Source organism: Amycolatopsis deserti, assembly GCF_014653945.1.
Taxonomy (GTDB): Bacteria; Actinomycetota; Actinomycetes; order Mycobacteriales; family Pseudonocardiaceae; genus Amycolatopsis_E; species Amycolatopsis_E deserti.
In genome coordinates this window covers 509,038-564,208 of the sequence record NZ_BNAU01000004.1, presented here as the reverse complement: position 1 = coordinate 564,208, position 55,171 = coordinate 509,038, and the positions used below count along the sequence as shown (strand labels likewise).

The window sequence follows — 55,171 nt, the reverse complement described above, 5'->3', positions numbered from 1 at the left end:
CGCGGGTGGTGGCGGCACGCATCGGGGCCCCGGTGCCGGAGGCCGACGTGTGCCTGGCCGAGGAGACCCTGCGGCAGGCGGGCGTCGACATCGGGGGCCGCCGGGCGGCGGGACCGCTGGCGGCTTCACGCCCGTCCGGCCCCGCGGTGTTCATCCGTGCGCTCGGCGCCTTCCAGGTGGTGGTGGACGGCACGCCGGTGCCGAAGACGGCCTGGCAGTCGCGCAAGGCTCGGGATCTGCTGAAGATCCTCGTCACCCGTCGCCGTCCGGTACCGCGCGAACAGCTGATGGAGCTGCTGTGGCCGTCAGCCGACCCGGTCAAGGCCGGCAACCGGTTGTCGGTCCTGCTGTCCCTGGTCCGGGACGTGCTGCGGCAGGGCCAGTCGGCCGGCGGCCCGCTGGCGAGCGACGGCAACGCGGTGTGGCTCGACCGGTCGCGGGTGCGGGTCGACCTGGAGGAGTTCCTCGCCGCCGCCGAGGCGGCGCTGCGGGCGCACCGCACCGGGCAGGCCGACGCGACGGCCCGGCTGACCGCGGCCGCGGCCGCGTGCACCGGGGAGGTCCTGGAGGACGAGCCGTACCAGGAGTGGGCTCCGCTGCTGGCGGAGGAGGTCCGCGCGACGCACTTCGCGGTGCTTCGCGCGCTCGCCTCCCGGTTGCGGCAGGCGGGGGACGTCGATGGAGCGGTGCGCTACACGCTGCGGCTGCTGGCGAAGGACGTCTACGACGAGGAGGCGTACCTGATGCTGATCGCCACGCTGCGCGACGCCGGACGTCTCGGCGAGGCCCGCCGGTACGACCGGATCTACCGCACGCGGATGAAGGAGATGGGCATCGCGCCGCACTCGTCGCCGCTGGCTCAGCTCCGGTCGCACCCGGCCTAGAACGCGGGCGTGCCCCACTCGCCGGTGTAGGCGAATTCGCCCAGCGGCAGGCGTTTCCGGGGCGCCCGTTCGCGCTCGATCAGCTTGTCCACCTCGAGCACCGCCGGATCCCCGGCGTGCCCGACGGCGATCGCGACGCGGGGGATCGCGTCGTCGGGCACCGCGAATCGCTCGCGGACGGCCTCGGCGTCGAACCCGGCCATCTGGTGCGCGACGAGCCCCTCCGCGACGGCCTGCAGCACCAGGTTCTGCGCGGCCATCCCGAGCCCGTACTCGGCATAGGGGATTTCGCCCTTTTCGTTGCGCGACACCATGATCCCGATCAGCAGGGCGCCCGCGCGGTGCGCCCAGGCCTGGTTCCGCTCGGTGAGCGTGCCGAGGATCTGCCGGAAGGTCGCGTCACCCCGCCGGCCGGCCAGGAAGCGAGCCGGCTGGGTGTTCCCGAAAGACGGCGCCCACCGCGCGGCTTCGAGCAACGCGCGCAGCTGGTCCCAGCTGACCTCGCGCGTCTCGTCGAGCGCCCGCGGACTCCACCGCTGCGCGATCACGTCGGTCAGGGGCACGCTGGATTCGGCTGGCTTGCGCATCAAATCGCATACTGCCAGTGCGGCCGGAGTCAGAGTTCACCCTGGCGGGCCAGCGCCGCGCGAGCCCTCGCGATGTCGGCGGCGGAGGGTTTGACCGACCACGCGGCCGTGGGTAGTCCAACGCCCCGGAACCGGCTGCCCTGGTGGGTGTGGGCACGCGTGACCCGTCCGAAATTGATGATCACGGACTCGTCGGCGAAATCGGCCGTGTAGACGTAACCGATCTTGCACCAGTACGCCACTATCGCGGCCGCGTCCCGCGCGGACGTCGTGACGAACCGGAGCACGGCCCGGCCGTTGTCCATCTCCGGTTCGACGATGCTGACGTAACTGTCAGCGTCGCCCGGCTCCGTCATGGTCCCCTCCTCGATGCGTCGTCGCGCATCAAATCGCATACTGCCAAACCGTCAGCGCGAACGCGCCGAACCAGGCGCTGGCGAGCGCGACGCCCGAGCACACCCACCACACCGTGTTCGTCCGGCGTTTGGCCAGCGCGATCGCCACCGGGACCAGCAGCGTGAACGCCGGCAACAACAACCGCGGCTTGGCGTGCATCAGGCTGCTCGACCCGAGGCACATCACCATCACCCCGGCCGCGTACACCGCCAGCACCGTCTCGCGCCGCGCGAGCAACGCCAAGCCGGCCAGCGCGCCCAGGATCACCGCCACCGTCAGCACGCTCATCGCCGAGTCGCTGCCCGTCAGCACCTCGGCCACGAACCGGATGGTCGACACCCCGCCGTCGAACCGGGTCCGCCACCCCTGCCACTCCAGGTCGGACCACGTGCTCAGCTGCGCCTCGAACCCGGACTCCGGCCGCACCCGCATACCGGTCCACCACAGGTAACCGAACAACCCCACCGGCGCCACCGCCAGCGCGGCGAGCGGACGGCCGCCGCCCTCCCGGCGCGCCAACGCGAACAACGCCGCCACGACCACCGCGACGACCAGCGCCAGCGCCGTCGACCGCACCAGCCCGGCCACCAGGCAGCACACCCCGGCGAACTCCCACCGCCGCTCCAGCACCGCAACCAGCGTCCACACGGCCAGCGCGCAGAACAGCGCCTCCGTGTAGGCCATGGTCAGCACGACGCTCATCGGCGTCGCCGCGAACAGGGCGACCAGGACGTACCCGGCCCGCCGCGAACCGCCGCGCACGAGACGGCCGAGCCGCGCCAGGCCGTAGGCGGCGACGAGCCCCGCGGCCAGCGACACGACCAGCGCCGCCGTGGTGAACCCGAACGCGGGCGCCAGCAGCCGGATCAGGAACGGGTACGCCGGGAAGAAGGCCCGCGGCGTGTGCGGATTCGGGTGGCCGAGCGCGTCCGGAACCGGCCCGAGTTCGTAGCCGGACGCGGCGATCTTCAGGTACCACTGCCCGTCCCAGGCGGCGATCCTAGACAGCAGGCTCGTGTCGTGCAGCGCGGCGAAGACCGTGAGCACCACAACACCGAGAGCCCGGACACCGAGGTAGACGGCGGCGGGCAGCAGGAGCGCCCGGCGTCTCCAGATCCGTTCTTCCAGGTCCAGCAGCAGGCCAGGGGCCGCTTGGTCCGGTTCTCGAACGGTTTGGCTGCTCGCCTGCACGGTTGGTCATTTTCCCACGAACTCCCGCCGAGGCAGTGGCCGGAGCCACATAACGGGGTGGCCAGGGCCGTAAGCCCCGGTAGGCTGCTCCGAAAGGTGCGAAATAGGAGGTCGGCAGACAAGTGGCGCTCGTGGTCCAGAAATACGGCGGTTCGTCGCTGGAGAGCGCTGATCGCATCAAGCGCGTGGCCGAACGGATCGTGGCCACCAAGAAGGCGGGCAACGACGTGGTCGTCGTCTGCTCCGCCATGGGTGACACCACCGACGAGTTGCTCGACCTGGCCCAGCAGGTCAACCCGGTGCCGCCCGAACGAGAGATGGACATGCTGCTCACCGCTGGGGAGCGCATTTCCAACGCGCTTGTCGCGATGGCGATTTCGGCACACGGTTTCGAAGCGTGGTCGTTCACCGGGTCCCAGGCGGGCGTGGTCACGACGGGCGTGCACGGCAACGCGCGCATCATCGACGTGACGCCCAGCCGGGTCACCGAGGCGCTCGACCAGGGTTACATCGCGCTGGTCGCCGGGTTCCAGGGCGTCGCGCAGGACACCAAGGACATCACCACGCTCGGCCGCGGCGGTTCGGACACCACCGCGGTGGCGCTGGCCGCGGCGCTCAACGCGGACGCGTGCGAGATCTACTCCGATGTGGACGGCGTGTACACCGCCGACCCGCGGATCGTGCCCAACGCACGCAAGCTCGACACCATCCCGTACGAGGAGATGCTCGAACTCGCCGCGAGCGGTTCGAAGATCCTGCACCTGCGCTCGGTCGAGTACGCCCGCCGCTACGGCGTGCCGATCCGGGTCCGTTCGTCCTACAGCGACAAGCCGGGCACCACCGTGGCCGGTTCGATTGAGGAGATCCCCGTGGAACAAGCGTTGATCACCGGTGTGGCGCACGACCGGTCGGAGGCCAAGGTCACCGTCACCGGGGTGCCGGACCACGCCGGCGCCGCGGGGCGGATCTTCCGGGTCATCGCCGACGCCGAGATCGACATCGACATGGTGCTGCAGAACGTCTCCAACACCGCCGGCCGCACCGACATCACCTTCACGCTGTCCAAGGCCAACGGCCCGAAGGCGGTCGCGGAGCTGGAGAAGCTGAAGGGTGAGCTGGAGTTCGACTCCGTGCTCTACGACGACCAGGTCGGCAAGGTGTCGCTGGTGGGCGCGGGCATGCGCTCGCACCCCGGCGTCACCGCGACCTTCTGTGAGGCGCTGGCCAAGGTCGGCGTCAACATCGAAATCATCAACACCTCGGAGATCCGGATCTCGGTCCTGATCCGCGACGCGCAGCTGGACGACGCGGTGCGCGCGATCCACGAGGCCTTCGAACTGGGCGGCGACGAGGAAGCCGTCGTTTACGCAGGGAGTGGTCGCTGAAATGGCTCCAACGTTGGCTCTCGTCGGTGCCACCGGCGCGGTCGGCACCGTCATGATCGACATCATCAACGGGCGCCCGAGCGTGCCGTGGGGTGAGATCCGGCTGATCGCCTCGCCGCGGTCGGCGGGCAAGAAGATCACCGTGCGGGGCGAGGAACTGACGGTCATCGCACTTTCCCCGGAGGCCTTCGACGGCGTGGACGTCGCGATGTTCGACGTGCCGGACGAGGTGTCCGCCGAGTGGGCGCCGATCGCGGCCGAGCGCGGCGCGATCGCGGTCGACAACTCCGGCGCGTTCCGGATGGACGACGAGGTGCCCCTGGTGGTGCCCGAGGTCAACTCCGACAAGGTGCGGGAGCGGCCGCGCGGCATCATCGCCAACCCGAACTGCACGACGCTGTCGATGATGGCGGCGCTGGGCGCGCTGCACCGCGAGTTCGGCCTGACCGAGCTGGTCGTCGCCTCCTACCAGGCGGCTTCCGGGGCCGGCCAGCCCGGCATCGACCGGCTGCAGGCGGAGCTGGCCGCGGTGTCCGGCAAGGGCCTCGGCTCGGCCGCCGGGGACGTGCGGGCCGAGCTGGAGTCGGCCGGCCTGCCGCTGTCGGACAGCCCGTTCGCCGGCACGCCGCTGGCGTTGAACGTCGTTCCCGCCGCCGGTTCCTACAAGGGCGACGGCTGGTTCTCCGAAGAGCTGAAGGTCCGCAACGAGTCGCGCAAGATCCTCGGCATCCCGGACCTGAAGGTGTCCGCGACCTGCGTGCGCGTCCCGGTGGTCACCACGCACTCGCTCGCGGTGCACGCCACCTTCGCGCGTGAGGTCACTGTCGAGGCGGCGCACAAGGTGTTCGAGGCCCAGCCGTCGATCGTGCTGGTCGACGACCCGGAGAACGGCAAGTTCCCGAGCCCCGCTGAGGTGGTCGGCGGCGACCCGACGTACGTCGGACGGGTGCGCCAGGCGCTGGACTTCCCGAACACGCTCGACTTCTTCGTGTGCGGCGACAACCTGCGCAAGGGCGCGGCCCTGAACACCTACGAGATCGCCGAGCAGCTGGCCCCCGAGTTCGGCTGACGGACACGCAGCGTTGCTCTGACCTCCCCGAAATCACCCGATGGGGAGCCGACTTCTCCCTGGCCTGACGTGAACGCGCTTCTAGGGTGGGCGCAGTTGATGGCAGGGAGAAGTCGGGGAGCTCGCGGTGGCAAGGCATGTCCTGGCCGCGTTGGTGTGCGCGGCGGCGGTGCTCGGGTTGAGCACGCCCCTGCTCGTGGCGGCCGCGGACGACACCGACGGCCCGCTCACCGTGCGGGTCGTGCGGGGTGAGACCGGGGTCGGCGGCATCCTCGTGGTGGCCACCGACCCGAGCGGCGCGAGCGTCAGCGGCGTCACCGGGCCGGACGGGTCGGTCCAGCTCGCCACCACGCCGCTGTCCGGCGGCAAGTACCGCGTGGACGCCGCCATCCCGGCGTCGATGCCCGACGTCAAGCCCGCGGTCGAGGACCAGAGCCGGGCCAGCCTGACCGAGTTCGTCGACGTCGGCGGCGGCAAGGCCGTCACGCTGACGATGGGCGTCGGCGGCCTGGACGGGCCGGTCCAGCTGGGCGACCGGACGTGGTTCGACACCGACGGCGACGGCATCCAGGACGGCGACGAGCCCCCGCTGCCCGGCGTGCGGGTCCAGCTCCTCGGCTGCGACGGCGGTGGCGCGCCGCTGGCCGAGAAGACCACCGACTCCGCCGGGCGGTACCTGTTCGGCCCGGCCGAGGGCCTGCAACCCAACAGCTGCTACACGCTCAAGTTCGACTTCAGCGGCGTGGACACCGGCCCGCTGCCCGGATCCCCGCCCGTCGAAGGTCTGAAGTGGACCGTGCCGCACGCGGGCGACCAGTCGCTGGATTCCGATGTGGACCCGGGCAGCGGCTCGGTGCGGGTCGCGATCGGGCCGCCCGGCTCGGTGGACCACACCGTCGATGCGGGCGTCGTCGGCGGGCTCAACCGGGTGGGCGACCTGGTGTGGGCCGACGTCAACCGCAACGGCCTGCAGGACCCGGGCGAGCCCGGGGTCGCCGACGTCGGCGTGCGGCTGCAGAAGGCCGACGGCACCCCGGTCGCCGGGACCAGCACCGGCCCGCACGGCCAGTACCAGTTCTCGTACCTGCCCGACGGCAGCTACCAGGTCTGCTTCGACACCGCGAAGCTGCCGCCGCAGTACGGCGACTACCAGCTCACCCGGCAGCGCGCCGGCAACCCGGGCCAGGACTCCGCGCCCGACCCGGCCACCGGCTGCACCGGGCCGACCGAGCTGAAGCCGGACCACACCCAGGACCTCACGCTGGACGCCGGCCTCGCGCCACCGGTCAACCGGATCGCGGCGCAGGTCTGGCAGGACGTCGACGGCGACGGGCGGCCGGGCGCCCTCGAACCGGGGATCGCCGGGGTGCCGGTCAAGCTGCGCAGCGAGGACGGCACCCAGTTCGCCATGACCACCACCGGCCCGGACGGGAAGTACTCCTTCGACGACCTGCCGTCCGGCTCGTTCGCGGTGTGCTTCGACCTGGCCAACCTGCCGCCCTCGGCCGCCGACTTCACCCCGGTGGAGAAGGGCGCGGTCTCCGGCGCCGATCCGGCCACCGGGTGCACGTCCGCGGTGACCCTGGGCCTCGGCAAGCGCGAGGACACCGCGCTCAACGCGGGGCTGGCCGCGCCGGTCAACCGCATCGGGGACCGGGTGTGGGCGGACACGAACCGCAACGGCATCGCCGACGCCACCGAGTCCGGCCCGAGCGGGGTGCCGGTGAAGCTGCTGCGCGCCGACGGCGGCGAGGAGGCCACGACGACCGGCGCGGACGGGCAGTTCCGGTTCACCGGGATCCCGGACGGCACCTACCAGGTGTGCCTGGACCGCGCCGCGTTCCCGGCGCCGGTGACCGGGTACCAGTTCACCAGGCCGCGCGCCGGTGAGTCCACAAAGGATTCCGATGTGGACCTGGCGAGCGGGTGCGCGCCGCCGGTCGCGGTCGGGGTCGGGCACCGCGACGGCCGGGTCGGTGTCGGACTGGTGCCCGCGCGCAACCGGATCGGGGACCTGCTCTGGCTGGACCGCAACGGAAACGGCGCGCAGGACGCGGGCGAGCCCGGCGCGGCGGGCGTCGCGGTGACGCTCAAAGACGCCGTGGGCAGGCCGGTGGCGGTGACGCGCACCGCCGCGGACGGTTCGTACCTGCTCGACGACTTGCCCGACGGCACCTACCGCGTGTGCTTCGACCTCACCGACCACCCCGATCTCCGGCTCACCGGCACCGACGCCGACCCGGGCTGCTCCGGCCCGGTCAACGTCGGCCCCAAGCCGCGGGAGGACCTGTCGGTGCGGTTCGGCCTGGTCAGCGCCAGTCCGGCGGTGGTGCCCGCGGCCCAGGAGTCGTCCAGTGGCGGCGGTTTCCCGGTCGGCTGGGTGCTGTTCGGTGTGGTGGCGGCGATCGGGCTGGTCGTCGGGGCGCGCTGGTGGAAGGCCGCGGGCGAGGAACCGTGACCCGGTAGTTTGGGCGATATGAGAATTCTGCGGGTGCTCGGAGTCGTCGGGATGGCGGTCGCGCTGGCCGGTTGTGCGGAGGCCGCGGAGACGGCGGACCGGGTGAGCGCGTGCTCGCAGGCGCTCGGGCTGGCGAACCTGAACCCGTACGCCTCGGCCGAGGAGGTGGCGGCCCAGGCGCACCAGAAGGCCGAGGAGCTGCGGAACCTCGGGAACCAGGTGGCGGACCAGACGCTGCAGCAGAACCTCTTCGCGATCGCCGACTCCTACGTCGCGCTGGAGCAGCGCAAGAGCCAGGGCATCAGCGACATCAACGACTGGGTCCAGACGAACACCGCGAACCTGGAGCGTCTGCGCCAGGCGTGCACGTAGAGCTGAGCGAGGCGAGCAGCGCCAGCTTCTCGGCGCTGCTCGTCCCCGGCGCGGCGTGGTAGACGACGAGCAGCAGTCCCTTCGCGCCGGTGACCCCGAGTTTTTCCAGCCCCAGCGTGAGTTCGCCCACCTGCGGGTGCCGCAGCCGGACCGGCACCGTGTCGCAGGAGCGCACGTCGTGCCGGGCCCACAGCTTCCGGAAGCGTTCGCTGCCCAGGGACAGCTCGCCGACGAGCCGCACGAAGCCCGGGTCGTCGGTGTCCGAACCGACCGAGGTCCGGAAGCTCGCCACCAGGCGCGCGGTGGCCTCGTCCCAGTCCTCGTACAGCGCCTTCTCGCCGGGGTCGAGGAACACGTCCCGCAGGCGGTTGTGGCCGTGGGCCAGGCACGGCGACAGCGCGCGGGCGAGGTCGTTGGCCGCCAGGACGTCGAAGTAGCGGCCCTCGACGAACGCGGGCACGCCGAGGACGTCGAGGAGCTGACGGGTGCCGGCCGGCACGGTCTCCCGCCGGGCGCGGCGCCGGCGGCGGGGCTTCGGGGTGGTGAGGCTCAGCAGGTAGTCCGCGGCCGGCTCGTCGAGCTGCAGGACCCTGGCGAGGGCTTCGAGGACCTGCGGGGAGGGGTTGCGGTCGCGGCCCTGCTCGAGGCGCAGGTAGTAGTCGGAGCTGATGCCGGCGAGCATCGCGACCTCTTCGCGCCGCAGCCCGGGCACCCGGCGCACACCGTGGGCGGCCAGTCCGACCGACTCCGGCTGGACGAGTTCCCGCCGCGCCCGCAGGTAGTCGCCCAGGGTGTTGGTTTCGCTCACACCATCCACGTTAACCGCGGGGATCACCCGGTGGGTGTCCCCGCGACTCCTAGGATCGCCGGGGATCTGCCTGTTCCCCGGCGCGCGGCGGATCGTGGAGCCGAAGGCAGTCGAGAAGGGATTTCCATGACAGCGAACACACTGGCCGGCGGCACGTTCACCCTCACGGACGGGCTCACCGTCGGGCGCATGGGTTACGGCGCGATGCAGCTGGCCGGCCCCGGCGTGTTCGGGCCGCCCGCCGACCGGGACGCCGCCGTCGCGGTGCTGCGCGAGGCCGTCGAGCTGGGTGTCAACCACATCGACACCGCGGACTTCTACGGCCCGCACGTGACGAACCAGATCATCCGCGAGGCGCTGCACCCCTACGACGGGCTCGTGGTGGTCACCAAGGTCGGCGCGGTGCGCGACGACCAGGGCGCCTGGTTGCACCAGCGCTCGCCCGAGCAGCTGCGTGCCCAGGTGCACGACAACCTGCGCAACCTCGGCGTGGACGCGCTCGACGTGGTCAACCTGCGCGTCGGCGGCGGGGACGACGGCCACTCCGCGGTGCCGGGGTCGATCGCCGAACCGTTCACCGCGCTGGTCGAGATGCAGCAGGAGGGACTGATCAAGCACCTCGGCATCAGCACGGTCAACGCCGAGCAGGTCGCCGAGGCGCAGTCGATCGCGCCGGTGGTGTGCGTGCAGAACGCCTACAACGTGGCCCACCGGGAGGACGACGAGCTGGTCGCGTCGCTGGCCGCGCAGGGCATCGCGTACGTGCCGTACTTCCCGCTCGGCGGGTTCTCGCCGCTGCAGTCGCAGGTGCTGGACTCGGTGGCCGCCCGCCTCGGCGCGACCCCGATGGCCGTCGCGCTGGCCTGGCTGCTGCAGCGCTCGCCGAACATCCTGCTGATCCCCGGCACCTCGTCGGTGGCCCACCTGCGGGAAAACGTGGCCGCCGCGTCGCTGGAGCTCCCGGCGGACGCGATCGCCGAACTGGACGCGATCGCCTAGCTCCGGAAAAGGAGTTGCACGGGCGTGCCAGAGTGGGAGCATGTCCCTCCAGCCGTATCGCCAGGTCCTCGCCCTGCCCGGGGTCCGCACGGCGATGCTGCTGTTCTTCTTCACGCGCCTGCCGATGACCGCGACCGGGATCACGCTGACCCTGCACGTCGTCAGCGATCTCGGTCGCGGCTACGGCGAGGCGGGCCTGGTCGGGACCGCGACGATGCTCGGCAGCGCGCTCGGCGCGCCGCTCGTCGGGCGGATGATCGACCGCTACGGCCTGCGCCCGGTCACCTCCGTCTGCGGCCTGACCTCCGCGGCGTTCTGGCTGGCCACCCCGCACCTGCCCTACGTCGCGCTGCTCGTGGCGGCGCTGCCTGCGGGCGCGCTCGTGCTGCCGGCCAGCTCGATCGCCCGCCAGGTGCTGACCGCGTTGGTGCCGCCGGAGTCCCGGCGCTCGGCCTACTCGCTCGACTCGATCCTGCTCGAGACGACGTTCATGGTCGGCCCGAGCGCGGGCATCGCGCTCTCGACGCAGCTGTCGTCGACCGTCGCGCTGAGCGGCATCGGCGCCTGCTTCGCCCTGGGCACCCTCGCGCTGTGCTGGTTCAACCCGCCGATCCGGCACGAGGCCGAGGTGGTCACCGCGGCGCGGCCGCCCATGCGGGAGTGGCTCACGCCGCGGCTGGTCGGCGCCCTGCTGGTGGCCTCGGGTGCGCTGTTCTGCCTGATCGGCACGGAACTGGCGACGCTCGCCGCGCTGCGCGCCACCGGTGAGGTGGGCTGGACCGGCGTGGTGATCGCCGTGATGTGCGTCGCGTCGGCGGTCGGCGGCATCATCCACGGCGCGGTGCGGAAATCGCTTTCCCAGGCGCGGCTCATGGTGCTGCTGACCGTGCTCGTGATCCCGGTCGGGCTGGCCGGCGGGCTGCCGTGGTGGCTGCTCGCCATCGCACTGGTACCGACGAACCTGGCCTGCGCGCCGACGCTCGCCTCGACCGCCGAGGAGGTCACCGCCCTGGCCCCGCCGCGGGTGCGCGGCGAGGCGATGGGCTTGCTCGACGCGGCCACCCGGCTCGGCATGGCGGCGGGCAGCCCGGTGGTGGGGTTCGTGATCGACCACACCGGGCCCGGCTGGGGCTTCGCCTCGGCAGGCCTGTTCGGGCTCGGGTTCGCGGCGGTGGCGTTCGGCCTGCGTCGCCGGGCGGCCCGGGTGCCGGCTGTGGCGCCGCTGTGAATGCCCGGTTTGACCGGTAAGTGTGGAACGCGGGCGGTGTGATCACACGTTGGCCCGGTATGAACAGCACAGCCGGCGCCACCCTGGAGATGACGATCGAACCGCGGGCGCTGCTGGTGATCGCCGGGCTGCCCGGTTCGGGCAAGAGCACCCTGCTGTGCAGCACGCAGGCCAGCCGCCCGGTCGAGGTGCTCGACTCCGACCAGATGCGCGACCGGCTGGCCGCCGCGCTGCCGCCGGGCACGCCGTACCGCCGGTACCGCCCGGCGGTGCACGTCCTGCACCGGCTGCGGGTGGTGCTCGCGGCGGTCCGCACCCAGGGGCCGGTGGTGGTGCACGATCCGGCGACCGGCGCGGCGACGCGGGCGTGGCTGATGCTGACCGGGTTGCTCACCGGGCGGCGACGGCACCTGCTGTGGGTGGACTGCACCCCGCGAGAGGCGCTGGACGGGCAACGCGCGCGTGGCCGGGTGCTGCGGCGGGCGTCCTTCTGCCGTCACCTGCGCCGCCTGCCGCGGGTGCGCGCGCTGCTGTTCGAGGGGCGGCCCCGCGGCTGGAACGAGACCACGGTCATCGACCGGGACACAGCCGGCCGCGGGTTGCACCTCGTGGTGCGCTGACACCGATGGGTGGTGATCATTCCCGGATCCGGTGACAGGGCGGTTGAGTGGCGGCGGTGTTGGTACTTCTCGCTCCGCGTCAGGTCACCCACACCAGGAGGTAGGGAATGAGAGGCAACTTCGCCCGGATCGTGGCCGCGGTGGTGGCCGGCAGCGTTCTGGCGTTGACCGGAGCAGCTGCTGTCGCCGTGGCTGACGGCTCGGGCACGTCCAGCACGCAGGCCGCCGGGGAGCAGTTGTTGCAGCTGCGCACCCAGCTGGTGGACTCGGCCTACTCGGCGGACGTCCCGGGCACCCAGCGCGCGCTGGGCCAGATGAGCCCGCTGCTGGGCGACCTCGCCGCGGGCGAGAAGTACACCGTGCAGTCGGACACGCGGGAAACAGCGGCCTCCGCGAAGACCGACGCCGACACCACGAGCCGGATCATCGCCGACCCGTCCCAGGCGAGCACCGTCAAGCAGGTGCCGTCCGCGTCGCCGCTGCAGAACCCGCCGCCGCCCCTGGACATCGTGGCGGACCTGCTGAAGACGCTGATCCAGAAGCTCACGGAGCTGCTGAACGCGCTGACGGGCGCCCCGCCGCCGGCGCTGACCGTGCCCGCTGCGTGAGCAGAGTGGCCGGGCTCCACATGGAGCCCGGCCACCAATTTTTTTTGCGGCGCGCCAGCGCCGTGCCCTGAACAATCCGGAGCTGGGTGGTCATCCCGTCGCCTGACACCGGAACGATCACCTTGAGCCAGGGCCGCAACCCAGGCCGCCAACCGGCAGCCGACCATGCCAACCTTGCGGCCCTGGCTCAAGGTGATATGCACAAACCGCAGGCGACGGGATGACCACCCGGCTCCCACCCACCCGAGGCGAGACGACAACGGTCCCCCGTCATCCCGGAGCCTGCCCGTCCGGCGAGGACATCTCTTGATCTTTAAACCGGCGCCGCCTTCGGCAGGCGAAGAGCCCGCCCTACGGGCGGATTGCGCCTACGGCGCCGAAAGGTCACCTTACGACCACCCCCGCCCCCGATTCCTGATTGTGTTTCAGTCGCCGAGCAGGCGTGTCAAGGCGGGAAAGAGTACCTTGACACGCCTGATCGGCGACCAAAGATCGGCTGTGGATCGGGGGCGGGGGAGGTCTGGTTGGGGTAGTCGGTTCCGTTGCGTCGCCGGGCTGCGGTTGTCTGTGGGTATGCGGCCCTGGTTGGGGCCGGCCCGCTTCCGTTGCCGCCCGCCGGTTGTCCACTGTTCTCACCTCCCTCGCCCCCAATGCATCGCTTCGAGTGAGTTTGGGGTACCGGCGGGTGACGCCACCACGCTGCGCAACCGCCGCTCACCAAAATCTTGATCAACTGGGCGATCGAGAACCGTTCGGGGTTCATCCCATGCGGGGCTTCGGCGAGAAACCGAATCCGGCACGTGAGGGTTGGAAACCGTCGCGTTCGGCTGCCGAGTGGTGGGAGATCAACACCCCGGGTACGCATGAGCCTGACAGGTCCACCGAGGCCAGGAGGTAGGGAGATGTTAGGCAAGTTCGCCAGGGTCATCGCGGTTGCGGTGGCCGGCAGCGTGCTGGCGGTGGGCGGCGCAGGCGTCGCCGCGGCCGGGGGGAAGGGCACGTCCAGCACGCAGGCCGCCGCGGAACAGGTTCTCCAGTTGCGCGACCAGCTCGCCAGGGCCGCCTACGCCGGAGACGTGCCCGCCACCCAGCGGTCGCTCGGCGCGATGAGCCCGGTGCTCGGCGACCTCGCCGCCGGGCAGAAGTACACCATCCAGTCCGACGCGCAGCAGACCGCCGCCACGAGCAACGACTACGCCACCGAGGCGAGCCGCATCCTGGCCGACCCGTCGAAGGCGGGCGAGGTCCGCCAGCTGCCGCCGGTGCCGGACATCCCGGACCTGCCGCCGCCGCTGAACATCGTCAGCAACCTGCTCAAGAACCTGCTGAAGACCGTGACGGGCCTGCTCGCCTCGCTGCTCGGCTCGGCTCCGCCGCTCCCGGTCCCGGTGCCGGTCCCGGTGGCCTGACAAGCGAATCCGGCAGGGGGGACCGGAATCCGATGTGGACGTCCACATCGGATTCCGGTCTTTTTACGCCCGCAGTCCGACGCGCAGTGCGCCGGCTGCTTCCGAGGTCGCCTCCCGGAACCGCCTGCCCACACCGAGGAAATTCACGTAACCGTGGATCAGGTCGCGCTGACGGCTCAACGTGACCGGCACGCCCGCGTCCCGCAGCTTCGCCGCGTACGCCTCGCCCTCGTCGCGCAGCGGGTCGAACCCGGCGGTGGCGACGTAGGCCGGCGGCAGCCCGGTGAAGTCCTCGGCGAGCAGCGGCGACAACCGGGTGTCCGTGCGGTCCACCCCGGCCGGCGCGTAGTGGTCGATGAACCACGTCATGTCGGCGTCGGTGAGGAAGAAGCCGCTGGCGAACAGCTCCCGCGACCGGCGCCGCGTGCTCGCGTCCACGCCGGGGTAGAGCAGCAGCTGGAACGCCGGGGCCGGGCCGCCGCGCGCCGTCGTCACCTGGGCGGTCACCGCCGCCAGGTTGCCGCCCGCGCTGTCGCCGCCCACGGCGATCCGGTCCGGGTCCACCCCCAGGTCGGCGGCCTTGGCGTGGGCGTAACCGAACGCGGCGACGGCGTCTTCGGTGGCCGCCGGGAACGGGTGCTCGGGCGCGAGCCGGTACTCGACCGAGAGCACCCGGACGCCGGCGTGCTTGGCGAAGTAGCGGGCGGTGTTGTCGTGGCTCGCGCGGCTGCCGACCACCCAGCCGCCGCCGTGGAAGAACACCAGCAGTGGTGACGGCGACGGCAGCCCCTCGGGCACGTAGAGCGTCGCCGGCACCGGGCCGTGCTCGGCCGGGATCACGATCTCCTCCGTGCGCACCGGCTCGATCGGCTTGCCGCTGACCAGGGGGCCGGAGTCGAGGATCCGCTGCCGGGCGACCTCGGGCGTGCCCGCGGACATGCTGACCCGGTTGAGCTGCTGGAGCCGGAGCAGCAGCTGCGCGTCGAGCGCGAGTTCCTGACCGTCCAGCCGGATCGGGCGTCCGGCGATCAGCCGCCGGGCGGGCTCGGGGAGCCCGAAGATCAGTTGAGCCGCGAGGGCTTCCGCGCGGCTCCGCAGTGAGGTCGCCATGACCGGTGAGGTTACTCACTGGTAGGCAAACTGGCCAGGGTGTGACCGTCGCCTCCGTCCCAGATCCTGGTCCTCCACTTAGGTAGAGGGGTTAGCCTCGAACGCGTGACTAGTGCGGCGGTCAACGTGGTCGGTATCGGCGGCTCCCTGCGCCCGGGCTCACAGTCCGAGCGCGCCCTGCGGATCGCGCTGGGCAGCGCGGCCGAGGCCGGAGCCGAAACGCTCGCCCTGACGGGCGACGATCTCGTGCTGCCGTTCTACGACTCGGCGATCGAGGAACGCACGCCGCAGGCGGTCCGGCTGGTGGAGGCCATCCGCCGGGCCGACGGGCTGATCATCGTCTCGCCCGGCTACCACGGCGCGCTGTCCGGGCTGATCAAGAACGCGCTGGACTACGTCGAGGACCTGCGGCCCGACGAGCGCCCCTACCTGGACGGCCGCGCGGTCGGGCTGGCCGCCGTCGCGTTCGGGTGGCAGGCCGCGGTGACCACGCTCGACCAGCTGCGGACCATCACGCACGCGCTGCGCGGGTGGCCCACGCCACTGGGCGGGTCGATCAACTCCGCCGAGGTCAAGTTCGACGAGGTCGGCGGCGCCTCCGAGGAGAAGGCCGTGACCACGCTCAAGCTGATCGGGCAGCAGGTCGTGGACTTCGCCCGCGCCCGCCGCTGAGGATTCGTCCGCCGGCCCGCTGGGTATCCACCTGCTGACACCTGCCGTCGGCGGAGGGAACCAGGTGGAACCGGTCTACACAGCGGTCGCGACCGCCCGTGGCGACGGCCGCAACGGTGAGGTCACGTCCTCGGACGGCGTCATCGACGAACGGCTGGCCGTACCCAAGGAGATGGGCGGCCCCGGCGGCGAGATGACCAACCCCGAGCAGCTGTTCGCCGCCGGTTACGCGGCCTGCTTCCACAATTCGCTGCGCCGCGTGGCGCGCAAGGCCGGCATCGAGCTGGGCGACTCCGCCGTCACCGCCGAGGTCGGCATCGGCCGGGTCGAGGGCGTGCTGGAGCTGGCCGTCAAGCTCGTGTCCCACCTGCCCGGTCTGGAGCAGGACAAGGCCGGTGAACTTGCGGCGCAGGCGCACCAGGTGTGTCCTTACTCTCGCGCCACCAGGGGAAACATCCAGGTCGAGATCACCGCGACGACCTGACGAAGAGTTGTCGACAAGGAGGATTTTTTCGATGGCGAACGCACCCATCCAGAGCCCGCTCAGCCCGGCCGACAAGGAGATCACCGGTAACGCCCTGCAGGCCGCGCTGGTCGATCTGGTCGACCTGTCGCTGATCGCGAAGCAGGCGCACTGGAACGTGGTCGGGTCGAACTTCCGCAGCGTGCACCTGCAGCTCGACGAGCTGGTGGCCACCGCGCGCAACTACGTGGACGAGGTCGCCGAGCGCGCCAACGCGATCGGCATCTCGCCGAACGGCAAGGCCAAGACCGTCGTGGAGAGCTCGGGCCTGCCCGACTACCCGGACAACTGGCAGAGCGTCGAGTCCACGATCGAGAACATCGTGCAGATCCTCGCCGACCTGATCCAGCGCATGCGCAAGCGCATCGACGAGACGGACAAGAGCGACCTGGTCACCCAGGACCTGTTCATCGAGATCACGCACGAGCTGGAGAAGGCCCACTGGATGTGGCAGGCGCAGACCGCCTGACCCGAACGCGCGAACGGGCCCCGGACGAGCTCCGGGGCCCGTTTCTTCCGGGCCGCCTCGCGACCGGCTGAACGAGGAGACCCTGCCCGCCGACACCGTGCTCCAGTTGGTGCCGATGGCGGGCGACCGGTTCCACACCCGCCGCGCGATGCGGAAGCCCTCGCGGCCCAGCCGGACGAAGGTTGGCCGTGCTGCGGATCGTGGGCCGCAACGGCTTGACGCACGACCTGGCCGATCTGCTGGTCGAGGACCTGACGCGGGTCCTGCCCGAACCGCGTGAGCAGGACCGGCCGCACGCCAAGCCCTCGACCAGCACGGCCTTCCACCACTAGGCCAGGCCGACCGCCTTCATCGCGAAGTGCACCTCGGCCGCGGTCTGCTTGATCGTCTCGGCGATCACCAGCGAGCCGTGGCCGGCGTCGTAGCGGTAGAACTCGTACGGCAGGTCGCGCTTGGCCAGCCGCTCCAGGTAGTTCTCGATCTGGCGGATCGGGCAGCGCGGGTCGTTGTCGCCGGCCAGGACCAGCACCGGCGCCTTGACCGCGTCGACGTAGGTGATCGGCGAGCACTCCTGGTACACCGCGGGCACGTCCTCCGGCGACCCGCCGAACAGCGCCCGGTCGAACTGGCGCAGCTGCTCCATCTCGTCCTCGTAGGCGGCGACGTAGTCCGCCACCGGCACGCTCGCCACCCCGGCCGCCCACCGGTCGGGCTGGGTGCCCACGGCGAGCAGCGTCAGGTAGCCGCCCCAGGAGGCGCCGGAGACGACCATCCGCGCCGGGTCGCTCAGGCCGCTGTCCACGGCCCAGTCGTACACCGCGGCGACGTCCTCCAGCTCGGTCAGGCCCGGGCGGCCCTCGATCGCGTCGCGCCAGGCCGAGCCGTAGCCGGTGGAGCCGCGGTAGTTGACCTCGACGACGGCGAACCCGGCGTCCAGCCACACCGCCCGGTAGGCGGAGAAGCGGTCCTCGTCGGCCGCGTGCGGACCGCCGTGCAGGGTGAACACCGTGGGCAGCGGCCCGTCCGGCGCGTTCAGCGGGCGGGCGACGAGCGCGTGGATGCGGCCGCCGGCGCCCTCGACGAACGCGTCGGCGACCGGCGCCGACCCGGGCGCGGGGTCGCCGGGCGGGGTGAGCAGGACGGTGTCGGTGCCGTCGGTGGCGCGGGCCCGGATGACCGCCGGCTCGGCGGCGCTGGACCAGGAGTACTCGACCGTGCCGTCGGGGCGGACCCCGGCGCCGCCGATCCGGCCCGGCGGGGTGTCCACACCGGACAGTTCGCCGGTGGTCAGGTCGTAGCGGTGCAGCGAGCTGCGGGCCTCGTGGAAGTGCACGACGAGCAGCGCGTCGGCGGTGGGGTACCAGGTGGCGACGACCTCGCCGGGCAGGCCGAGGTCCAGCTCCTGCTCGGTGCCGGCGGCGATGTCCCAGACCAGCAGCTCCTCGCGGCCGCGGCGCTCGTGCAGCACCAGCAGCCGCTGGTCACCGGGGACCGGTGAGAACTCCAGCGGCGTGAGGCCCTTGCCCTCGCCGTCCCACTTGTCGGCGACGGCGTCGAAGTTCGTGGTGTCCAGGACGCGGACCGCGGGGTGGCGGGAGTCACCGTGCTCGGCGTGCGAGATGGCGAGCAGCGTCTCGTCGCGGGACAGCGCGGCGACGCCGGCGTCCTGGTCGCTGGCGTAGAAGCGGGTGGTCTGCCCGTCGCGGGTGGCGAACAGCTCGCTGCCGTCGTCGGTGGAGACGCCACTGGCGATGACGCGGTGGCCGATCTCGAGCCCGGCCGGGTAGCCGGCGTGGACGTCCGGCAGCGCGGGCTCGGCCGGGCCGCCGTCGAACGGCTGGCGCATCCAGGTGCCGAACTCGTCGCCGTCGGTGTCGTTGAACCACCAGATGGCGCTGCCGTCGGGGGAGGTGGTGGCGTGCAGGGTGCCGTTGGGGCGGTCGGTGACCTGGCGGTGCTCGCCGGTGGCGCGGTCCCAGGAGTAGACCTCCCAGACACCGCTGGCGTTGGAGACGTAGATGTTGCGGTCGGGCGCGTCGAGGGACCAGTCCGGCACCGACACGCGCGGGGCGTGGAACCGCGCGCGCCAGCGGGCCTCGGCCTCGGGGTCGTCGAAGAGGCGGTCGGGGATGTTCGCGGGCGGGTGCTGGGTAGTCACCCCTCGATCCTGCCAGCTCATGTCCGTACCGTGTGCGTGTGCTGGAGGGATACGCGCCCGGGTTCGCGCAGGACGCGCTGTCGATCATGGCGTCACGCACCGCAGCCGACCGTGCGGAATACGTGTTGCGGCTGCTGCGACCGGGCATGCGCGTGCTGGACGTGGGGTGCGGCCCGGGCACGATCACCGCCGGGTTCGCGACGATCGCCGGGCGGGGCAACGTGGTGGGGGTGGACCGGGAGCCGGGCCAGTTCCCGGAATCGTCCACAGTGGAGTTCGTTGCCGGGGACGTGTACGCGTTGCCGGTGGCGGCTGAGAGCGTGGACCTGGTGTTCGCGCACGCGTTGTTCGAACACCTGGCCCGCCCCGGCGACGCGCTGACCGAGATCCGGCGCGTCCTGCGCCCCGGCGGCACCCTGGCTTTGTCCACTTCGGACTGGTCCCGCGCGCGCTTGCGCCCCGCCACGGCGAACGTCGCTGCCGCGCTGCGGGGCCACTACCTGCTCCATCGCCGGGCGGGTGGCGACCCGTTCGCCGGAAAGCACGTCGCGGCGTGGGTCACGGCTGCCGGTTTCCGCGAGGTCCGCACGCACGGCCGCTTCCGTGCCGACATGAGCTACCGCCAGCTGGCGCGCTACGTGGAGGCACGCCTGGACGCCGCACTGAGCGCCTCGCCGGCCGACCGAGACCAACTGGCCTCCGCAGCCAGATCGGCCTGGGCCTGGTCCCACACCGGAGAGGGCGACTTCACACAACACTGGGTCGAGCTCTTGGCAGTGAAGTAAGGGCGCTACGCGCGTATCTGAGGGCGCCGGCTCCGCTCCGCTACGCCCCGGCACCCCCACCCGCCCCGACCTCGAAGAAGGCTGGGGATCGGGTCCGGAGGGGGTGTGGTTGGAGGGGTGGTCACGCCCCCACACGACCGCCGGTATGAAGGTGGCGCGCGCCCACGGCGCGGATGTCGCCCCGCGACACGCGCCACACGCGGCACCCGGTCTCCCCGCACGCGATCGCGGGGGGTCCAGGGGGCTTGCCCCCTGGCGGGGGTCTGGGGGTTCGACCCCCAGAAGACACAAAGGAAGATCCCCCGTCCGCCTTGTTTCGGCGGACAGGGGATCCCCGGATCTTCCGTCGGGGTGGCGGGATTTGAACCCACGACCTCCTCGACCCGAACGAGGCACGCTACCAAGCTGCGCCACACCCCGATGTACTGCTTAGCGGGTCGAAGAAGAGTTTAGCGGATGGCGCGGGGGGCTTTGCGGGGGGTGGCCTTCGTGGTCTTCGTCGTGGTCCCGCCGCGTTCGACCAGCGTCAACAGCGTTGCTTCGGGTGGGCAGGCGAAGCGGGCCGGGGCGTAGGGGGAGGTGCCCAGTCCGGCCGAGACGTGCAGCCACATGTGCGCTCCCCAGCGGGAGGCTCCGCGGGCGCGGCTGCGGTCCAGCTCACAGTTGGTCACCAGGGCGCCGATGCCGGGGATGCGCAGCTGGCCGCCGTGGGTGTGGCCGGCGAGGACGAGGTCGTAGCCGTCGGCGGCGAAGGGGTCCAGGATGCGTGGTTCGGGCGAGTGGGTGACGCCGAGGCGCAGTGTCGCGGCTTCGGCGGGGCCGGCGATCTCGCCGTAGCGGTCGCGGCGCAGGTGGGGGTCGTCGAGGCCGGCGGCGAACACCGTCTGCCCGCCGACGGTGAGGGTGCGCCGGACGTGGGTGAGGTCCTGCCAGCCGTGTTCGAGGAAGGCCGCGCGCAGGTCGCGCCAGGGGAGTTTCTTGCCGTGGATGCGCTTCTTCTTGCCGCGGGGCATGAGGTAGCGGGCGGGGTTCTTGGGTTTGGGCGCGTAGTAGTCGTTGCTGCCGAACACGAACAGGCCGGGCCGCTCCAGGAGGGGGCCGAGGGCGCGCAGGACGGCGGGGACGGCCTTGGGGTGGGCGAGGTTGTCGCCGGTGTTGACGACGAGGTCGGGGTCGAGCCGGTCGAGCGCGGCGACCCACCGTTGCTTGGCCCGCTGCCCGGGGAGCATGTGCAGGTCGGAGACGTGCAGGACGCGCATGGGCCGCGCGCCGGGCGCGAGGACGGGCAGTTCGGCGGTGCGGAGCACGAAGTGCCGCCGCTCGATGCCGGAGGCGTATCCGAACGCGGCGGCCCCGAGAGCGACCGTCCCGGCGGCGAGGCGTTTGGCTGTCAGCTGGTGGCTGTCACGGACCGTGCTCACGTCGCCAGGATACGGGTCGGTAGGCGTCCCCGGGCGCCGGTGAGTTCAGCGCCCGGGGACGCCTCGCTCAGCGAGCCCGTTCGTAGCGCGGGTCGGACGGCGGTAGCGGCAGGATCGGGTCGTTGGGCCCGAGGATCTTGCTCACCGCGCCGAACCAGGTCCGGGCGGGTGTCTTGCCACCGAACATGTTGCCTTCACCGCAGGTGTAGACGTTGCCGGGCCCGCCGTCGCACAGACCGCCGCTGCCGCCCTCCGGCCGGAACACCATCGCGGCGCCCGCGAGCTGCGGGGTGCCGCCGACGAAGGCCGCGGAGCCGTTGCTCTGGGTGGTACCGGTCTTGCCGATCATCGGCCGGTTCCAGCCCACCTGGCCGGCCGCCGCGGCCGCGGTGCCGCCGGGCAGGTCGTCCTTGCTCATGCCCTGCGCCAGGCTGTTCGCGGCGGCCTCGTCCATCACCTGCTCGCACGGCTGCTCGTTGATCGGGATCGGCTTGCCGTCGCGGTCCTGCACCTGCGCGATCGGTGTCGGCGGGCACCACACGCCGCCGCTGAGGATCGTCGCCGCGACGTTCGCCATCTCCAGGTTGCTGGTCGCCGACACGCCGAGCGTGAACGAACCCTGGCCGGGCGACTTGTCGGTCGGCCCGAAGAACGCGGTCTGGGTCTTGTTCTCGCCGGCGTTCTTCGAGTCCGGCTTGACCTCGCCGCCACCGATGTTGCGCGTCATCGTCTCGCGCAGACCGAGCTTGCTCGCCATGTCGACGATCGGGCCCATTCCGGTGCGCTCCTCGAGGATGACGAACGCGGTGTTGGGCGAGGTCTGCAGCGCCTGCTGCAGCGTCATGGTCCGGGTGCCGCCCTCGTAGTCGGTCGCGTTGCCCAGGCAGTACGCGCGGGTGCCCAGCGCCACTGTGGGACAACGGTTCGAACCACCGGTGAACACATTGGACACGTAGAAGTTCGGCACCTCGATGGTGTCGTAGATGCCCATCACCCGGTTCTGGATCGCCGCCGCCGAGGTGAAGATCTTGTAGCTCGACCCGGCACCGCCGGTGTTGTAGACGCCCGAGGGCAACGCGTACGTCGTCTGCCCGGCGCTGGCGTCCGTGCCGTAGTCGCGGTTCGCGGCGAGCGCGATCACCTCGTGCCGGTTCTTGCCCGGCCGCACCAGGGACAGCACGTTCGCGACGTTCTTCTGCGTCTTGCTGACCTGGGTCTGCGCGGACATCTTCGCCTCGTGGTTGGCGCGCTGGTCCATGGTCGTGCGGATGGTGTAGCCGCCGGAGTAGAGGTCGTTCTTGTCCATACCGTGCGAGAGCAGGTAGTCCTGGACGTACTGGCAGAAGAACCCGTTCTCCGGCCCGGCGCCGACGCAGTTGGCGGCCGGCTTGGACGGCCCGCCGGGGACGACGCCCAGCGGCTCGGTCTTCATCCGCTCGGCGTCGGCCTTGGACAGCTTCAGGTTGTCCACCATGCGGTCGAGCACCAGGTTGCGGCGCTCGGTGGCGCGGTCCGGGTGGCTCCACGGGTCGTAGAACGGCGGGTTGTTGACCATACCGGCGAGCAGCGCGGCCTGGGTGACCGACAGCTTGTCCGCGGTGGTGTTGAAGTAGGCCTGCGCGGCCGCCCCGACGCCGTAGATCTTGCGCGAGAACTCCACGACGTTGAGGTAGCTGGTGAGGATCTGGTCCTTGGTCATCGTGTTCTCGAGCTGGATCGCGATCCGCGCTTCCTTGAGCTTGCGGGCGATCGACTGCTCCTGGGCCTTCTGCTGGCCCACCGGGTCGTCCCGGTAGATGACGTTGATGAGGTAGTTCTTGACGTACTGCTGGGTGAGCGTGGAGGCGCCCTGGGTGTCGCCGCCGGCGCTGTTGCTCAGCGCGGCGCGCAGCGTGCCCTTCCAGTCCACGCCGTGGTGCTCGTAGAAACGCCGGTCCTCGGTGGAGACCAGCGCCCATTTCATGGCCTCGTTGATCTCGTCACTGGCCGTCGGGATGCGGTACTGGTCGTAGAGCGTGGCGATTTGGTTGCCAGCCGAATCCGTGATCGTGGTGACCAGCGGCGGCGGCACGTTCGCGAGTTCGGCGGACATGCTGTCGACCGTCTCGCTCGCCCTGTTCGACGCGACCCCGGCGGCGCCGACCACGGGGAACAGCACCCCGGCGACGAGGATTCCCGCGAGCAGGCACAGGCCGAGCAGTTTGAACAGACCATCCGTCTTGCGCACATCGCCAGCGTAGTGGGAACGGGCGTCACCCCGCCGGGCCGCGTCCGTTGAATACCACGGGAACGCCGGGCCCGCGACGTATTCCGGTAACGAATTTCCATCGGGCTCTTGGCGGTGGGAACCGTCGGCCTCTACAGTCCGTCAACGTCTCACGTAGTGCGGAGCCGGGGAGGCTCCGGGTGAGCAGGTACATCACGAGGGGAGCTTGGGGGATGGAATCCACACCACAGAGCTGGCGCGTGCGCGCCCTCTGCCGGGAGGCGGATCCGGATGAGCTGTTCGTGCGGGGAGCGGACCAGAACCGGGCCAAACTGGTTTGCATGGGGTGCCCGGTGCGCACCGAATGCCTGGCCGAGGCGCTGGACAACCGCATCAGCTTCGGCATCTGGGGAGGGATGACCGAACGGGAGCGGCGCGCCCTGCTGCGCCGCCGCCCGGACGTCGAATCGTGGTCCGACCTGCTGGATTCGGCGCGCAAGGACTTCGCCGAAGCGGCGTCCTAGGTCGCCAAGCGGTCGCCGATTTCCCGGAGGCCCCCGAGGTCGTGCACGTCGCTGGGGAGCGCGGGCACCTCGACCAGGGGGACTCCGGGATGCGCGCGCGTGAAGCGCGCCAGCAGCCGCTTCTCGCGGTCGGCCATCGCGACCCGGTCGGCGTGCAGCTGCAGCACCGCGGTGGCCAGCGGCGCGGTCGCCTCCAGCTTCTCGGCCGCGGACAGCGCCGCCGTGGCCGACAGGTCCGCCAGCACCGGGTGGGTGCGGTTCGCGACCAGCCCGGCCAGCGGCATGTTCTCGCCGCCGAGCCGTTCCACGAAGTAGCTCGCCTCGCGCAGGGCGTCCGGCTCCGGCGCGGCGACCACCAGGAACGACGTGCCCTCCGAGCGCAGCAGCTCGGCGGTCTTGCGGGCGCGTTCCCGGAACCCGCCGAACATGCTGTCGAAGGCCTGCATGAACGCGGACGCGTCGGCCAGCAGCTGCCCGCCGATGATCGTCGACACGGCCTTCGCGAAGATCGAGAACCCGGTGCTGACCACCTTCCGCAGACCCCAGCCGCCGGCCTTCGCGGGACCGGTGAGCAGCCGGATCATGCGCCCGTCCAGGGCGCTGGACAGCCGGTTCGGCGCGTCCAGGAAGTCCAGCGCGGACCGGCTCGGCGGGGTGTCGACGACGATCAGGTCCCACTCGTCGGTGGCCGCGAGCTGGCCCAGCTTCTCCATCGCCATGTACTCCTGCGTGCCGGAGAACGACGTGGAAATGGTCTGGTAGAAGGGGTTCGCGAGCAGCGCCTCGGCGCGTTCCGGCCCGGCGTGGGTGCGCACCATGTCGTCGAAGGTGCGCCGCATGTCGAGCATCATCGCCCACAGCTCGCCCTTGGGCTCGAACCCGGCGACCGACACCTGACGCGGGTGGTTGCCCAGCTCCCGCAGCCCGAGCGCCTGCGCGAGCCGCCGCGCCGGGTCGATCGTGAGCACCACCGTCTGGCGGCCGCGCTCGGCGGCCCGCAGCGCGAGCGCCGCGGCGGTGGTGGTCTTGCCCACCCCGCCGGAGCCGCAGCACACGACGATCCGCGTCTTCGGGTCGTCGATCAAGGCGTCGACGTCGAGCCGCTCGGTCATCAGCGCACCCCTTGGTCGGTCAACGACTCGGCCAGGTCGTAGAGCGCGGCGAGGTCAATCCCGCCGGACTCCTCCGGCACCTCCAGCGTCGGCAGGTCCGCCTCGGCGAGCTGCTCCCGCGACCGCTGCTCGGCGGCGACCCGGATGGCGTGTTCCACGGTCTCCGCGACCAGCGCGTCCATCGTGTCGTCCGGCAGTTCGAGCCCGGCCGCGGCCAGGCCGCTGCGCACGCGCGAGGCGTCCACGCGACCGTCCGCGGCCGACGTCACCGACCGGGCGGGCAGCCGCGGCGGTCGCACCCGGTTGACCAGCACCGCGCCCGGCCGCAGGTCGGCGCCGTCCAACTCGGCCACCGCCTCCACGGTCTCGCGCACCGGCATCTCCTCCAGGAGCGTCACCAGGTGCACGACCGTCTCCTCGGAGTGCAGCAGCCGCACCACGCCCTCGGCCTGCCCGCGGATCGGGCCGGCCTTCGCCAGGTCGGTCAGGGCCTTGGTGACGTCGAGGAACTTGACCACGCGGCCGGTCGGCGGCGCGTCGACCACGACGGCGTCGTAGACGTGCCTGCCGTCCGGGCCGGTCCGCCCGACGCACTCCTTGATCTTGCCGGTGAGCAGCACGTCCCGCAGACCCGGCGCGAGCGTGGTGGCGAACTCGATCGCCCCCATCCGGCGCAGCGTCCGGCCCGCGAAGCCCAGGTTGTAGAACATCTCGAAGTACTCGAGCAGCGCCGCTTCCACGTCGATGTGCAGGGCCCGCAGCTCACCGCCGCCGGGCACCGCCGCGATCCGCTGCTCGGCGTAGGGCAGCGGCTCGGTGTCGAAGAGCTGGGCGAACCCCTGCCTGCCCTCGACCTCGACCAGCAGCACGCGCCGTCCGTGGCTGGCCAGCGCGATCCCGAGGGCCGCGGCCATGGTCGTCTTGCCGGTGCCGCCCTTGCCGGTGACGAAGTGCAACCGGGCGCGGGCGAGCTCGTCGGTCCATCCGGCCAGGGGTGTGCTCACACGATCCAGCGTAAGCCAGCGATCACGCTGCCGCCGCGAGGAGAGCTTCCCATCACCACTAGATTGACCCCATGAGCGCCACGAAGTGGGAGTACGCCACGGTTCCGCTGCTGATCCACGCGACCAAGCAGATCCTCGACCAGTGGGGCGAGGACGGCTGGGAGCTGGTGACGGTGCTGCCCAACCCGAGCGGGGAGCAGCACGTCGCTTATCTGAAGCGGGCCAAGGCATGAGCTGGGGCGACCGCCTGGCCGAACTCGGGATCGAGCTGCCGGGCGTCGCCGCGCCGGTGGCCGCCTACGTGCCGGCCGTGCGCAGCGGGTCGATGGTCTACACCGCGGGCCAGGTGCCGTTCGTCAACGGCAAGCTGGAGGGGACCGGCAAGGTCGGCGCCGAGGTGAGCCCGGAGGAGGCCAAGCGCTACGCCCGGACCGCGGCGCTGAACGCGATCGCGGCGGTGGACGCGCTCGTCGGTCTCGAGTCGATCGTCCGGATCGTGAAGGTCGTCGGGTACGTCGCGTCCGCGGAGGGGTTCACCGGCCAGCCGGCTGTGATCAACGGCGCGTCGGAGCTCTTCGGCGAGATCTTCGGCGACGCGGGCGCGCACGCCCGCTCGGCGGTGGGTGTGGCCGAGCTGCCGCTGGGGGCACCGGTCGAGGTCGAACTGATTGTCGAGGTGAGCTGATGGACCCGGACATTGAAGCCTCGTGCCACGAGCTGTTGCTGCGGCTGGCGGGGCGGATGCCCGACCGCCTGCTCTGGCGCTACCGGGACTGGCTGGGCGAGGGCGCGATGTCGACCTTGGCTCGAACGTTGCCGCGCACGCTGCTCAAGCACAACATCGATCTCGACCAGCCGGAGTATCGCCTGCTCGTGGCGGGTCTCGTGCCGCACGGCGCGGACTGGCACCAGGTGAGTTCGACCCTGGGGGTGGACGAGGTCGGCGAGAACCGGTACACATTCACCCCGAGTGCACCCGATCAGGTGAACTCGGTTGACTCGGTGTCCGCGCTGGTCCACGCCACCCTGCGGGGTCGGCCGGACGTCGGCGAGGTGCGGCAGAGCTGGCGTCAGCGCACGGGGGAGGAACCCAAGCGTGTGCTGCTGATCACGGCCCTGTCCGGACTGCCGAGGCTGACCGGGGAGCTGCAGCGGGTCCTGCGGGTGCTGGGGGACGAGGAACCCAGCGTCGAGGTGATGCCGCCGCGGTTCGAGCTGCCGGAGTACCACCAGGCCGCACTGGCGAGCTCCGAGCTCGTCTGCGTCGGTGCGGTGGACACCGGGCACCGGCTCGTCGCCGCGTAACGGCACTCCTGCCGAGCTGGAGGGAGAAGCTAGATGGTGGACGTCCACGACGGGATCGCGGGCGACGGGTTCGCGGTGCCGTTGCGGCTGCACAACCTGTTGCTGGGGCTGGCAGGCCGCCTGGACGACAGCCTGCTGTCGGAGGCGCGCGAGCTGATCGCGCGAGCGCGCCTCGACGAGGCCGCCGAGCTGACCACGGGTGCGCTGATCGCGGGCCGGCTGCCGGTCCGCGAGGCGGAGCGGCACGAGCTGGCGCTGGTCCTGGAACTGACGCGGTCGGACGCGACGCTCGCCGACCAGCTGGTGGTGAACGACCCGGAGGCCGAGACCGGCGTCCTGCACCGCTTCACCGGCGACCACCAGCCCGAGCACGGCGTCGCCGACGCGCTCGACCGGACCCTCCAGGTGCTGCCGGACCTGCGGTCGGTGCACGCGGTGTGGCGCAACACCCCGGCCGGCAGCGTGCCGGGCCCGCTTCCACAGCGCGTGGTGCTCGTCGAGATCGGCCCGGAGGGCAACCCGCCGGCCGCCGCGTACCGCATCGACGCCGCGCTGCGGCGCGCCGGGATCCGGTCGGTCGTCGAGGTCACCGGGCCGTCCACCGAGCGCTCCCGCTACCACGAGCAGGCACTGGCCGCGGCCACCGCGGTCTGGCTCTCCGGCGGGGCCGTCCCGCCCTCCGCCCCCACGGCGCCCGCGCAGCGCCAGGGCTCCGGCCGGCACGTGGCGCACGCCTCGGTCGCCGCCGGGGACGAGCCCGAGGAGCCCGAACCTCCGGCCGCGGAGGAGACCACCACCACTGAAGCGGCCGCGGAGACTTCCGAGACGGAGGCGACCGAGGTCGTCCGGCACCCGGGCGGGCCCGGCCACATGTTCAAGCCGCGCGAGGAGGGTCCCGAGCCCAGCCGCGTGGAGAACACCATGGACATGACCTCCGAGGAGGTCGCCCAGCTGCGGGCGCAGCTGGCCGCGGAGGACGGCGAGAAGCCCAGAGCCGTGGCCTCGGCGACGATCGGACCGGGTGAAGTGATCGAAATCCCGGAACTCGACCTCAACGACCCGCAGCTGTCCGAGCGCGACCGCCAGCTCCTGCGTGAGCTGCACGCCGAGCTCGCCGAGCGGGAGCGCGCCGAGGCCGCCAAGGTCCGGGCCAACGGCTCCGGACGGCCCGACGACGACCCGCGCTGGGTCGACGGCTTCTCCGGTTCCTGATTAACACGTAAGTTGCCTCGTGTGGTGCAACTTGATTTCCGGATCCCGGGGAGCATGAACTTCTCCGACGCGGTGCCGGCCGAGCCGGCCGTGCCCCGCGACGCGGCGACAGTGCTGTTGCTGCGGGACGGCGACAACGGTCTCGAAGTCTTCCTGCAACGTCGCGTGAACGCGATGGCGTTCGCCGCCGGCATGACGGTCTTCCCCGGCGGCGGGGTGGACCAGCGCGACGCCGACGCGACGATCGCGTGGGCCGGTCCGCCCGCGACCGACTGGGCGAGCTGGTTCAACGGGACCGAGCAGGTCGCGCGGGCCCTGGTGTGCGCGGCCGTGCGGGAGACGTTCGAGGAGTCCGGGGTGCTGCTCGCCGGCACAGCCGACGAGGTGGTCACCGACACCGCGAAGTACGCCGGCGCGCGGGAGGCGCTGGTGTCGCGGGAGCTGTCGCTGGCCGACTTCCTGGCGCGCGAGGGGCTCACCCTGCGCTCCGACCTGCTGCGTCCGTGGGCCCACTGGATCACCCCGGCGCAGGAGAAACGCCGTTACGACACCCGGTTCTTCGCCGCGATCCTGCCGCACGGCCAGGAGGCCGATGGCAAGACCACCGAGGCCGAGTCGTCCGGCTGGTGGCGCCCGGCCGAGGCACTGGCCGACGCGGAGGCGGGCCGCAGCATGCTGATGCCGCCGACCTGGCACACCTTGAGCGAGCTGGCGGAGTTCGGCACGGCCGCGGAGGCGCTGGCCGCCGAGCGGACGGTCGAGGCGATCATCCCGAAGCTGATCCGCGAGGGCGACGCGATCCGGGTGGTCGCGGAATGAGCCACCCCGCCTACGGCGTGCGCCGCGAGGTCTCGTCCACCGCCGCGGTCGTGCTGGAGAACAACCCGTCCACGATGACGCTGGACGGCACGAACACGTGGGTGCTGCGGGCCCCCGGCTCGACCGAGTGCGTCATCGTCGACCCCGGCTACCAGGACCTCGATCACCTGCCGCTGCTCACCGAGCAGGGCCCGGTGGCGATGATCCTGCTCACCCACCACCACCCCGACCACGTCGAGGGCGCGCCGTGGCTGGCCGAGCGGGTGCAGGCGCCGGTGCGGGCCTTCGACGCCGCGCTGTGCCGGGACGCGGACCCGTTCGCCGACGGCGACGTGATCTCCGCCGCGGGCCTGGACATCGAGGTCCTGCACACGCCCGGCCACACCGCCGACTCGGTGTGCCTGCGCGTCGGCGACCAGGTCCTGACCGGCGACACGATCCTCGGCCGCGGCACCACGGTGCTCACCGACCTCGGCGCGTACCTGGACTCCCTGCGGCGGCTGATCGAGCTGCCGTCCGGCCTGCTGACACTGCCCGGGCACGGCCCCGAGATGGCCGATCTGCGGGTGGTCGCGCAGGAGTACCTGGACCACCGCGAGCAGCGGCTGGACCAGGTCCGGGCGGCGCTGGAGAAGCTGGGCGCGGACGCCACCGCACGCCAGGTGGTGGAGCTGGTGTACGCCGACGTGGACCGGGCGCTGTGGGCTCCCGCCGAGCACAGCGTCAACGCCCAGCTGGCGTACCTGCGGTCTAACCGGCCTGGGTGAGGTCGGTCCGCGCGGCCAGCTCGGTCACCACGTCGAGCAGGTTGCGCAGCGCCGGCTTGTCCGCCTCCGGCAGCCACAGCACCTGCGTGCGCGCCTGCTCGCCGGCCAGCGGCACGAACACCACGCCCGTCCGGCGCAGGCTGTGCGCCGAACGGGCCAGCCGGGAGACCCCGACCCCGGCGGCCACCAGCCCGAGCAGGCTCGGCACGCTGGCGGCCCGCTGGACGATCTTCGGCTCGTACCCGGCCCGTCGGAAGTCCTCGTCGTACTTGCGGTGCCACGGCGGCCACGAGCTGCGTTCGGTCAGCACCCACGGCTCGTCCGCGAGGTCGGCCAGCGTCAGCTCGTCCCGGTCGGCGAGCGGGTGCCCCTCGGGCAGGACGGCGCAGGTCTGCTCGACGGCCAGGGTGCGCGCGGCCAGCCCGTCGACCAGCGGCGGGCGGCTGAACGCGGCGTCGTAGCGGCCGTCCCGCAGCCCCGCCACGAGGGTGGCGACCGAGGTGTCCTCGGTGTGCAGCCGGACGTCCGGGTAGCGCTCGCGGAAGGCGCGCACGACCGGCGGCAGCAGGTAGTTCGCCGTGGAGGCGAGGAAGGCGACGGTCAGCTCACCCACCTCGCCGCGGCGGGCCCTGGCCAGGGTGGCGACGGCCTGCCGGGCCCGGTCGAGCACCGCGTTCGCCTCGGGCAGGAACAGCCGTCCGGCCTCGGTGAGGCGGGTGCCCCGGCTGTCGCGGTCGAACAGCTTCGCGTCGAGCGTGCGTTCCAGCACGGTGATCTGCTGCGACAGCGACTGCTGCGCGATCGACAACCGACGGGCGGCGCGGGTGAAGCTCAGCTCCTCGGCGACCGCGACGAAGTACCGCAGTTGCCGCAGCTCGGGCAGGGTCACAGGAAACGACTGTAGCCGCCGGAGCGAAAGGGTGTTGGCCGGTTTCCAAGATCACCGCCAGGCTGGGGGCATGACGAAGACGGAACGGGTGTGGCTGATCACCGGGTGCTCCGCGGGGTTCGGGCGGGAGCTGGTCCGCGCGGCGGTCGCGGCCGGGGACCGGGTGATGGCGACGGCGCGCCGGCCCGAGCAGCTCGCCGACCTCGCCGGGGACCGCGTGCGCACGCACGCGCTGGACGTGACCGACCCGGCGCAGGTCGAGGAGGCCGTGCAGGCGACGCTGCGTGAGTTCGGCCGCATCGACGTGGTGGTGAACAACGCCGGCCACGGGTCGGTCGGCGCGGTCGAGGAGTTCACCCTGGACGAGCTGCGGTCGGTGATGGAGGTCATGTTCTTCGGCGCGGTCGCGGTCACCAAGGCCGTCGTGCCGCACCTGCGTGAGCAGGGCAGCGGCGCGATCGTGCAGATGAGCTCGATGGGCGGGCAGGTGTCCCCGCCTGGGTTCGGTGCGTACTGCTCGGCGAAGTTCGCGCTGGAGGCGGTGTCCGAGTCGCTGGCCGCCGAGCTGGAGCCGTTCGGGGTGCGGGTGCTGATCGTCGAGCCGGGCGCGTTCCGGACCGAGTTCGGCGGCGCGCGGATGCACCGGTCCCGCGAGATCGACGCCTACCGCGACCTGCCCACGCGGGCCGCGGTGGACACCATGGACGGCACGCAGCCCGGCGACCCGGCGAAGGCCGCGCAGGCGATCGTGCGCGTGCTGGACGCCGAGAAGCCGCCGCTGCGCCTCGCGCTGGGCGCGGACGCCGTGGAGGGGCTCCGTGCCAAGCACGCGCAGCTGCGCGCCGACCTCGACGCGTGGGAAGAGGTCAGCCGCTCGACGACGTTCTGAGAGGCCCGAGCAGCGAGGTCACGGCCGGGACGGCCGCAAGGCCGTCCTCGTACCCGAGCACGGCGGCCAGGCCGCGGACGTCGGGGTCGAACGGGTCGGAGCCGAACCCGGCGCGAGCCCGCTCGGACGGCTCGATCGTCACGGCGCGGTCCAGGACTTCCTGACGTTCCGCGGTGGCGTATCCCGGCAGCTCCGGCATCGGCTGGAGCACGATCACGTGGCCGGCTTCGCGGGCGAGTTCGGCGTTGGTGAGGGAGAACGTCCCACCGTCGATGTAGTCCGCACCGTCGATGCGGACGACCGGCCACAGCCCGGGGACGGCGCAGCTGGCGGTGAGGGCGTCCACCAGGCCGATGCCCGACTCGCTGGTGAAGACGGTTCGGCTGCCGTCGGACCGCACCGCGGTGATGCCGAACCGGCCGGCCGGCCAGGAGTCCCGCGCGACCCGCCGGGCGATCGCCACACGGCGACGGGACGGATCGATCCGCGAGCGCTCCCGCGACAGTCGCATGAGGCGCTCGGTCTTCGCCGCCACGGGGTCGTCGCTGCCGTGGATCGCCAGGACGTCCGGGAGCACGGCGTCCAGGGCCGTCGCCGGGGCGAGCTCGTCGTTGCGGCGGTTCTTGCGCACCGCTTTGTCGTACTCGGCGCCGGCGGACCCGCTCTGGAGGATGGCGGCGGCCACGGCCGCGCCCGCGGAGGTCCCGATCACCTGGTCGACGGAGTCCAACCGGAGCACCCCGGACTCCTCGAGCGCGGCGAGCGCCCCGATGGTCCACCCGATCCCGGCGAGCCCACCGCCGCCGAGCACCACGGCCGTCGATTCCCGCGGCATGATCATCCTGCTCATGCCGCGCACGGTAACCGCTCACACCGATGTGAGGGTCAAGCCTGACTTGCGGGGGCGTTCTAGGTGTCGTGCCCCGAGACGTTGTGGATGGTCAGGGCAGTCGGGTGACGGGTGGGTGGCCTGCTAGTGCGGGGTGTGCGCGTTCAGTGTTGTGGTGCTGGCCCCAGGTGGGCAGGGGGCAGCCAGGTCTGGTGAACCGGCGCCGGAGGCCGAGCGCGGCGCGGACTGCTCGCCAGGGCGTCCTGGTCGCGAAACCAGGACACCGCGCGGTGCAGGAAGGCGGCGGTGGCGTCCCGTCTCGTCGGGCAGAGCCGCAACACCCACTTCGCCCGGAGGCCTCGCTCTAGGACACCAGCACCTGCTCGCGCGGTGCCTTCACCGTGTCGCGCAGCAGGTAGACCACCGCGGCGATCACCAGCGCCGACGCGGTCGCGGCGAGGAAGGCCGTCGACGGGCCGGCGTGCTCGACCAGGTAACCGCTCACCGACTGGCCGAACGCCAGCCCCAGCGTGACCGCCGTCAGCACCCAGCCGAAGGCCTCAGCCGCGGTGCCCTTCGGCGCGACCAGCTCGATCGCGGCCGAGTGCGTCGCCGACTGCGGGGTGATCAGCGCGCCGGCGGCGAGCATCGCGAGCGCGAGGCCCCACAGCGTCGACGGCCAGGCCAGCAGCGCCACGAGCACACCGAACCCGGCCAGCAGCACCGGCAGGCGCAGCGGCATCTCCCGCGGCCACGGCCGCAGGCTGTAGGCCACGCCGAACGCGACCGAGCTGACCGACCACACCGACAGCAGCACCCCGCCCAGCGCCGGCTCCCCGGCCTCGGTGGCCGCGGCCGGCACGGCGACCTCGACGAACCCGATCACCACACCGAACCCGAGCGCGGCCAGCGCGAGCGTGCGCATGCCCGGGCTGCTCAGCGCACCCAGCAGCGACCGGTGCGTCCGGCCCGCCGGTCCCCACGCCCGCACCGCCGGGCTCAGCGCGAACAGGATCGCGCCGGTCACCATGCACGCGCCACCGGCGACCATCCCGGTGCCCGGCCACGGCGCGGCGACCAGCAGACCGGCCAGGCCGGGGCCGAGGATGAAGAACACCTCCATGCTGATCGCCTCGTAGGCGTAGGCCGCGTTGCGCGCCGCCTCGGCGGGCACCAGCCGTCCCCACAGCGCCCGCGAGGCCGAGCCGACCATCGGCTCGGTGATGCCGATCCCGAACGCGAGCGCGACGAGCACCGGAGTCGCCGCGTGGGCCTCGATCGCGAGCGCGAGTGTCACCAGGATCACCGCGAACATCGCCGCGGTGGACAGCAGCGGGCGCGTCGGGCCGAAGCGGTCGATGAGCCTGCCCTGCACGACCGACCCCACGGCGACGCCGACGAGCGAGCTGGCCGAAACCAGCCCGGCGACGGCGAACGACCCCATCTCCTGCTGCACGTAGAGCAGCGCGGACAGGCCGATCATCGCGATCGGCAGGCGCGCGAGGATGGACGCGACCATCGGACGGGTCGCGCCCGGCGTGGTCAGGGCAGCACGGTAGTCGGCGAGGGAAGTCTGGGACACGCGTACCAGTATGCCTCAGACTGGTACGCGAGTACCAGTTGATCGCCCCTCAGGTCTCGTTTCGATAACGGCCGGGACTTTTTCGGCGGACCCGCGCAACGAAGCCGCAACGGGCGCGTCTGTGAGGGTGAACGGCCTTGAACTTCGGGGTACTGGCCGTGGCAAGGTTGACAAGTAGATATAGCTCCCTCCGGCGAAGGGTCGGGGCCAGAACCGGAGGGCGGGGAGCGCGGTCTGTCGGGGGATGGCCCGCGCACAAACAAAAGAACCGGTGCGCCACGTCGGGGGTGGCGCCCGGTTCTTTTGCTTTGTCCGGGGTTTTCGCGGGCCGTCAGCGGGCGCGGCGCGCCAGGCGCTCCGGGTCCAGGATCAGCACCGACTTGCCCTCGAGCCGCAGCCAGCCGCGGTGCGCGAAGTCCGCCAGCGCCTTGTTCACGGTCTCCCGCGAGGCGCCGACGTACTGGGCGATCTCCTCCTGCGTCAGGTCGTGCGTGACCCGCAGGATGCCCGCCTCCTGGCTGCCGAACCGCTGCGCCAGCTGCAGCAGCGCCCGCGCCACGCGGCCCGGGACGTCGGTGAAGATCAGCTCGGCGACCATGTTGTTCGTCCGGCGCAGCCTGCGGGCGATGACTCGCAGCAGCTGCTCGGCGATCTCCGGCCGGTTCGCGATCCACTTGCGCAGCGACGGCCGGTCCATCGACACCGCCCGCACCTCGGTGACCGTCGTCGCGGTCGAGGTGCGCGGGCCGGGGTCGAAGATGGACAGCTCGCCGAACATGTCCGAGGGGCCGGCGATCCACAGCAGGTTCTCCCGGCCGTCGGCCGACTTGCGGCCGATCTTCACCTTGCCGGACAGGATGATGTACAGCTTGTCGCCGGGCTCGCCCTCGGAGAAGATCACATGACCCCGCGGGAACTCCACGGTTTCCAGGGTCTGGGCGAGCGCCTCAGCCGCGGCCGGCTCCACCCCCTGGAAGATGCCCGCCCGGGCCAGGGTCTCGTCCACCTCGTGCCTCCTCGTCGGTGGCGACCGTGTTCCCGCGAACCGGGGCGTGTCGCCGATCACTTGCGTGCAGTCTAGGCCGTTCGGACGAGATCGCCTCAGGGCACGCCGAGGACAGACCGATCACCGCCCGGCCGGGCGAGGGCGATCTCGCTCCGAACGGACAGCCTAATCCTCGCTGAATCGGTCGAGGTCAGCGGGTCTTCCGGGGGCGCAGCTTGGCCGCGCGACCACCCAGGCGGCGCAGCCGGAACAGCTCCAGCGCGCGGCCGATGCCGTGCCCGTACAGGGCCCTGACCTCGTTGGGCCGGGCCTGCTCCAGGAACTCCTCGACCTCTTCCTCCTGGACCGCGACGTGGCGCAGCCGGTTTTCCACTCGCTCCATCGCCAGCGCGAAGAACATCATCACGAGTGGCACCGCTACTACGAACCAGACAGTCATCGGTTCTGATCCTCGCTCATCACGGGTTCGGGGGTGGTGTCCGGGGTCCGGCGTGTCGGCTTCCGTAGGCTAGCGGCGTGCCGAATGCGTCTCGTGTTAACCCCACCAAGGGGGCAGAGAGCCGCCTCGCGCTCGTGAGACGCGCACGCCGCATGCTCCGTTGCCTGACCGAGGCGTATCCCGACGCACACTGTGAGCTGGACTTCACCACACCGCTGGAGCTGCTGATCGCGGTCGTGCTGTCCGCGCAGACCACCGACGTGCGGGTCAACGAGGTGACGCCCGCCCTGTTCGCCCGCTACCGCACCGCGGCCGACTACGCGGGCGCGAACCGCACCGAGCTGGAGGAACTGATCCGGCCCACCGGCTTCTACCGGGCCAAGGCGAACTCGCTGATGGGCCTGGGCGCCGCGCTGGTCGAACGGTTCGGCGGCGAGGTGCCGCGCAAGCTGGACGACCTGGTCACGCTGCCCGGCGTGGGCCGCAAGACCGCGAACGTCGTGCTCGGCAACGCCTTCGACGTGCCCGGGATCACGGTCGACACGCACTTCGGGCGCCTGGTGCGCCGCTGGGGCTGGACCGCGGAGGAGGACCCGGTCAAGGTCGAGCACGCGATCGGCGAGCTGATCCCCCGCAAGGAGTGGACGATGCTCTCGCACCGGGTGATCTTCCACGGCCGCCGCGTCTGCCACGCCCGCAAACCGGCCTGCGGCGCGTGCCCGCTGGCCCGCGACTGCCCCTCCTTCGGCGCCGGCCCGATCGAGTTCGAAGACGCCGCGAAGCTGGTCAAGGGCCCGGAGCGGGACCACCTGCTCGCCATGGTGACCCAGCGGTGACGACGGCGACCAGGTGGGCGCTCGCGCTCGGGGTTCTGGTGCTCGCGGCGATCGTGGCGGTGCTGCCGCAGGTCCGTTCGAAGGACACGGCCGCGGGCCCGGACCTGACCGCCGCCCGGGCCGCCGCCGCGCTGGCGCCGTGCCCGTCCGGCACGGGCGAGGTTGCCCAGCTCGCGGGGGTGCGCGCGGAGTGCCTCGGCGACGGATCCACCGTCGAACTGGGCAGCGCGCTGGCCGGCCAGGTGACCCTGGTCAACGTGTGGGCCACCTGGTGCGAGCCGTGCCGGACCGAGCTGCCCGTGCTCCAGCGGTACGCCGACGAGCCGGGTGCGGCGCGGGTGCTCACCGTGCAGGTGCAGAGCAAACCGGGCGACGGGCTCGAGCTGCTCACCGACCTCGGGGTGCGGCTGCCAGCTGTGTTCGACGGCGACGGCGGGAGCGGCCCGGTGCGCAGCGCGCTCAAGGTGCCGCCCGCGTTGCCCGCGTCCTACCTGGTCACCGCGGACGGGCAGGTCCGCCTCATCGAAAGCCCACGCACCTTCACCGATCCTGAGCAGGTGCGTGAGGTCGTCCGGAGGCTGTCGTGAAGGGACCGCTCGTCGATCCGGCGTCGGTGCCGGACTGGTTGCGCCCGCTGGTCGAGATCAGCGGCGACCTCGACTCGACCGCGTTCACCCGGTTCACCCCGCCCGAGGACGAGTTCACCCGCGCCGCGTCGGTGCTGATCCTGTTCGGCCACGGCGAGCGCGGGCCGGACGTCCTGCTGCTGCGCCGCGCCGACACGCTCGGCTCGCACGCCGGCCAGGTGGCCTTCCCCGGCGGCGGCGCCGACCCCGAGGATGCCGACGCGGTCGCCACCGCGCTGCGCGAGGCCGAGGAGGAGACCGGGGTCGACCCGACCGGGGTGCGGCCGGTCGCGGTGCTGCCCGAGTTGTTCATCCCGGTGTCCCGCTTCGCCGTGACGCCGGTGCTCGCCCACTGGCACGCTCCCTCGCCGGTGCACGCCGTCGACCCGGGGGAGACCGCGGCGGTGGCCCGCGTGCCGCTGGCCGACCTGGCCGATCCGGCCAACCGGTTCCAGGTGCGCCGGCCCGGGACCGGCTACAAGGGACCGGCCTTCACCGTGAACGGCCTGTTCGTGTGGGGCTTCACCGCGGGGCTGCTGACCGTCCTGCTCGAACTGGGCGGCTGGGCACGTGAGTGGGATCGCGGCGACGTCCGGGATCTTGACGTAGCGTTGCGCGATCATCTGCTCGCGACCGACTGAGGAGACGCGGTGAACTGGGTCGACGTCCTGGTCATTCTGCTGGCGCTGGTGGCGGCGGTCTCCGGCGCGCGTCAGGGCGTCGTGATCGCGTTTCCCGCGCTGGTCGGCGTGATCGGCGGCGCGATCCTCGGCATCCGCATCGCGCCGTGGGTCGTCGAGCTGTTCGAGAACCCGGCCGCCAAGGTCGCTTTCGCCGTCGCGACGGTCGTGTTCCTGGTCGCGCTCGGCGAAACGCTCGGCGTGTGGCTCGGGCGGCGGTTCAAGCACGCCGTCAAGCGCCGCTTCAACACCGACAAGCTGACCGGCATCGACCAGACGCTCGGCGCGATCGTGCAGGCCGTCGTGGTGTTCGTGGTGGCGTGGCTGATCGCGGTGCCGCTGACCGGTGTCGCGGCGCTGCCCGGGCTGGCGCGGGCGATCAACAACTCGACGGTGCTGGGCACGGTCGACAAGGCGATGCCACCGGCGGCCGAAGGGCTGCCCAGCGAGCTGCGGAAGCTGCTCGACGTCTCCGGGTTCCCGTCCATTGTGGACCCGTTCCAGAAGACCCAGATCAACGACACCGCCCCGCCGGACACGACGCTGCAGGACAGCGCGGTCGTGCAGCAGCTGCGCGGGAGCGTGCTGAAGATCCGCGGCACCGCCGAGTCGTGCTCGCGCACGCTGGAGGGCAGCGGGTTCGTGATCGCGCCGCAGCGGGTGATGACGAACGCGCACGTGGTGGCGGGCACGGAGACGACGGCGGTGGAGACCGCCGCCGGGCGGCTGCCCGCGCGGGTCGTGTACTTCGACCCGGAGGTCGACGTCGCGGTGCTCGCGGTGCCCCGCCTGGACGCGACGCCCCTGAGCCTCGCACCGTCACCGGCGAAGGCGGGCGACAGCGCGATCGTCCTCGGCTACCCGCTGGACGGCCCCTACCGCGCCACGCCCGCCCGCATCCGCAACGAGATCACGTTGCAGGGCCCGGACATCTACGACTCGCACACCGTGCGGCGGGACGTCTACACCGTGCGGGCGCAGGTGCGCAGCGGCAACTCCGGCGGCCCGCTGGTCGATCCGCGGGGGCAGGTCGTCGGCGTGGTGTTCGGGGCGTCGGTGGAGGACGCCGACACCGGCTTCACGCTGACCGGCAACCAGGTGCGCCCGGTGATCGAGTCGGCGCCCTCGCTGAGCGCCCGGGTGTCCACCGGCGCCTGCGCCGCCTGACCGTCAGCTCTTCGCGAGGAAGTCCAGCAGCGCCTTGGTGGTTTCGTCGGGCGCTTCGAGCTGCGGGAAGTGACCCACGTCCGCCAGTTCGTCCAGCACCGAGTGCGGCCCGCGCCACGGGGCCGACGCCCGCGCGGTCTCCGGCAGCACGCACGGGTCCGCGGCGCCGTGGATCTGCAGCACCGGCGCCGCCACGCGGGTGCCCACCGCGTCGGCGAACCGGCGTCCTTCGCCGCGGAACTGGGCCCGGAACGCCCACCGGTAGTACTCCAGCGCGCTGTGCGCCACGCCCGGGATCCGCACCGCCTCGCGGAACATCGCGGCGCTGGTGTCGAAGTCGCGTGTCGACGTCCACCGTGGACCCGACCAGGCGCGCAGCAGGGCCTCCAGGTTGGCCCCGTCGTCCTCGGTGAGCCACCGCTCCGGCGCCATCGGCACCTGGAACCGGAACAGGTGCGCCAGCGCGCGCGCCTGGTTGGACCGCTTGCGGCGGAACGCGGTGCGGGCGAGCGCGCTGCGCAGCGCCAGCGGGTGCGCGCCGCCCAGCACCGTCACCGACGCGACCACCCGCGGGTGCAGCGCGGCCGCCGTCCAAGCCAGCAGCCCGCCCCAGGCGTGCCCGACGAGGTGCGCATGCCGTTCGCCGAGCGCGCGGACCAGGCCGGCGACGTCACCGGCCAGCGTCCAGGCGTCGTAGCCGCGCGGGGGTTTGTCCGAATCGCCGTAGCCGCGCAGATCGGCCGCGACCGCGTGGTAACCCGCGTCGGCCAGGGCGGTGAGCTGGTGCCGCCAGGTCCACCAGAACTGCCCGAAGCCGTGCAGGAACAACACCAGCGGCCCGTGCCCGGCCTCGGCGACGTGCAGCCGGATGCCGTTCGCGGACACGTCGCGGTGCGCCCAGGGCCCGTCGATCCGGACGATGGACGGGTCGGGCGGCGTCATGGTCGCGCCTGAGCGGTTCAGCTGTGTTCGGGGACGGTGTCCCGGCGCGGCTTGAGGGCCGCGGCGGTGTCCTTGACGCTGGTGATCGTGCGCTCCGGCGCCTTGATCTTCTTGACCTTGCGGTAGCCGAGGAGCGCGAACAGCCCCGCGGCCAGCAGCATCAGCAGGAACACGATGCCGAACGCCGCCCAGCGCTTGAGCCACTCGGACAGCAGCTCGCCGAGGAAGAAAAAGAAGAAGAACGAGCTGTAGAGCCCGATCACCCCGGCGACGATGAAGAAGACGCTGCCCTTGGCGCCTTTCTTGACCTCGCCCATGACCTCGGACTTCGCCAGCTCGACCTCGGCCCTGACCAGGGTGGACAGGTGCTGGGTCGCCTGGCTGACGAGGCTCCCGATCGACTGGCCGTCGGAGGAGGACTCGGCCTCCGGGGTCAGCGGGATGTAGGGCACGGCCCCGTGGGCATCCCGACCGTTGCGTTCGTGCTCCTGGCTGCTCACGGGGGTCATCGTGCCAGAAGACCCCACCCGGGGCTCGGTTAGTCCTCCGCTGCGGCGTGTACCTTGTTCCGCCGCAGCAGCATCGCCGCCCCGGCCAGCGAGCACACCGCGGAGGCCAGCAGCACCGCCGTGCGGGCCAGTTCGCTGGTCTCGCCCTCCAGCGCCAGGTCGGCGATCAGCAGCGACACGGTGAACCCGACGCCGCCGAGCAGCGACAACGCCGCGATGTCCCGCCAGCCGACGCCGCGCGGCTTCTCCGCGAGCCGCAGCTTCACCGCGGCGAAGCAGGCGGCGAAGATGCCGACCGCCTTGCCCACGACCAGCCCGAGGAACACCGCCAGCGGCACGGCCTCGGTGAACACGCGGCCCAGCGACTCGCCGCTGACCGCGATCCCGGCGGCGAACAGCGCGAACACCGGGACGGCCACTGCCGCCGACCACGGCTGCAACCGGTGCTCCAGCCGGATCGCCGGCGCCTCCTCCTCACCTTCGTCCGGGCGCACGCGCGTGAGCAGGCCCAGCGCGACCCCGGCGATGGTGGCGTGCACGCCCGCCGAGTGCACCGCGACCCACACGACGATCGCCAGCGGCACGTAGATCCACCACGCCCGCACCCGCTTGTACTGCAGGAACGCGTACAGCGCGAGCCCGGCGACCGCGACCAGCGCGGCCACCAGGTTGAACGACGTGGTGAACAACACGGCGATGAGGAGGATCGCGCCCAGGTCGTCGACCACCGCCAGCGACAGCAGGAAGACCCGTGCGCTGCTGGGCAGGTTCGACGCGGTGAGGGCCAGCACACCGAGGGCGAACGCGATGTCGGTCGCGGTCGGGATCGCCCACGCCCGCTCCATGCCGGGTGCGCCGCCGCCGGCGATCAGGGCGACGACCGCGGGCACGACCATCCCGCCGAGCGCGGCGACGATCGGCAGCACGGCCTTCTTGAGCTGCGACAACTCGCCGACCACCAGTTCGCGCTTGAGTTCCAGCCCGGCGACGAAGAAGAACAGCGCGAGCAGGCCGTCCTTGGCCCAGTCACCGACGGACAGGTCCAGGTGCAGCAGGTGCGGTCCGATGTGGAAGTCCCGCACCACGCGGTAGGACTCGCCGAGCGGGGAGTTGGCCCACAGCAGGGCGATGGCGGTGGCGGCGAGCAGGATCATGCCGCCGGTGGTCTCGGTGCGCAGGTAACGCACGAACTCGGCGGCGGCTTGGCGCGGCTGGCCCACGAGTGGCTCCTCCGGGATCGGTCGGTTGGACTCCCTGCCGACCAGACTTCCCGGCACACCGTCGTCCATCGTACCTTACGGGCCGGTAACATGCTGCCGGACAAGCGTCGTAGCATGTCACTCGCCAACGTTGTCTAGACCTCAAAAGGGCGGCGGCAGTGACGACCTCCACCGAGGCGAAGCGCGACACGCGGTTCTTCGGGCACCCGATCGGTCTCGCGAACCTGTTCGGCGTCGAGATGTGGGAGCGCTTCTCGTACTACGGGATGCTCGGCATCCTGCCGATCTACCTCTACTACTCGGTCGCCGAGGGCGGCCTCGCGATGCCGGAGGCCACCGCCACCAGCATCGTCGGGGCCTACGGCGGCCTGGTGTACCTGTCCACGATCGTGGGCGCCTGGGTCGCCGACCGCCTGCTGGGGCCCGAGCGCACGCTGTTCTACAGCGCCGTGCTCATCATGATCGGGCACATCAGCCTGGCGCTGCTTCCCGGTTTCCTGGGGATCGGCGTCGGCCTGGTGTGCGTCGCGGTCGGCAGCGGCGGGTTGAAGGGCAACGCCACCGCGGTGGTCGGCACGCTCTACGGCGAGAAGGACTCCCGCCGCGACGCCGGCTTCACGATCTTCTACATGGGCATCAACCTGGGCGGGTTCGTCGGCCCGCTGCTCACCGGGCTCGCGCAGAGCGAGGTCGGCTTCCACCTCGGCTTCGGGCTGGCCGCGATCGGCATGGCGATCGGCCTGACCCAGTACACGGTCTTCCGGCGCAACCTGCCGGACACAGCGCGCGAGGTGCCCAACCCGCTGCCGGCGCGGCGGCGGCCCGCGGTCGGCGGGGTGCTGGTGGTGCTGGTCGTCGTCATCGTGGCGGGCGTGCTCAGCGGGATCGTCACCGCGGCGAACCTGTCCGACGTGGTGGTGTGGATCGTCGGCATCGCGTCGGTGGTGTACTTCGCGGTGATCCTCACCAGCAGGAAGATCACCGCCGTCGAGCGGCGGCGGGTGCTGTCGTTCATCCCGATGTTCATCGCCAGCGCCGCGTTCTTCGCGCTGTACCAGCAGCAGTTCACCGTGGTCGCGGTGTACTCGGACCAGCGGCTGGACCGCGACCTGTTCGGCTGGGAGATGCCGGTGAGCTGGGTGCAGTCGATCAACCCGGTGTTCATCCTGCTGCTCGCGCCGGTGATCGCGGCGATCTGGATCAAGCTCGGCGAGCGCCAGCCGTCGACGCCGATCAAGTTCGCGCTCGGCACGTCGGTGATGGGGCTGGCGTTCCTGCTGTTCCTGTTCTTCGCCGGCGGCACCGGGAACAGCACGCCGCTGCTCGCGCTGGCCGGGATCCTGCTGGTGTTCACGGTCGCGGAGCTGATGCTGTCCCCGGTGGGGCTGTCCCTGTCGACGAAGCTGGCGCCGGACGCGTTCCGCACCCAGATGGTCGCGCTGAACTTCCTGTCGGTCTCGCTGGGCACCGCGCTGTCCGGCTCGCTGGCCGAGTACTACAGCACCGACCACGAGGCCGCGTACTTCAGCGTGGTCGGCGGAGCGGCCGTCGCGATCGGCGTGGTGCTGGCGCTGATCAGCCCCTTCGTGCGAAAGCTGATGTCCGGCGTGCGCTAGCCGGCCGTGATGCCGAACAGCGTGCCGACGTAGTAGGTGACCACCATCGTCAGCGCGCCGACCCCCACGTTGCGGATCACCGCGCGGCGCGCTCCGGCGTTGCCCAGCCGCGCGCTGGTGTACCCGGTCAGCGCCAGGCCCGCGACGACGGCGATGGCGCACGTCCACACCCGCCACGACGTCGGCGGCAGCGCGATCGCCAGCAGCGGGATCAGCGCGCCGATGGAGAACGACACGAACGACGCCCACGCGGCCTGCCACGGGCTGGTCAGGTCGTCCGGGTCGATGCCGAGTTCGGCATCGGCGTGGGCCGCGAGGGCGTCCTTCCGCGTCAGCTCGCGGGCCACCTGCTCGGCGAGTTCGCGGGACAGGCCCTTGTCCTCGTAGATGTCGGCGAGTTCCCGCTCCTCGGCCTCCGGCATCGTCTTCAGTTCCTGTTTCTCGATCCGGAGCGCGGCCTGTTCGGTATCACGCTGCGTGCTCACCGAAACGTATTCCCCGCCCGCCATGGAAAGCGCGCCGGCGACCAGTCCGGCTATTCCGGCCATCAGAATGGCGCCGTGGTCGGTGGTCGCCCCGGCGACACCGACGACGAGCCCGGCGACGGACACGATCCCGTCGTTGGCCCCGAGAACCCCGGCGCGCAGCCAGTTCAGCCGGCTGCCCAGGCTCTCGTGGTGGGGTTCGTGCGCGTGCGCCGCAGCGGCGTCCTTCGTCTCGGTCACGAGGTAATTGAAGCACCCTCGAGCGGATGTCCCCCATTAGCTGAGTCTTACCTAAACCGCCGCGATCCGCCGGAAAAAAGTTCGCCCGGCCATGTCGAGAACCCGCGATCGGCTCCGTCCCGGGGGTGAACGCGGCCAGAATGGGGTCGCACCACACCGAGGAGACGATCATGGCGAAGTACCTGTTGCTCAAGCACTACCGGGGCGCTCCGGCGGCGGTCAACGACGTGCCGATGGACCAGTGGTCGCCGGAGGAGATCACGGCGCACGTGCAGTACATGCGGGATTTCGCGGCGCGGCTGGAGGAGACCGGGGAGTTCGTCGACGGTCAGGCGCTGGCCGCGGAGGGGACGTGGGTGCGCTACGACGGGGAGGGGCGCCCGCCGGTGACCGATGGCCCGTTCCCGGAGACCAAGGACCTGATCGCCGGGTGGATGGTGATCGACGTGGACAGCTACGACCGGGCGCTGGAGCTGGCCGGAGAGCTGTCGGCCGCGCCCGGAGCGGGCGGGAAGCCGATCCACGAATGGCTCGAACTGCGCCCCTTCCTGGCCGAGCCCCCCACCGTCACGGAATGAGCGCTCCGATGGACGAGGCCCTGCTCCGGAGCCTCACCCCGACTGTGCTCGCGATCCTCGTCCGCCGCGGAGCCGACTTCGCGACGGCCGAGGACGCCGTGCAGGAGGCCCTGGTGGAGGCGGTCCGGGTGTGGCCGTCCGACCCGCCGCGGGATCCCAAGGGCTGGCTGGTCACGGTGGCCTGGCGCAAGTTCCTCGACGCCATCCGGGCGGACGCCGCCCGGCGCCGCCGGGAGGACCTCGTCGAGGAGGAGCCCGAGCCGGGCCCGGTGGCCGCGGTGGACGACACACTCGAGCTCTACTTCCGGTGCGCCCACCCGTCGCTGACGCCGTCGTCCGCGGTCGCGCTCACGTTGCGCGCGGTCGGCGGGCTGACCACGCGGCAGATCGCGCAGGCGTACCTGGTGCCCGAGGCGACGATGGCGCAGCGCATCAGCCGCGCGAAGCGCACGGTGTCCGGCGTGCGGTTCGACCGGCCCGGCGACGTCGGCACTGTGTTGCGCGTCCTCTACCTGGTGTTCAACGAGGGGTATTCCGGGGACGTCGACCTGGCCGCCGAGGCGATCCGGCTGACCCGCCAGCTCGCTGCGGTGATCGACCATCCCGAGGTGCAGGGGCTGCTGGCCCTCATGCTGATCCACCACGCCCGCCGCGCGAGCCGGACCGCGCCCGACGGCAGCCTGGTGCCGCTCGCCGAGCAGGACCGCGGCCGGTGGGACACCCGGTTGATCGCCGAGGGCGTCGCGATCCTGCAGGCGGCGCTGGCCCGCGACCGGCTCGGCGAGTTCCAGGCGCAGGCCGCGATAGCCGCCCTGCACGCCGACGCCCGCACCGCCGAGGAGACGGACTGGCCGCAGATCGTCGAGTGGTACGACGAGCTGGTGCGGCTGACCGACAGCCCGGTGGTGCGCCTGAACCGGGCGGTGGCCGTCGGGGAGGCGGACGGCCCCCGCGCGGGGCTGGCGGAGCTCGCCCGTCTGGACGAGAGCCTGCCCCGTCACGCCGCGGTGGCCGCCTACCTGCACGAACGCAACGGCGACCTCCCGACAGCGGCGCGCCTGTACGCCGAAGCCGCGGCGAAGGCACCCAACCTCGCCGAGCGGGACCACCTGACACGGCAGGCCGCGCGGGTGAACGCCACCCTGCGCCGGTGAGTGTCCACGCCCCCTGCACGCGGCGGGCCACGGTGCTCCGATCCTCGTGGCCGCTGACGGCGCGCCGCCCGGGCTGGCCACTGGCACAGCCGCAGTCCCGGACCGGGCCAACTGCGGCGCCCAGCGCCCCGGGCGCCCGTAGGCTTCCGGCAGCTGCCGCCCGCACCGGCGGAGGTGAGCCGCGGATCGCGCGTGCCACGCGCCGGGCCAGCCCACCGGCGCCACCCCGTTCAGCCGGTCACCGCCGGGAGCCCGCCCGCGAGCACCGGTGGCGTCCGGGAGCCGGCCCGCTGGCGGCACACCCCGCTCAGCCAATTGCCCCCGGAAGCCGGCCCACCGGCACCCGCTTAGCCGATCGCCTCCGGCAGGCGTCGCACCTGGTAGCCGGCCTCGATGGTGTTTCCGGTCGCCGGGTCGCCCAGCTCCACCCGCCACTCGGCGGCGAACTGGTTCACCCCCGGCACCATCGGGATCGTCCCGGAGATCAGCACGACCCCCGGCTCGTACAGCCCCCGCTCCCGCAGCACGTCCAGCCAGTGCTGCGGCGTCAGCAGCTCGGCGAGCGTGCCGTCCTGGATCAGCTGCCCGTCGGCCCATCCGCGCAGCGTCAGCGAGTCGATCCGGTCCGCCACGTCGTCCAACCGCCACGCCTTGCGGCCCAGCACGTCCGGCGCCGCGTTCTTGCTCCACGCCACGCCGTGCACCTCCAGCTCCCGGTCGGTGTGGTCGCAGGCCACCGTCAGCAGCACCCCGTCCGCGGTGATCACCAGCGCCCACTCCGCCTCGCCCGACGTGCGGTCGTGCTGGACGGGCACCTCGTCGGTCTGGGCGGCCAGGTACGGGGCGACCGGGTACAGCGCCGGCGTGACCTTCGGCGCCGGCACGCCCAGCTCGGCCAGCTCCGCGACGTGCGCGGCGACGTCCGCCTGGTCCCGGCCGGCGTACCCGGCGTTGAGCAGCGTCTTCACCGGCGTGGTGACCGTCGTGCCGTCGGGCAGGTCGAAGCTCAGCGTCGGCATGTCGTCCTCCGTAAAGTCGGGTAACCCAGTTCTTACCTGCGGGGGCTTGCGCATGCAGGTTGTATACAACGAGTATTACCGCAACGTGGCACCCAAGAGATCGGGATGTGAGCAATGACCTCGGTAACGCCGACCGTGGACAGGGCATCGCTGCGGCGTGCCTTCCTGGCGAGCCTGTCCGGCACCTCGCTGGAGTGGTACGACTTCGCGGCCTACTCGGTGGCCGCGGCCACCGTGTTCGGTCACCAGTTCTTCCCGGCGGGCGATCCGCTGGTCAGCACGATGGCCGCGTTCTCCACCTACGCCGTCGGCTACCTCTCCCGCCCGCTCGGCGGCTTCGTCTTCGGCCGCCTCGGCGACGTGCTCGGCCGCAAGCGCGTGCTGGTGATCACCCTGCTGCTCACCGGCATCGCCACCTTCCTCATCGGCGTCCTGCCCACCCACGCCTCGATCGGCGGCGCCGCCGCGGTCCTGCTGGTGCTGCTGCGCTTCGCCCAGGGCGTCGGCATCGGCGGCGAATGGGGCGGCGCGGTGCTGCTGTCCAGCGAGTTCGGCGATCCGAAGCGGCGCGGGTTCTGGGCCTCGGCGGCCCAGGTCGGACCGCCCGCGGGCAACCTGCTCGCCAACGGTGTCCTGGCCGTGCTCGCCCTGCTGCTGACCGAGGCGCAGTTCGACTCGTGGGGCTGGCGCGTGGCGTTCCTGCTCTCCGCCGTGCTCGTCGCCTTCGGCCTGTGGATCCGGCTCAAGCTGGAGGAGACCCCGGTCTTCAAGCGCATCGCGGAGAGTGGCGAGCGGCCCAGCGCGCCGATCTCCGAGGTCTTCAAGTACGAGCGCCGGGCCCTGCTGGCCGCGATCTTCGTCCGCGTCTGCCCGGACGTGCTGTACGCGTTGTTCACCGTCTTCGTGCTGACCTACATGACCCAGGAGCTGGGCATGTCCCGCAGCCAGGGCCTGACCGCGGTCATGATCGGCTCCGCCGGCCAGCTCGTCCTGATGCCCGCGTTCGGCGCGCTGTCGGACCGGATGAAGCGCCGCAAGCTCTACCTCTTCGCGACCATCGCCGCGGCGATCTGGCCGTTCGTGTTCTTCCCGCTGGTCTCCGGCCGCTCGTTCGGGCTGCTGCTGGTCGGCATCGTGATCGCGCTCGTCATCCACGCCGCGCTGTACGGGCCGCAGGCCGCGCTCATCACCGAGCAGTTCTCCGAGCGCCTGCGCTACACCGGCAGCTCGCTGGCCTACACCCTCGCCGGGGTGATCGGTGGCGCCATCGCGCCGCTGCTGTTCACCTCGCTGCTGGCCGGCTTCGACAGCTGGCTCGCGCTCGCGCTGTACGTCGTGGTGACCGCGGTGGTCACCGTCATCGGCCTCGCGCTGGCGCGGGAGGCCCGCGACGAGACTCAGGTGGTCGTCAGCTGATGCTGCAGGGTCCGGGCGTGGTGGTCGTCGATGGCGGTCAGCGCCGCCTCGACCTCACCGTTGGCCAGCGCGGTCACGATGGCCTGGTGCTCGCGGCAGACCTCCGCGTGCCGGGTCCCCGACCGCCGCAGCGCGACGAGCCCGGCACGGACCTGCCGGGCTCGCAGCGCGGTGTAGGTCCGGCTCAGCATCGCGTTGCCGGCCGCCTCGACCAGCAGGGTGTGGAAGTGCGTGTCGAGTTCGATGAACTCCTTGGCCGAGGCCGGGTCGTCACAGCGCTCCTGCTGCTCGAGGACCTTCTGCATGGCCCGCCACGGCACGGTCCCGGCCGCCATCACCCGCTCGGCCGCGAACCGTTCGAGCAGCCCGCGCAGCTCGACGAGGTCGCGCAGGTCGCGCCCGGTCAGCGGGGCGATGTAGGCGCCCCGGTTGGGCACGAGCTGCACCAGCTCCTCGGCCGCGAGCTGCAGCAACGCCTCCCGAACCGGCGTGCGTGAGATGCCGACGTGCTCGGCGATCTCCTGCTCGCTGATGAAGCTGCCTTCGGCGTCGGGGTCGGCCAGCACGGTGTTCTTCAGGTACTCATAGGCTTTGGCCCGCCCGGACAGGGCGGGCTTGCTCGTCGCCGGCATCCGGGCTCCCTCCATACACGTTGTATACAGATGGTACGCGGAACGTGGCCGGACCGAAAAGAACGCCGGGGCGGATGCCTGATCGATGGACATCCGCCCCGGCGGGTCTCGGTCGCTGGGCGCGACGTGGGGACGTCTGAGGTCAGCCGTCCAGTTCGGCCAGCGCCTGCTTGGCCTGCTCCAGCTCGGCCTCGAGCGCGGCGACCTTGGCCTTCTGCTGCTCGACGGCGGCGTTGATCACCTCGTCGATCGGGATGGACAGGTCCTCGTGCAGTTCCTTGGCCGCGCGGGACACGGCCGAGGCCGGGATCTTCAGCCCCTGCGCGACCCACTTCGAGCCGTGCTTGAGCTCGGCCTGCCACTCGCCGTCGGCGGTGCCGGTGACGGTGAGCGTGAGCTCGACGGTGCGGGTCTTCTTCGCCGTGGAGCCCTTCGCGCGGCCGCGCTTGGGCTTGGCCTCCTCCGACTCGGGAGAAGCGGCGGTGGGAGCGGGAGCGGCCGCGGAGTCGTCCGCGACCGGCGCCGGCGCGACGGGAGTCTCCTGCGGGGTGGTCGTGGTGTCCAAGCTCATCGGTGCTGCGGTCTCCCTCTCGTGGGGTCCGGCTACGTCAGCCCGAATTCTAGAACAGGCGTTCGATAGCCGCTCGCCGGGGTCGGTGGCCCGTCGAACCTACCCCTGGGTGCCCCCGGGAGTGGCCCGCGCGGCGCCTGCCGATACTCTGCGATCATCACCCGGCAGGGTGAGGAAGCGATGTCGCTCGATTGGGGCTTCTCGGAGTGCGCGTTACTGATCTGTACCCGATCGGGTGTATCTCGTTTTCCGCACGACCTCGGCAAACGCAGCATTTGCCCAGCTCTCCCTAATCGAGCCCCGTCACCCGGTGGTTTGATCACCTAGGGGGGTCCTGATAGCAATAAGGCCCAAGGCGCACCTGCGGTGCCGCATGTCTTCGGGGGAGACGGCCTTGGTGAATTCTTGTCCGATGTAGGTCCTCAAGGATTGTGGTAATGCGCATGACGTGCAGCTCGCGCACGCAGACGGGTTCTGCGCGCCGCGGCCGGCTCCCGGTCCGGCTTCTCGCCGTGGCCGGGGTCTCGACCCTGGCACTGCTCACCGGGGCGTGCTCCGGTGGCGACGAGGACGGCGTGAAGCCGGCCGCGGTGAGCCAGGAAGATCTGACCCAGCTGCCGGAGGCGACTACGTTCGCCACGGTCGCCAACGCCCCGCTCGACCCGCAGCCCTCCGGCGGCGCGACGGCGGGCCGCGTGATCCACCCCAAGGCCGACATGGTCGTGTACGACGCCGTTGGCGGCAAAGCGATCGCGAAGCTGCCGTCCATCCAAATGGGATCGCCGACCTGGGTGCCGGTGATCGCGGAGCAGGGCGACTGGGCCCACGTGCTGTTGCCGACCCGGCCCAACGCCGCGTCCGGCTGGGTCCACCTCAGCGACGGCGCCGCCGAATCCGCCCAGAACGACTACGTGGTCAATGTGGACCGTGCGGCGTTCAGCCTGGAGATCCTGGAAAGCGGCAAGTCGATCGGGAAGTGGACGATCGGCACCGGCAAGCCCGAACACCCGACCCCGGCGGGGCGTGCTTACATCATCGCCTCGATCGAGGAAACGAAGAACACCTACAGCCCGATCGTCCTGCCGCTGAGCTACCACTCCGATTCGCTGGAGACCTTCGGCGGCGGCCCGGGCACGGTGGGCCTGCACACCTGGCCCAACAACAGCTTCGCCGGTCAGGCGAACAGCGACGGCTGCATCCGGGTCCCCTCGGAGGCACTCGACGAACTGGTCAAACTGCCGCTCGGCACGATCGTGAACATCACGTGAGCGACTGAGCTTCTCCGCACTTCGCCGGCGGTCGGAATGCATCACGGGGGATCGCCGGCTTCATTTCGCATTTCCATTTCACGAAAGGGAATTCCTTGTCCAGAAAGAAGGCTGTGGCCGGCGGCGTCGGCGTGCTCGCGACCGCGCTCGCCACCTCGGTGCTGCTCGCGCCCGCCGCCGGGGCGACCACCACCACCTCGGACGGCGTCAACTCCGCCTACGCGATCGCCGCCAAGGGCCTCCTCGGCATCGACCCCAGCCCGTACGTCACCGACGAGAAGGGCTTCGAGCAGAAGTCGCTCGCCACCCTGAACGTGCCGGGCCTGGCGCAGGTGAAGCTGCTCAACGCCGCGGCCGGTGCCGGCCAGGCGCGCGCCAGCGTCGCCGACGTGAACGTCGGTCTCGGCGTCGGCAAGCCGCTGCTTACCGCGACCGCCATCGAGGCGGAGTGCGAGGGCGGCGAGGGCAACTCCTCGCTCGCCAAGGCGAAGCTGGGTGACATCACCCTCGACGTCAACGCGCCGACCAACACCACGGTCGCCGTGCCGGGCCTGCTCTCGGTCGTGCTGAACAAGCAGACCAAGGCCGACGACGGCTCGATCACGGTCACCGCGATCTCCATCAAGATCGACAACCTGCAGACGCTGGACATCGCGTCGGTCACCTGCGCGCCGGGCGACGACGACAACGGCGGCGAGACCCCGACCACCTCGCCGACCAAGACCAGCACCTCGAAGCCGGGCACCAGCACCCCGACCTCGACGAAGACCAGCTCCGGTGGCGGCGCCGGCTCCGGTGCGGGCGACAAGCCCGACGCCAACGGCAAGGCCCCGCGGCCGACCCCGGTGAAGGCCCACCTGGACGTCACCGGCTGATCCGGCTTCTCCTCGGGTTCCCATGACAAGGGGGCCTGCACCTCGCGGTGCAGGCCCCCTTGTTCGTGCGTCAGTCCTCCGACTTGCCGGACTGCAGGCCGCTGGAGATCAGCTCCATCACGCTGGAGTCGGCCAGCGTGGTGACGTCGCCGATCTGGCGGTTCTCGGCCACGTCCCGCAGCAGGCGGCGCATGATCTTGCCGGAGCGGGTCTTCGGCAGCTCGGGCACGACCATGATCTGCCGCGGCTTGGCGATCGGGCCGATCTCCTTGGCGACGTGGTTGCGCAGTTCCTGCACCGCCTCGTCCCCGCCCTCGGCGGCCGAGCCGCGCAGGATCACGAACGCGACGATGCCCTGCCCGGTGGTCGGGTCGGACGCGCCGACGACCGCCGCCTCGGCCACGGTCGGGTGCGAGACCAGCGCGGACTCGACCTCGGTGGTGGAAATGCGGTGACCGGAGACGTTCATGACGTCGTCGACCCGGCCGAGCAGCCAGATGTCGCCGTCGTTGTCGTACTTCGCGCCGTCACCGGCGAAGTAGTAACCCTGGTCGGCGAACCGCGACCAGTAGGTGTCGCGGAAGCGCTCGTCGTCGCCCCAGATGCCGCGCAGCATCGACGGCCACGGCTTGTCCAGCACCAGGTAACCGCCGCCGCCCTTGCCGACCTCGGTCGCGGTGTCGTCCACGACCTTGGCGGAGATGCCGGGCAGCGGGCGCTGCGCCGAGCCGGGCTTGGTCGAGGTGACGCCCGGCAACGGGGAGATCATGATCGCGCCGGTCTCGGTCTGCCACCAGGTGTCCACCACCGGCGCCTTGCCCGCGCCGATGTTCTCCCGGTACCACATCCACGCCTCGGGGTTGATCGGCTCGCCGACGCTGCCCAGCACGCGGAGGCTGGACAGGTCGTACTTCGCCGGGATGTCCTCGCCCCACTTCATGAACGTGCGGATCAGCGTGGGCGCGGTGTAGTAGATGGAGACCTTGTGGTTCTGGATGATCTCCCAGTGCCTGCCCTCGTGCGGGGTGTTGGGGGTGCCCTCGTAGACCACCTGGGTCGCGCGGTTGGCCAGCGGACCGTAGACGATGTAGGAGTGGCCGGTCACCCAGCCGATGTCGGCGGTGCACCAGTAGACGTCCTCGCCCGGCTTGTGGTCGAAGACGACGTGGTGGGTGTAGGCGACCTGGGTCAGGTAGCCGCCTGAGGTGTGCAGGATGCCCTTCGGCTTCCCGGTGGTGCCGCTGGTGTAGAGGATGAACAGCGGGTGCTCGGAGTCGAAGGCCTCCGGGGTGTGCTCGGCGGACTGGCCGTCGACCAGGTCGTGCCACCACACGTCGCGGCCGTCGGTCATCGGCACCTCTTCGCCGGTGCGGCGCACGACGATGACCTTCTCCACCGACTGGGCGCCGTCGAGTGCCTCGTCGACGTTGGTCTTCATCGGGGCGGCCTTGCCGCGGCGGTACTGCCCGTCGGAGGTGATCACGACCTTGGCCTCGGCGTCGTCCACACGGGAGCGCAGCGCGGCCGGGGAGAACCCGCCGAAGACCACGGAGTGCATCGCGCCGAGGCGCGCGCAGGCCAGCATCGCGACGATCGCCTCGGGGATCATCGGCAGCTGGATCGCGACCCGGTCGCCGGAGGTGACGCCGAGGGAGGCCAGCGCGTTGGCGGCCTTCGAGACCTCGTCCTTGAGCTGGGCGTAGGTGATGTCGCGGGTGTCGCCCGGCTCGCCGACCCAGTGGATGGCGACCTGCTCACCGTGCCCGGACTCGACGTGCCGGTCGACGCAGTTGTAGGCCACGTTCAGCTTGCCGCCGACGAACCACTTCGCGAAGGGCGCGCCCGACCAGTCCAGCACCTGCGACCACTTGGTGTCCCAGTGCAGCCGCTCCGCCTGCTCGGCCCAGAACGCTTCGCGATCGGCGTCCGCCTTCTCGTACCAATCGGCCTTCGCGTTGGCCTGCGCCGCGAACTCGTCGCTCGGCGGGAACGTCCGGTTCTCGGTGAGCAGGTTGTCCAGCGCGGGGGACTGCTCTGTCATGGTGCACGGCCTCCTGAAGTCACTCATCTCTGGCTGACGCCGGATGCACGGTAGCGACGTTAGCCCCCGGGACGAAAGAGCGCAGCACCTCACGGCACGTCCAGTGTCGGTTACCACACGTGCTCGTGAACGACTCCGCGCCGATCGCGCGGGGGCCGCCTCATATGCTCGCGGGTACGCGTCGAAGGAGGTCGGTGTGGCTGAGCGGGAAGAGCTCACCTGGGATTTGTTCGGTTCGGCCAGCCGGGAGCTCGCCCAGCAGGTGGCGGACAGCGGGTACGAGCCGGACGTGATCCTGTCCATCGCCCGGGGCGGGCTGTTCGTCGCCGGCGCGCTCGGCTACGCGCTCGACGTGAAGAACCTGCACGTCATGAACGTCGAGTTCTACACCGGCGTCGGCGAGCGGCTGGAGCTGCCGGTGATGTTGCCGCCGGTGCCCAACGCCGTGGATCTCACCGGGGCGAAGGTCCTGGTGGCCGACGACGTCGCCGACACCGGCGCGACGCTCAAGCTGGTGCGCGACTTCTGCGCCGATCACGTCGCCGATGTGCGCTGCGCGGTGGTGTACGAAAAGCCCTGGTCAGAGGTGAAGTGCGAGTACGTGTGGCGCCGCACGGACCGGTGGATCAACTTCGCCTGGTCGACGCAGCCGCCGGTGATCCGCCGCGAGGGGCAGGTGCTGGACGCATGAGCGACTTGTTGGACGGTGCCGCCGAGGCGGCGAGGGAGGTGCTGGCGGCATGAGCGACCCACTGGCGCCCCTGCTCGAACTGGAGGGCGTGGCCGAAGCGGCGAAGAAGGCGCAGGACGCGGTCTTCGCCGTGCACCGGCTCCCGGTGAACCTGCGTGGCGGCTCGGCCACCGCGGCGGAGGCGTCGGTGCGCGGCGCCCGGGCGTCGGCCGCGCTGGACGGCGCGGACCCGGAAATCCCCGCGGACGCCGAGGTGAAGGACCCGATCTTGGCTGGCGCGCTGCGGGTCGCCTCGGCGAGCGAGTCGCTGCTGCCGACGTGGCGCCGCGCGCCGCGGCAGGCGCTGGCGCGGATGCACGTGCTGGCGGCCGCCGATCTGGTGGACGACCAGAACGCGCTGGGCCGTCCGGGTCCGGCCGCCGGGGCCCGGCTGGACCTGCTGACGCAGCTGGTCACGGGCGCGACGTCGGTGCCGGGCCCGGTGCTGACGGCCGTCGTGCACGGCGAGCTGCTGAGCCTGCGACCGTTCGGCACGGCGGACGGCGTGCTGGCCCGCGCGGCCGCGCGCCTGACCATGACAGCGACCGGCGTCGACCCGAAGGGCCTGACCGTCCCCGAGGTGGCGTTCTTCCGCCGCGCGGCGCGGTACCACGAGGCAGCGGCCGCCTTCGCGACCGGACAGCCCGCCGGAGTCCGCGAGTGGCTCCTCTTCAACTGCGAAGCGCTCGAAGCCGGCGCCCGGGAGGCCAAGAGCATCGCCGACGCCGCCGGCTGATCCGCGCCACGGACGACTCCTGGAGGCCGCTGCCGGGTGGGGCTCACCCCTGGCCGCGGCCGGAAGGAACTGCCTGCCACGGCAGCCTGTCGCGG

At 71.7% G+C, this 55,171-nt stretch carries 58 protein-coding genes and 1 tRNA gene (1 of these 59 cut by a window edge); 35 read left to right on the top strand and 24 right to left on the bottom strand.

The annotated features are described in order from the left end of the window. A protein-coding gene (locus IE290_RS38285) for a BTAD domain-containing putative transcriptional regulator (protein ID WP_191246239.1) crosses the window boundary here: on the top strand, nt 1-884 show its final stretch. It extends 2,206 nt beyond the left edge of the window; the window shows 884 of its 3,090 coding nt (coding positions 2,207-3,090); its start codon lies beyond the left edge, outside the window; the stop codon is at nt 882-884. On the opposite strand, the gene IE290_RS20690 is transcribed toward IE290_RS38285, so the two are convergent. Genes IE290_RS20690 through IE290_RS20680 form a run of 3 tightly spaced genes read right to left on the bottom strand, consistent with a single transcriptional unit; the run spans nt 881 to nt 3,058 of the window. Continuing rightward, nucleotides 881-1,471 carry a nitroreductase family protein gene (locus tag IE290_RS20690; protein WP_191246238.1) on the bottom strand — a complete coding sequence of 197 codons (591 nt, stop codon included), beginning with the start codon at nt 1,469-1,471 and terminating at the stop codon, nt 881-883. The two genes, IE290_RS38285 and IE290_RS20690, sit on opposite strands and share 4 nt — an antisense overlap. A 29-nt stretch (nt 1,472-1,500) precedes the next feature. Next, nucleotides 1,501-1,827, bottom strand: coding sequence for a hypothetical protein (locus tag IE290_RS20685; RefSeq protein WP_191246237.1), 327 nt, complete (start codon nt 1,825-1,827; stop codon nt 1,501-1,503). A 28-nt stretch (nt 1,828-1,855) separates the two neighbouring features. Beyond that, nucleotides 1,856-3,058 (bottom strand): putative hexosyltransferase, encoded by a 1,203-nt coding sequence (locus IE290_RS20680; RefSeq protein WP_191246236.1) that lies wholly within the window; start codon nt 3,056-3,058, stop codon nt 1,856-1,858. Between the two features lie 122 nt (nt 3,059-3,180). Between IE290_RS20680 and IE290_RS20675 the strand changes: the two genes are divergently transcribed. From IE290_RS20675 to IE290_RS20660, 4 genes are all read left to right on the top strand, one after another. Next, nucleotides 3,181-4,443: an aspartate kinase gene (locus IE290_RS20675; RefSeq protein ID WP_020420288.1), complete on the top strand. Its 1,263-nt coding sequence runs from the start codon at nt 3,181-3,183 to the stop codon at nt 4,441-4,443. 1 nt (nt 4,444) lies between these two features. After that, nucleotides 4,445-5,512 (top strand): aspartate-semialdehyde dehydrogenase, encoded by a 1,068-nt coding sequence (locus IE290_RS20670; protein WP_191246235.1) that lies wholly within the window; start codon nt 4,445-4,447, stop codon nt 5,510-5,512. A 127-nt stretch (nt 5,513-5,639) separates the two neighbouring features. Next, a complete protein-coding gene (locus IE290_RS20665) occupies nt 5,640-7,970 on the top strand; it encodes an SdrD B-like domain-containing protein (protein ID WP_229874622.1) in 2,331 nt (776 codons plus the stop codon). Between the two features lie 18 nt (nt 7,971-7,988). Further along, entirely contained in the window at nt 7,989-8,342 is a 354-nt protein-coding gene (locus IE290_RS20660; RefSeq protein ID WP_229874621.1) for a DUF8711 family protein, read from the top strand. On the opposite strand, the gene IE290_RS20655 is transcribed toward IE290_RS20660, so the two are convergent. Beyond that, the gene (locus IE290_RS20655; RefSeq protein ID WP_229874620.1) at nt 8,281-9,150 is read right to left on the bottom strand and encodes a helix-turn-helix domain-containing protein; all 870 of its coding nucleotides are present in this window, start codon (nt 9,148-9,150) and stop codon (nt 8,281-8,283) included. The two genes, IE290_RS20660 and IE290_RS20655, sit on opposite strands and share 62 nt — an antisense overlap. Before the next feature lie 126 nt (nt 9,151-9,276). Between IE290_RS20655 and IE290_RS20650 the strand changes: the two genes are divergently transcribed. The 5 genes from IE290_RS20650 to IE290_RS20630 all read left to right on the top strand — a co-directional run bounded on the left by IE290_RS20650 (nt 9,277) and on the right by IE290_RS20630 (nt 14,014). Next, entirely contained in the window at nt 9,277-10,149 is an 873-nt protein-coding gene (locus IE290_RS20650; protein ID WP_308431366.1) for an aldo/keto reductase family oxidoreductase, read from the top strand. Between the two features lie 40 nt (nt 10,150-10,189). Continuing rightward, entirely contained in the window at nt 10,190-11,377 is a 1,188-nt protein-coding gene (locus IE290_RS20645; RefSeq protein ID WP_191246234.1) for an MFS transporter, read from the top strand. A 59-nt stretch (nt 11,378-11,436) separates the two neighbouring features. Continuing rightward, the gene (locus IE290_RS20640) at nt 11,437-11,997 is read left to right on the top strand and encodes a P-loop nucleotide/nucleoside kinase family protein (RefSeq protein WP_191246233.1); all 561 of its coding nucleotides are present in this window, start codon (nt 11,437-11,439) and stop codon (nt 11,995-11,997) included. A 107-nt stretch (nt 11,998-12,104) separates the two neighbouring features. After that, nucleotides 12,105-12,605 carry a hypothetical protein gene (locus IE290_RS20635; protein ID WP_191246232.1) on the top strand — a complete coding sequence of 167 codons (501 nt, stop codon included), beginning with the start codon at nt 12,105-12,107 and terminating at the stop codon, nt 12,603-12,605. Between the two features lie 902 nt (nt 12,606-13,507). After that, entirely contained in the window at nt 13,508-14,014 is a 507-nt protein-coding gene (locus IE290_RS20630) for a hypothetical protein (protein WP_191246231.1), read from the top strand. A 63-nt stretch (nt 14,015-14,077) separates the two neighbouring features. Here IE290_RS20630 and IE290_RS20625 read toward each other — a convergent pair whose 3' ends face one another. Beyond that, complete coding sequence (locus tag IE290_RS20625) at nt 14,078-15,124, bottom strand: alpha/beta hydrolase (RefSeq protein WP_191246230.1); 1,047 nt, start codon at nt 15,122-15,124, stop codon at nt 14,078-14,080. A gap of 126 nt (nt 15,125-15,250) precedes the next feature. Here IE290_RS20625 and IE290_RS20620 point away from each other — a divergent pair, with 126 nt between their 5' ends. The 4 genes from IE290_RS20620 to IE290_RS20605 all read left to right on the top strand — a co-directional run bounded on the left by IE290_RS20620 (nt 15,251) and on the right by IE290_RS20605 (nt 17,120). Further along, nucleotides 15,251-15,796, top strand: coding sequence for an NADPH-dependent FMN reductase (locus IE290_RS20620; RefSeq protein ID WP_191246361.1), 546 nt, complete (start codon nt 15,251-15,253; stop codon nt 15,794-15,796). Between the two features lie 64 nt (nt 15,797-15,860). After that, the gene (locus tag IE290_RS20615) at nt 15,861-16,280 is read left to right on the top strand and encodes an organic hydroperoxide resistance protein (protein WP_191246229.1); all 420 of its coding nucleotides are present in this window, start codon (nt 15,861-15,863) and stop codon (nt 16,278-16,280) included. 31 nt (nt 16,281-16,311) lie between these two features. Next, the gene (locus IE290_RS20610) at nt 16,312-16,788 is read left to right on the top strand and encodes a Dps family protein (RefSeq protein ID WP_191246228.1); all 477 of its coding nucleotides are present in this window, start codon (nt 16,312-16,314) and stop codon (nt 16,786-16,788) included. Nucleotides 16,789-16,976: 188 nt separating this feature from the next. Beyond that, complete coding sequence (locus IE290_RS20605; protein ID WP_373300473.1) at nt 16,977-17,120, top strand: hypothetical protein; 144 nt, start codon at nt 16,977-16,979, stop codon at nt 17,118-17,120. On the opposite strand, the gene IE290_RS20600 is transcribed toward IE290_RS20605, so the two are convergent. Then, nucleotides 17,117-18,967, bottom strand: a complete 1,851-nt coding sequence (locus IE290_RS20600) for a prolyl oligopeptidase family serine peptidase (protein WP_373300472.1) — start codon at nt 18,965-18,967, stop codon at nt 17,117-17,119. The two genes, IE290_RS20605 and IE290_RS20600, sit on opposite strands and share 4 nt — an antisense overlap. Nucleotides 18,968-18,984: 17 nt before the next feature. Between IE290_RS20600 and IE290_RS20595 the strand changes: the two genes are divergently transcribed. Continuing rightward, complete coding sequence (locus IE290_RS20595) at nt 18,985-19,731, top strand: class I SAM-dependent methyltransferase (protein ID WP_191246226.1); 747 nt, start codon at nt 18,985-18,987, stop codon at nt 19,729-19,731. Nucleotides 19,732-20,077: 346 nt separating this feature from the next. Here the strand turns inward: IE290_RS20595 and IE290_RS20590 are convergent. The 3 genes from IE290_RS20590 to IE290_RS20580 all read right to left on the bottom strand — a co-directional run bounded on the left by IE290_RS20590 (nt 20,078) and on the right by IE290_RS20580 (nt 23,379). Next, nucleotides 20,078-20,151: transfer RNA gene (locus tag IE290_RS20590), tRNA-Pro, on the bottom strand. A 29-nt stretch (nt 20,152-20,180) separates the two neighbouring features. After that, nucleotides 20,181-21,152 (bottom strand): metallophosphoesterase, encoded by a 972-nt coding sequence (locus IE290_RS20585; RefSeq protein WP_191246225.1) that lies wholly within the window; start codon nt 21,150-21,152, stop codon nt 20,181-20,183. Between the two features lie 67 nt (nt 21,153-21,219). After that, nucleotides 21,220-23,379 carry a transglycosylase domain-containing protein gene (locus IE290_RS20580; RefSeq protein WP_191246224.1) on the bottom strand — a complete coding sequence of 720 codons (2,160 nt, stop codon included), beginning with the start codon at nt 23,377-23,379 and terminating at the stop codon, nt 21,220-21,222. A 212-nt stretch (nt 23,380-23,591) separates the two neighbouring features. Here IE290_RS20580 and IE290_RS20575 point away from each other — a divergent pair, with 212 nt between their 5' ends. Then, nucleotides 23,592-23,882: a WhiB family transcriptional regulator gene (locus IE290_RS20575; RefSeq protein ID WP_191246223.1), complete on the top strand. Its 291-nt coding sequence runs from the start codon at nt 23,592-23,594 to the stop codon at nt 23,880-23,882. Here IE290_RS20575 and bagB read toward each other — a convergent pair. Then, on the bottom strand, nt 23,879-24,994 hold the full coding sequence (bagB, locus tag IE290_RS20570) for an ATPase BagB (protein WP_191246222.1): 1,116 nt from the start codon (nt 24,992-24,994) through the stop codon (nt 23,879-23,881). The genes IE290_RS20575 and bagB overlap by 4 nt on opposite strands. Beyond that, nucleotides 24,994-25,998, bottom strand: a complete 1,005-nt coding sequence (gene bagA, locus IE290_RS20565) for an ATPase BagA (protein WP_191246221.1) — start codon at nt 25,996-25,998, stop codon at nt 24,994-24,996. Before bagA ends, bagB begins: the two co-directional genes overlap by 1 nt. Before the next feature lie 71 nt (nt 25,999-26,069). Between bagA and sp36 the strand changes: the two genes are divergently transcribed. From sp36 to IE290_RS20535, 6 genes are read left to right on the top strand one after another with little or no spacing between them, the layout of a single operon-like run. Beyond that, on the top strand, nt 26,070-26,231 hold the full coding sequence (sp36, locus tag IE290_RS20560; protein ID WP_017985509.1) for a Sp36 family protein: 162 nt from the start codon (nt 26,070-26,072) through the stop codon (nt 26,229-26,231). Further along, complete coding sequence (locus IE290_RS20555; protein WP_191246220.1) at nt 26,228-26,683, top strand: RidA family protein; 456 nt, start codon at nt 26,228-26,230, stop codon at nt 26,681-26,683. Before sp36 ends, IE290_RS20555 begins: the two co-directional genes overlap by 4 nt. Beyond that, nucleotides 26,683-27,303 (top strand): hypothetical protein, encoded by a 621-nt coding sequence (locus IE290_RS20550; RefSeq protein ID WP_191246219.1) that lies wholly within the window; start codon nt 26,683-26,685, stop codon nt 27,301-27,303. Before IE290_RS20555 ends, IE290_RS20550 begins: the two co-directional genes overlap by 1 nt. A 33-nt stretch (nt 27,304-27,336) precedes the next feature. Then, nucleotides 27,337-28,515, top strand: coding sequence for a hypothetical protein (locus IE290_RS20545; protein WP_191246218.1), 1,179 nt, complete (start codon nt 27,337-27,339; stop codon nt 28,513-28,515). 54 nt (nt 28,516-28,569) lie between these two features. Beyond that, a complete protein-coding gene (locus IE290_RS20540; protein WP_191246360.1) occupies nt 28,570-29,334 on the top strand; it encodes an NUDIX hydrolase in 765 nt (254 codons plus the stop codon). Then, nucleotides 29,331-30,101 carry an MBL fold metallo-hydrolase gene (locus IE290_RS20535; RefSeq protein WP_191246217.1) on the top strand — a complete coding sequence of 257 codons (771 nt, stop codon included), beginning with the start codon at nt 29,331-29,333 and terminating at the stop codon, nt 30,099-30,101. Before IE290_RS20540 ends, IE290_RS20535 begins: the two co-directional genes overlap by 4 nt. On the opposite strand, the gene IE290_RS20530 is transcribed toward IE290_RS20535, so the two are convergent. Further along, nucleotides 30,085-30,990: a LysR family transcriptional regulator gene (locus IE290_RS20530; protein WP_191246216.1), complete on the bottom strand. Its 906-nt coding sequence runs from the start codon at nt 30,988-30,990 to the stop codon at nt 30,085-30,087. The genes IE290_RS20535 and IE290_RS20530 overlap by 17 nt on opposite strands. 70 nt (nt 30,991-31,060) lie before the next feature. Between IE290_RS20530 and IE290_RS20525 the strand changes: the two genes are divergently transcribed. Further along, the gene (locus IE290_RS20525; RefSeq protein WP_191246215.1) at nt 31,061-31,879 is read left to right on the top strand and encodes an oxidoreductase; all 819 of its coding nucleotides are present in this window, start codon (nt 31,061-31,063) and stop codon (nt 31,877-31,879) included. Here IE290_RS20525 and IE290_RS20520 read toward each other — a convergent pair. The 4 genes from IE290_RS20520 to IE290_RS20505 form a co-directional block, all read right to left on the bottom strand. After that, nucleotides 31,857-32,729 (bottom strand): patatin-like phospholipase family protein, encoded by an 873-nt coding sequence (locus tag IE290_RS20520; protein WP_229874619.1) that lies wholly within the window; start codon nt 32,727-32,729, stop codon nt 31,857-31,859. The genes IE290_RS20525 and IE290_RS20520 overlap by 23 nt on opposite strands. Nucleotides 32,730-33,072: 343 nt before the next feature. Beyond that, nucleotides 33,073-34,290, bottom strand: coding sequence for an MFS transporter (locus IE290_RS20515; protein WP_191246214.1), 1,218 nt, complete (start codon nt 34,288-34,290; stop codon nt 33,073-33,075). Between the two features lie 331 nt (nt 34,291-34,621). Continuing rightward, on the bottom strand, nt 34,622-35,296 hold the full coding sequence (locus tag IE290_RS20510; RefSeq protein ID WP_017985500.1) for a Crp/Fnr family transcriptional regulator: 675 nt from the start codon (nt 35,294-35,296) through the stop codon (nt 34,622-34,624). A gap of 190 nt (nt 35,297-35,486) precedes the next feature. Continuing rightward, nucleotides 35,487-35,735, bottom strand: coding sequence for a hypothetical protein (locus IE290_RS20505; RefSeq protein WP_191246213.1), 249 nt, complete (start codon nt 35,733-35,735; stop codon nt 35,487-35,489). 152 nt (nt 35,736-35,887) lie between these two features. Here IE290_RS20505 and nth point away from each other — a divergent pair, with 152 nt between their 5' ends. The 4 genes from nth to IE290_RS20485 are packed head-to-tail and all read left to right on the top strand — an operon-like array spanning nt 35,888 to nt 39,044. Then, on the top strand, nt 35,888-36,571 hold the full coding sequence (nth, locus tag IE290_RS20500; protein WP_229874636.1) for an endonuclease III: 684 nt from the start codon (nt 35,888-35,890) through the stop codon (nt 36,569-36,571). Further along, nucleotides 36,568-37,158, top strand: a complete 591-nt coding sequence (locus IE290_RS20495; RefSeq protein WP_191246211.1) for a TlpA family protein disulfide reductase — start codon at nt 36,568-36,570, stop codon at nt 37,156-37,158. The genes nth and IE290_RS20495 overlap by 4 nt, the downstream gene beginning before the upstream one ends. Beyond that, nucleotides 37,155-37,838: an NUDIX hydrolase gene (locus IE290_RS20490; protein WP_191246210.1), complete on the top strand. Its 684-nt coding sequence runs from the start codon at nt 37,155-37,157 to the stop codon at nt 37,836-37,838. The genes IE290_RS20495 and IE290_RS20490 overlap by 4 nt, the downstream gene beginning before the upstream one ends. A gap of 9 nt (nt 37,839-37,847) precedes the next feature. Beyond that, entirely contained in the window at nt 37,848-39,044 is a 1,197-nt protein-coding gene (locus IE290_RS20485; protein WP_191246209.1) for a MarP family serine protease, read from the top strand. A 3-nt stretch (nt 39,045-39,047) separates the two neighbouring features. On the opposite strand, the gene IE290_RS20480 is transcribed toward IE290_RS20485, so the two are convergent. Genes IE290_RS20480 through nhaA form a run of 3 tightly spaced genes read right to left on the bottom strand, consistent with a single transcriptional unit; the run spans nt 39,048 to nt 41,715 of the window. Next, entirely contained in the window at nt 39,048-39,986 is a 939-nt protein-coding gene (locus IE290_RS20480; protein WP_191246208.1) for an alpha/beta fold hydrolase, read from the bottom strand. Nucleotides 39,987-40,003: 17 nt separating this feature from the next. After that, nucleotides 40,004-40,486, bottom strand: coding sequence for a phage holin family protein (locus tag IE290_RS20475; RefSeq protein ID WP_191246207.1), 483 nt, complete (start codon nt 40,484-40,486; stop codon nt 40,004-40,006). Nucleotides 40,487-40,524: 38 nt separating this feature from the next. Further along, a complete protein-coding gene (gene nhaA, locus IE290_RS20470) occupies nt 40,525-41,715 on the bottom strand; it encodes a Na+/H+ antiporter NhaA (protein WP_191246206.1) in 1,191 nt (396 codons plus the stop codon). Between the two features lie 158 nt (nt 41,716-41,873). Between nhaA and IE290_RS20465 the strand changes: the two genes are divergently transcribed. Next, entirely contained in the window at nt 41,874-43,331 is a 1,458-nt protein-coding gene (locus IE290_RS20465; protein ID WP_191246205.1) for a peptide MFS transporter, read from the top strand. Here IE290_RS20465 and IE290_RS20460 read toward each other — a convergent pair. Next, on the bottom strand, nt 43,328-44,056 hold the full coding sequence (locus IE290_RS20460; protein WP_191246204.1) for a VIT1/CCC1 transporter family protein: 729 nt from the start codon (nt 44,054-44,056) through the stop codon (nt 43,328-43,330). The genes IE290_RS20465 and IE290_RS20460 overlap by 4 nt on opposite strands. A 170-nt stretch (nt 44,057-44,226) precedes the next feature. On the opposite strand from IE290_RS20460, the gene IE290_RS20455 reads away from it, so the two are divergent. Both IE290_RS20455 and IE290_RS20450 read left to right on the top strand, forming a co-directional pair. Further along, the gene (locus IE290_RS20455; protein ID WP_191246203.1) at nt 44,227-44,634 is read left to right on the top strand and encodes a YciI family protein; all 408 of its coding nucleotides are present in this window, start codon (nt 44,227-44,229) and stop codon (nt 44,632-44,634) included. Nucleotides 44,635-44,642: 8 nt separating this feature from the next. Continuing rightward, nucleotides 44,643-45,788, top strand: a complete 1,146-nt coding sequence (locus IE290_RS20450) for an RNA polymerase sigma factor (protein WP_191246357.1) — start codon at nt 44,643-44,645, stop codon at nt 45,786-45,788. Between the two features lie 347 nt (nt 45,789-46,135). Here IE290_RS20450 and IE290_RS20445 read toward each other — a convergent pair whose 3' ends face one another. Then, on the bottom strand, nt 46,136-46,807 hold the full coding sequence (locus tag IE290_RS20445) for a DUF2848 domain-containing protein (RefSeq protein WP_191246202.1): 672 nt from the start codon (nt 46,805-46,807) through the stop codon (nt 46,136-46,138). Between the two features lie 114 nt (nt 46,808-46,921). Between IE290_RS20445 and IE290_RS20440 the strand changes: the two genes are divergently transcribed. Beyond that, nucleotides 46,922-48,223, top strand: a complete 1,302-nt coding sequence (locus IE290_RS20440) for an MFS transporter (protein WP_191246201.1) — start codon at nt 46,922-46,924, stop codon at nt 48,221-48,223. Here IE290_RS20440 and IE290_RS20435 read toward each other — a convergent pair. Together IE290_RS20435 and IE290_RS20430 are read right to left on the bottom strand one after the other, a co-directional pair. Further along, on the bottom strand, nt 48,205-48,855 hold the full coding sequence (locus IE290_RS20435; protein WP_191246200.1) for a GntR family transcriptional regulator: 651 nt from the start codon (nt 48,853-48,855) through the stop codon (nt 48,205-48,207). The genes IE290_RS20440 and IE290_RS20435 overlap by 19 nt on opposite strands. 142 nt (nt 48,856-48,997) lie before the next feature. Further along, nucleotides 48,998-49,426, bottom strand: a complete 429-nt coding sequence (locus IE290_RS20430; protein WP_191246199.1) for a DUF6319 family protein — start codon at nt 49,424-49,426, stop codon at nt 48,998-49,000. 437 nt (nt 49,427-49,863) lie between these two features. Here IE290_RS20430 and ldt-CoaP point away from each other — a divergent pair, with 437 nt between their 5' ends. Both ldt-CoaP and IE290_RS20420 read left to right on the top strand, forming a co-directional pair. Then, the gene (gene ldt-CoaP, locus IE290_RS20425; protein ID WP_191246198.1) at nt 49,864-50,694 is read left to right on the top strand and encodes a L,D-transpeptidase; all 831 of its coding nucleotides are present in this window, start codon (nt 49,864-49,866) and stop codon (nt 50,692-50,694) included. Nucleotides 50,695-50,789: 95 nt separating this feature from the next. Next, on the top strand, nt 50,790-51,569 hold the full coding sequence (locus IE290_RS20420; RefSeq protein ID WP_229874617.1) for a choice-of-anchor P family protein: 780 nt from the start codon (nt 50,790-50,792) through the stop codon (nt 51,567-51,569). A gap of 70 nt (nt 51,570-51,639) precedes the next feature. Here IE290_RS20420 and acs read toward each other — a convergent pair whose 3' ends face one another. Next, entirely contained in the window at nt 51,640-53,610 is a 1,971-nt protein-coding gene (gene acs / locus IE290_RS20415) for an acetate--CoA ligase (protein WP_191246197.1), read from the bottom strand. A 196-nt stretch (nt 53,611-53,806) separates the two neighbouring features. On the opposite strand from acs, the gene IE290_RS20410 reads away from it, so the two are divergent. After that, nucleotides 53,807-54,301: a phosphoribosyltransferase gene (locus tag IE290_RS20410; RefSeq protein WP_191246196.1), complete on the top strand. Its 495-nt coding sequence runs from the start codon at nt 53,807-53,809 to the stop codon at nt 54,299-54,301. A 49-nt stretch (nt 54,302-54,350) separates the two neighbouring features. After that, nucleotides 54,351-55,076 (top strand): oxidoreductase, encoded by a 726-nt coding sequence (locus tag IE290_RS20405; protein WP_191246195.1) that lies wholly within the window; start codon nt 54,351-54,353, stop codon nt 55,074-55,076. The last annotated feature ends 95 nt before the right edge of the window (nt 55,077-55,171 follow it).

What these genes read in the sequence shown, in the direction of transcription:
- IE290_RS20690 (WP_191246238.1), bottom strand. Translation starts at nt 1,471, where the DNA reads ATGCGCAAGCCAGCCGAATCCAGCGTGCCCCTGACCGACGTGATCGCG.
- IE290_RS20685 (WP_191246237.1), bottom strand. Translation starts at nt 1,827, where the DNA reads ATGACGGAGCCGGGCGACGCTGACAGTTACGTCAGCATCGTCGAACCG.
- IE290_RS20670 (WP_191246235.1), top strand. Translation starts at nt 4,445, where the DNA reads ATGGCTCCAACGTTGGCTCTCGTCGGTGCCACCGGCGCGGTCGGCACC.
- IE290_RS20660 (WP_229874621.1), top strand. Translation starts at nt 7,989, where the DNA reads ATGAGAATTCTGCGGGTGCTCGGAGTCGTCGGGATGGCGGTCGCGCTG.
- IE290_RS20650 (WP_308431366.1), top strand. Translation starts at nt 9,277, where the DNA reads ATGACAGCGAACACACTGGCCGGCGGCACGTTCACCCTCACGGACGGG.
- IE290_RS20645 (WP_191246234.1), top strand. Translation starts at nt 10,190, where the DNA reads ATGTCCCTCCAGCCGTATCGCCAGGTCCTCGCCCTGCCCGGGGTCCGC.
- IE290_RS20640 (WP_191246233.1), top strand. Translation starts at nt 11,437, where the DNA reads ATGAACAGCACAGCCGGCGCCACCCTGGAGATGACGATCGAACCGCGG.
- IE290_RS20635 (WP_191246232.1), top strand. Translation starts at nt 12,105, where the DNA reads ATGAGAGGCAACTTCGCCCGGATCGTGGCCGCGGTGGTGGCCGGCAGC.
- IE290_RS20630 (WP_191246231.1), top strand. Translation starts at nt 13,508, where the DNA reads ATGTTAGGCAAGTTCGCCAGGGTCATCGCGGTTGCGGTGGCCGGCAGC.
- IE290_RS20625 (WP_191246230.1), bottom strand. Translation starts at nt 15,124, where the DNA reads ATGGCGACCTCACTGCGGAGCCGCGCGGAAGCCCTCGCGGCTCAACTG.
- IE290_RS20610 (WP_191246228.1), top strand. Translation starts at nt 16,312, where the DNA reads ATGGCGAACGCACCCATCCAGAGCCCGCTCAGCCCGGCCGACAAGGAG.
- IE290_RS20600 (WP_373300472.1), bottom strand. Translation starts at nt 18,967, where the DNA reads ATGAGCTGGCAGGATCGAGGGGTGACTACCCAGCACCCGCCCGCGAAC.
- IE290_RS20575 (WP_191246223.1), top strand. Translation starts at nt 23,592, where the DNA reads ATGGAATCCACACCACAGAGCTGGCGCGTGCGCGCCCTCTGCCGGGAG.
- bagB (WP_191246222.1), bottom strand. Translation starts at nt 24,994, where the DNA reads ATGACCGAGCGGCTCGACGTCGACGCCTTGATCGACGACCCGAAGACG.
- sp36 (WP_017985509.1), top strand. Translation starts at nt 26,070, where the DNA reads ATGAGCGCCACGAAGTGGGAGTACGCCACGGTTCCGCTGCTGATCCAC.
- IE290_RS20555 (WP_191246220.1), top strand. Translation starts at nt 26,228, where the DNA reads ATGAGCTGGGGCGACCGCCTGGCCGAACTCGGGATCGAGCTGCCGGGC.
- IE290_RS20550 (WP_191246219.1), top strand. Translation starts at nt 26,683, where the DNA reads ATGGACCCGGACATTGAAGCCTCGTGCCACGAGCTGTTGCTGCGGCTG.
- IE290_RS20545 (WP_191246218.1), top strand. Translation starts at nt 27,337, where the DNA reads ATGGTGGACGTCCACGACGGGATCGCGGGCGACGGGTTCGCGGTGCCG.
- IE290_RS20540 (WP_191246360.1), top strand. Translation starts at nt 28,570, where the DNA reads ATGAACTTCTCCGACGCGGTGCCGGCCGAGCCGGCCGTGCCCCGCGAC.
- IE290_RS20535 (WP_191246217.1), top strand. Translation starts at nt 29,331, where the DNA reads ATGAGCCACCCCGCCTACGGCGTGCGCCGCGAGGTCTCGTCCACCGCC.
- IE290_RS20525 (WP_191246215.1), top strand. Translation starts at nt 31,061, where the DNA reads ATGACGAAGACGGAACGGGTGTGGCTGATCACCGGGTGCTCCGCGGGG.
- IE290_RS20520 (WP_229874619.1), bottom strand. Translation starts at nt 32,729, where the DNA reads ATGAGCAGGATGATCATGCCGCGGGAATCGACGGCCGTGGTGCTCGGC.
- IE290_RS20505 (WP_191246213.1), bottom strand. Translation starts at nt 35,735, where the DNA reads ATGACTGTCTGGTTCGTAGTAGCGGTGCCACTCGTGATGATGTTCTTC.
- nth (WP_229874636.1), top strand. Translation starts at nt 35,888, where the DNA reads ATGCTCCGTTGCCTGACCGAGGCGTATCCCGACGCACACTGTGAGCTG.
- IE290_RS20480 (WP_191246208.1), bottom strand. Translation starts at nt 39,986, where the DNA reads ATGACGCCGCCCGACCCGTCCATCGTCCGGATCGACGGGCCCTGGGCG.
- IE290_RS20455 (WP_191246203.1), top strand. Translation starts at nt 44,227, where the DNA reads ATGGCGAAGTACCTGTTGCTCAAGCACTACCGGGGCGCTCCGGCGGCG.
- IE290_RS20450 (WP_191246357.1), top strand. Translation starts at nt 44,643, where the DNA reads ATGGACGAGGCCCTGCTCCGGAGCCTCACCCCGACTGTGCTCGCGATC.
- IE290_RS20445 (WP_191246202.1), bottom strand. Translation starts at nt 46,807, where the DNA reads ATGCCGACGCTGAGCTTCGACCTGCCCGACGGCACGACGGTCACCACG.
- IE290_RS20440 (WP_191246201.1), top strand. Translation starts at nt 46,922, where the DNA reads ATGACCTCGGTAACGCCGACCGTGGACAGGGCATCGCTGCGGCGTGCC.
- IE290_RS20435 (WP_191246200.1), bottom strand. Translation starts at nt 48,855, where the DNA reads ATGCCGGCGACGAGCAAGCCCGCCCTGTCCGGGCGGGCCAAAGCCTAT.
- IE290_RS20430 (WP_191246199.1), bottom strand. Translation starts at nt 49,426, where the DNA reads ATGAGCTTGGACACCACGACCACCCCGCAGGAGACTCCCGTCGCGCCG.
- ldt-CoaP (WP_191246198.1), top strand. Translation starts at nt 49,864, where the DNA reads ATGCGCATGACGTGCAGCTCGCGCACGCAGACGGGTTCTGCGCGCCGC.
- acs (WP_191246197.1), bottom strand. Translation starts at nt 53,610, where the DNA reads ATGACAGAGCAGTCCCCCGCGCTGGACAACCTGCTCACCGAGAACCGG.
- IE290_RS20405 (WP_191246195.1), top strand. Translation starts at nt 54,351, where the DNA reads ATGAGCGACCCACTGGCGCCCCTGCTCGAACTGGAGGGCGTGGCCGAA.